The following is a 55,063-nucleotide window of genomic DNA, read 5'->3' as shown; positions in this document are numbered from 1 at the left end:
GCCCCACCCGCGACAGGCCATGCAGCATGTCCGCCTCATAGCGCTCGCCCGTCATCGAACATTCGAGATGCGTGACGAAGGTCGGGCGATCGGTGGTGAGGTTTGAATTCAGACCCATTACCCGCGGCTCCAGCAAGCCCCTCCCCTTCAGGGGAGGGGTTGGGGGTGGGGGATGTCTCACCGAGGCAGGAGCTTGAGTTGACTGCCCCACCCCAACCCCTCCCTGAAGGGGAGAGGCTTTTAAAAGATCACTCCGGCTTCTTCGCCACCCCGACCAGAGCCGGCCGCAACAGCCGGTCCTTGATCATATAGCCAGGCTGCATCTCCTGAACGATCGTGCCGACCGGCTTGTCGCTGGGCAGCTCGAACATCGCCTGGTGGAAATTGGGGTCCAGCGTCTCGCCGATCGTCGACATCTTCTTGATGCCGTGGCGCTGGAACACCGATTCGAGCTCGCGCCCGGTTGCTTCCAGCCCGGCAATCACGCCCTTCAGCTTTTCGTCGTCGCGCAGTTCCGCCGGGATCGCTTCGAGGCCACGGGCCAGATTGTCAGCAACCGACAGCAGGTCGCGGGCAAAGGACGTCGCTGCATAAGCGCGCGCGTCGATCGCTTCCTTCTCGGCGCGGCGGCGGACATTCTGTGCCTCGGCATGGGCATAGAGCAGAGAGGATTTCGCCTCGGCCAGCTCAGCCTCGAGCGTCGCGAAACGGTCGTGCTCGGCAAGCTCGGGCGCGCCTTCAGCGGTTTCCTCGCGCAGGTCGGCCGCGTCGTTGGTGTCCGCGGTCTCGATCTTTTCGTCTTCGATCATGTCTTCGCTTCAATCCTGTTATGGCATCAGCCGCGCCAGTGTCGCGGCGGTGAAATCCACCATGGGCACGACACGGGCATAGTTCAACCGAGTCGGCCCGATTACGCCGACCACACCGACCACGCGCCCATCAAGCCCGCGGAACGGTTTCGCAATGACCGATGATCCCGAAAGCGAGAATAATTTATTCTCCGCGCCGATGAAAATGCGGGTCGCATCGCCCGCGCCGGCACTGTCGAGCAGCTGCGCGATCTCCTGCTTGCCCTCGAGATCGTCGAGCAGATCGCTGATCCGTTCGAGGTCGGCGGCAGCGGCGGCGTCGATGAGCCGGCCCTGGCCGCGCACGATCAGTACCGGGCGACGATCGCCATCCTCGCTCCAGATCGCGAGGCCGCGCTCGATCAAGGTGCGCGCGACGGTGTCGAGCAAAGCGCGCTCCTCGCCGATCTCGCGTTCGATCCGTGAGCGTGCCTGGGCAAGCGTCAGTCCGGAGAGCATCGCGGTCATGTAATTGCCGGCCTCGACCAGCGCCGACGGATTCACCCCCGCCGGCAGGTCGATCACCCGATTCTCGACCGAACCCTCCTCGCTGACCAGCACTGCCAGCGCCTTGTCGGCGGAGAGCGGCACGAAGCTCATCTGGCGCAGCACCAGCTCGCGTTTTGGGACCAACACCAGCCCGGCACAGGCCGAAAGGCCCGACAGCGCTGCGGTGGTCGCCGCCAGCGCCTCCTCGACCGGCCCCGCCTGGTGCGCACGCGATTCGATCGCGGCGCGCTCCTCAGGCGATGGCTCGAGCGCCTGCATCATGCCATCGACGAACAGGCGAAGCCCGGTCTCAGTCGGCATCCGCCCGGCGCTCGTGTGCGGCGCGGCGAGCAAGCCGAGTTCTTCCAGATCCTGCATCACATTGCGGATCGAGGCCGGCGAAAGGTTCAGCCCGGAGAGATGCGCGATCGTCCGTGAGCCGATCGGCGTGCCGGTATTGAGATAGGAGTCCACGACCACGCGAAACACGTCGCGGGCGCGATCATTGAGTTCGGTGATAGGGGGCGCAGGCATGGGTGTCATGTAAGCACCTACGCTGCCCGCCTCAACGCCACTTGTCACGCCCCTCCTTCATTCGCTGCGCCCCGGAAGGGGTGACAGTGAGGAAAGGCAGGGTTAGGGCGAGCCTTACCCTCAGGAGATTCATCTATGCGCCCATCCGGCCGCACCCCCGACCAAATGCGTGCGATCACCATCGAACCGCGCTTCACCCGCCATGCCGAGGGCTCTGTCCTGATCGGTTTCGGCGATACCAAGGTTCTGGTGACCGCCTCGGTCGAGGAGAAGGTGCCGCCGTTCATGCGTGGTCGCGGCGAAGGCTGGGTGACGGCTGAATATGGCATGCTGCCCCGCGCCACCCATACCCGCGGATCGCGCGAGGCGGCCAAGGGCAAGCAATCGGGTCGCACCCAGGAAATCCAGCGGCTAATCGGCCGCTCCTTGCGCGCCGTGACGGACATGAAACTGCTCGGCGAACGCCAGATCGTGCTCGATTGCGACGTGATCCAGGCTGATGGCGGCACCCGCACCGCGTCGATCTCGGGCGCCTGGGTCGCACTCCGGCTGGCGATCGATGGCCTGCTGGCGAGCGGTAAGCTGACCGAAGACCCGCTGACCCAGAAGGTCGCGGCGATCTCGTGCGGCATCTACAAGGGCACGCCAGTCCTCGACCTCGATTATGACGAGGATTCGAACGCCGATGCGGACGCCAATTTCGTGCTGCTCGAAAACGGCAATATCGCCGAGGCACAGGCCACCGCCGAGGGCGCGACCTATGACGAGGAGGCGCTGCTCCGCTTGTTGAGGCTCGCCCGAATCGGCTGCGCGGATATCTTCGCTGCCCAGGCAAAGGCAGTCGCAAAATGACCGAGGACGTGGCTCCGCAGGCGATCCGCAAGCTGAAACCCGGCAAGCTCGTCATTGCGAGCCACAACCAGGGCAAGGTCCGCGAAATCCTCGAAATGCTCGGGCCCTACGGGATCGAGCCGGTCTCCGCGGCCGATCTCGACCTGCCCGAGCCCGAGGAGACCGGCACCACCTTCCTCGCCAATGCCGAACTGAAGGCGCTTCAGGCCGCCGACCTGACCGGCCTGCCCGCGCTAGCCGACGATAGCGGCCTCTGCGTCGATGCGCTGAACGGCGATCCAGGCATCTTCTCAGCCCGCTGGGCCGGGGAGGCGAAGGACTTCAAGGTGGCGATGCAGCGCGTCAACGACGCGATCGAAGCGACCGGCCCCGATGCCAGCCGCAACGCCCATTTCGTCTGCGTCCTCGCGCTCGCCTGGCCCGACGGCCATGTCGAATGGTTCGAAGGCCGGGTCGACGGCACTTTGGTGTGGCCGCCACGCGGCACTGGCGGCTTCGGCTACAACCCGATCTTCGCGCCCGAAGGCAGCGACCTGACCTTCGCCGAAATGCCCGACGCGAAAAAAGCAATCAGCCACCGCGCCATGGCGTTCGAAAAGATGATGGCAGCGGTCTTCTAATTCCCTCTCCCAGCGGGAGAGGGAAGGGGCCCATCGCATAGCGATGGGAAGGGTGAGGGTGACGTCTCTCGTCCTAATTCACCCTCATCCGGCGCTTCGCGCCACCAGTTTTGTCGATCACTGGGTAAACCATGCCCCCGGCATGGTTTAGAAATGCCCGGGGGGGCATTTCGACCCGGCGATCGGCAAAACTMCCGCCGGGAGAAGGGTTTTCACAGCGCCATCCGCCCCATCACATTCCCCGGCGGCGTATACCTGCACACCAGATACTCATCCGTCGCATTGCTCGCGGTCGCACAGCCGAACTCCGTCGTGCCGCGCCAGATGATCTGGGTGTAATGCGCGACATCCTCCCCGCGCCCAGTCGTGCTGAAATCGGGAGTGGGACGCGGACGATAATAGCGGGCCTCGTCAACCCAATGCCCCGCCATCTCCTCATAGCGATAAGCGCCGCGCGTGCCGGTCCACAGATTCTCGCCTTCAGCCACTCTCCCCCGCGGCTCGTGCGAATGCTCGAACCGTCCGGTACGCGCCAGCTCGTTCGCATAACCCTGCGCATCGGCGGCCAGCGTCACGTTCCACCTCAGCGGCGCCACGCCGGCAGCGGCACGAGCTTCATTATGGCCCGCGATCATCGCCTGGCGGAGCAAGGCGGTGCCGCGCGGCGCCTGGCCTGAAAAGGCACGCTTCTCGACCACGCGCTGCGGCTGCGAGTCAGCCGAACAGCCAGCGAGAAGCGCCAGCGCCATCAACCCGACATCCCATCTGCGCCGCATCTTTCCCAATCTCCCTCAGGCGACCATATGGGGCGCCCATGCATGATCCCCAAACGACGCCGCTCGCGCTTTATGTCCATTGGCCGTTCTGCGTCTCGAAATGCCCCTATTGCGACTTCAACAGCCATGTCCGCGAAGGCGTGGACCAGGCAGCGTGGCGCGCCGGCCTGCTCGCGGACCTTGCCCATGAAGCGGCGGAGACGCCGGGACGAAAGCTCGGTTCGATCTTCTTCGGCGGCGGCACGCCCTCGCTGATGCCACCCGAGACAGTCGCTGCGGTGATCGGCGCCGCTGAATCGGCCTGGGGATTCATCGACGATATCGAGATCACGCTCGAGGCCAACCCCTCCTCGGTCGAGGCGGCACGCTTCGCCGACATCGCCGCCGCCGGCGTCAACCGCGTGTCGCTGGGCCTGCAGGCGCTCGACAATGAAGCGCTGCACTTTCTCGGCCGCGCGCATGACGTGTCGGAAGGCCTGGCCGCGCTCGACACAGCACAGCGCGCTTTCGCACGGGTAAGCTTCGACCTGATCTATGCCCGCCCAGGCCAGTCGCTTGCCGCATGGGAAACCGAGCTCGCCCGCGCGATCGGCTTCGGCACCGAGCATCTCTCGCTTTATCAGCTGACGATCGAGCCCGGCACCCGCTTCGCCACCGAGGCGGCGGCGGGGCGGATCGTCATCCCCGACAGCGACCATGGCGCCGATCTGTTCGAGGCCACTCGCGCGATCACTGCGGCAGCCGGTATTCCGGCCTATGAAATCTCGAACCACGCCCGGCCCGGCGCCGAGAGCCGCCATAACCTCACTTATTGGCGTTACCGCGACTATACCGGGATCGGCCCCGGCGCGCATGGCCGACGCGGCGGCCTCGCAATCGTGCGTCGTAAAAAGCCCGAAAACTGGATGACGGCGATCGACCGCAACCAGCACGGCATCGAGCTCGAGGAAGTCCTCGCCCCACATACCCGCGCCACCGAGGCCTTGCTGATGGGGCTAAGGCTGCGCGAAGGCGTCGACCTCGCCCGGATCGCAGCGCTCGGCGAGACCAGCATCGACGCCCTGATCAGCAGGTCCGCCGCCGATCGTCTCGAACAACAGGGCCTGCTCCTCCGCTGCGAAGATCGGCTGACGATCACTGACGCCGGAATGCTTCTGCTCGACGCGATCCTGCCGGAGATCGTCCGCGACGCGGCCTGATCGACCTTCAGCGCGCAGGTCGGCGCTTAGAAGTGGTTCACGCGAAGGCGCAAAGGGAGATTGTGCAGGAAGGCCATGCCAATCCACGCTGGCCTGCACGGCAGAGTCACGAATGCCAACGCAAGCATGCCCGAATATTCCTTCGCGCCTTCGCGCCTTTGCGAGAACCCATTCAACTGAGCCGCGAAGACCGAGGCCCGAATGTGGATCAGTTCTAGCGATCCCCGAATCCGCTCGGCGCCGGCGACACCACCACCGTCGTCCCGCCACGGATCTCCTGCACCTCGAGCGCCCGCTCGGCGACGCTGTCGCGGCCGAACCGGAAAGCGCCGTCGATGCCGGCAAATCCGTCATGATCGCGCAGCCGCTCCTCGGGGAAGGGGCTCCCGATCGGCCAGTCACGGGCGATCCGGACGGTCAGCAGCACCGCATCATAGCCAAGGCTCGACAGCCGATACGGGCCGACACCGAAGCGCGCCCGATATTTGGCCGCGTATTGGCGATAGAGCGTGTTCGAAACGCTCGCGTACCACGCGCCGGCCAGCGCCGGCCGTGTCGCGACCGAGGTTTCCGAGTTCCACAGCTCGGTGCCGAGCACATGGGCAGCACCGCCACCGTTCCTGCGCACCATCGGCACCGCAAGCGACGCGGTCGCGCCGCCATCGGCGATCAGCACCCCCTCATAGGGCCCGTTCGGCGCCATGCGCGTAACCGCCGCACTCAACGATCCGGCGGCGCGATCATAGGTCTGGAGCGAACGCACCTGCCCGCCGGCCCGTTCGACCGCGCGGAGGAAGGCGCTCGACGCGCGCTCGCCATACGTGCCGTTCGGCACCAGCCCGGCAAAATCGGAAACACCCTGCGCCCTGGCATATCCGACCACACGCTCGATCGACTGGCCGGGAACATAGCCCATCAGATAAGCGCCGTTGCCGGCGGCCGTGATGTCGTTGGAGAAGCTGACCACAGGCACGCCGGCGCGGCGCGCGATCGGTGCCACCGCCTTGACATCGTCGGCGAGCAGCGGCCCGAGGATCAGGCGATTGCCATCGGCCAGCGCCTTTTGCGCCGCCGCGGCGGCACCGCCATTGGTATCATAAGTGGTGATTCGCACCCGCTCGTTCTTGGTGTCGAGCAGCGCCATCTGGGTCGCGTTGGCGAGGCTCTGACCAACGCCGGCATTGGTGCCGGTCAACGGCACCAGCAAGGCGACGCGGTGGCGTGCGACGTCGGTCGGGATGCCGGGCTCGACTCGCTGGGGCTCAACCTGAGCTGGCCGAACGGGCGGCGCGACTGGGCCCGGCCTGCGTGGTACCACTGACTGGCACCCGCTCAGGATCACTGCTCCCGCTATGATTGCGGTGCGAAGAATCCCTCTGCCCCGTTGCAGTACCGATACGCCCTCTGCCATGACTGCTCCCAATGAACGCCGAACTCGCGCCTGGTCTCTATATCGTCGCCACCCCGATCGGCAATCTCGGTGACCTGAGCCCGCGTGCCGCACATATACTCTCGAACGCAGCGGTAGTTGCAGTCGAAGACTCGCGTGTGACGGCGGGCTTGCTGCGCCATATCGGCGTGAAGCGGCCAATGACACCCTATCATGATCATAATGCCGAACATGTCCGCCCTGGCCTGATCGCGCGGATGGGCACTGAAGCGGTCGCCCTGGTGTCGGACGCGGGGACGCCGCTGATCTCCGATCCCGGCTACAAGCTGGTCCGCGACGCCCGCGCGGCCGGCCATCTTGTGGTGACGATTCCCGGCCCCTGCGCCGCCATCGCTGCGTTGACGCTTGCGGGGCTGCCGACCGACCGTTTCCTCTATTGCGGCTTCCTTCCACCCAAGGCGCAGGCCCGCGCGGCGGCGATCGCCGAAATTGGCGCGGTGCGCGCAACATTGGTGATCTACGAATCAGGCCCACGCCTCGGCGCGACGCTCGCCGCGCTGGCTGAAGGCCTTGGTGATCGCGAGGCGGCGGTGACGCGAGAGATCACCAAGCGATTCGAGGAAGCGGTAACCGGCACGCTTTCGATGCTGGCCGCCCGCTATGCCGATGCGCCGCCCAAAGGCGAGATCGTCATCGTGGTCGGCCCACCAGGCGAGCCTGAAGCAGCGAGCGTGGATGATGCGGAGGCGGCGCTCGTGGAGGCACTGACACGCCTCTCAACCGGTCAGGCGGCAAGCGAGGTCGCGAAACGCCTGGGGGTAGATCGCAAGGAACTCTACGCGCGCGCTCTGGAATTGAAGAAGTGACGGACGGCCCCCTTAGTTCCTCCCCGGAACGGGGAGGGGGACCGCCCGCCTCTTCGGCGGGTGGTGGAGGGGCTTGGAGCGCGGCCACGCTGCCGCGCTCCAAGCCCCTCCACCACTTCGTGGTCCCCCTCCCCGTTCCGGGGAGGAACTAGGGAGTGAGAGACCGTCGCATCGCCGAAGCCTCAGGCCGCCGCGGCGAGCGCCTCGCCGGCTGGTGGCTCCGCCTCAAGGGCTGGAGCATCCTAGATCGCCGCGTCCGCACCCCCGCAGGCGAAGTGGACATCGTCGCGCGCCGCGGCAATCTCATCGCCTTCGTCGAGGTAAAATCCCGCGCCACAGCCGCCGAACTCGACTACGCCATCGACGAATACCGCCTGTCGCGGGTCGCCCGGGCCGCGGAATATCTGATGCCGAAGTACGCCGGCCCCGGCGACGATATCCGCGTCGACGTCATCCTGCTCGCACCCGGCACCCGCCCGCGCCATATCGAGAATGCCTGGATCGGGTGACATTCGCCAAGACCCACCCTACATCGCCGCCTCCGCCCGGGAGAATGACATGAGCCTTTCCGTCGCCGTCCAGATGGACCCGCTCGACAGCATCAATATCGCGGGCGATTCGACCTTCGCGCTGATGCTCTCGGGGCAATCGCGCGGACACCGGCTCTATCATTATGCCGCCGAGGACCTGAACTATGCCGATGGCCGCGTCTGGGCGAAGGCCCATCCGGTGACGGTGCAGCGCGTGCCCGGCAATCATTTCAGCTTCGGCCAACCGCTCAGCCTCGACCTCGGCAAGGAAGCCGATGTCGTGCTGATGCGCCAGGATCCGCCCTTCGACCTCGGCTATATCACCGCCACCCATCTGCTCGAGCGCATCGCGCATCAGACGCTGGTGGTGAACGACCCGGCCAGCGTCCGCAACGCGCCCGAAAAAGTCTTCGTCCTCGACTACGCCCAGTTCATGCCGCCGACGCTCGTGACCCGCTCGCTCGACGAGGCCCGCGCCTTCCTCGCGCAGCACGGCGAGATCGTGGTCAAGCCGCTCCACGGCAATGGCGGCAAGGCGATCTTCAAAGTCGGCAGCGACGGCGCCAATCTCTCGGCGCTGATCGAGGTGTTCAACACCGCCTATCGCGAACCGCACATGATCCAGGCCTTCCTTCCCGACGTTGCGAAGGGCGACAAAAGGATCGTCCTGGTCGACGGCGTGGTCGCCGGTGCGATCAACCGCGTGCCGGGCGCTGGCGAGATCCGCTCCAACCTCGCGGTCGGCGGCTCGGCTGAAAAGTCGATCCTGACGCCCGAAGAGGAGGAGATCTGCGCAGTCCTCGGCCCCGAACTGAAGAAGCGCGGGCTGCTGTTCGTCGGCATCGACGTGATCGGCGGCAAATGGCTGACCGAGATCAACGTCACCTCCCCCACCGGCATCGTCGCGATCGAACGCTTCGACGGGACCGACGTGGCCGGCCTGATCTGGGATGCGATCGAGGCCAAGGTCGAACGTGCGTAAATCTTTTTCCCTCTCCCAGCGGGAGAGGAGTGTTGGGTGAACATCGCCCCGCGCTGTTCAGGTCATGCCGGGGGCATGACCGACCCAACACTGGGCCCGTCACGAAGTGACGGGAAGGGTGAGGGTGACCAGCATGATCGTCACGCACTCAACCGCACCCCGCGCTGCTGCGCAGCTTGCCCCTCTCCTGAAAGGAGAGGGGAAGAAGTGACCGACCTCATCATCACCCTCATCACCTGGGGAGGCTATCTCGGCATCTTCCTGCTGATGGCGCTCGAGAATATCTTCCCGCCAATCCCCTCCGAAGTGATCATGGGTCTGGGCGGCATCGCGGTCGCGCAAGGGCGGATGGAGATGGTGCCGCTGATCCTGTGGGGCACCGCAGGCAGCGTCGCGGGCAATTATTGCTGGTACGCGCTCGGCCGACACTTCGGCTATCGCGGGCTGCAGCCCAGCGTCGAGCGCTACAGCCGCTGGCTCACCGTCGAATGGCACGACGTCGAACGGCTACACGACTTCTTCCAGCGCCACGGCCAATGGGTCGTGTTCGTGTTTCGCTTCATGCCGACCTTCCGCACGATCGTCTCGCTTCCCGCCGGTATGGCCTGCATGCCGCACTGGCGATTCCTGCTCTGGACGGCAGCGGGCGCGGCGATCTGGGACAGCATCCTCGCCGGCGCCGGCTATTATCTCGGCACGAACTTCCGGGAGCTCGACCGGTTCGTCGGCCCGGCCGCTATCGCTATCATGGCGGTGATAGCCCTCGTCTATCTCTGGCGCGTGATCACCTGGAAACCACGCAGCTGAGCGAGGCGGCTTGTTGCCTAAAGGTCGCCCAACGCCAGACCGGAAGAAAAACCGCTGGGAAGCGGCCACAATTACCGAAGCCGCACCTCATCTTCGGACCACCATCGCACCTCAGCAGAGTCCTCCTCCGCCCTGACGATGGCTTCCAGGGCTGTCGCGAGCCGACCGATGACCACAGTCGTATCGACGCGCTTCAACCACCTGCGCACCTGTGGTCTGCTCGGCTCGATAAAGCAAAGATGGCCGTCTTCAAGGTCAGGGTTCTGGCCGCAACCGATCCATAAGGAGAAGGCAGGGTTTTCGATCATGACAACCCAGCCCCAATCCTCTTGCAGGACCCGTTGGACGTGAAAACCATGCGCAGGAAGGGTGCCCCCGATAAGAGTGGCAAGCTTCTTCCCCGAGGGATTGCTGTCGCTGAAGTCCTCGTCCACCAGGGCAGCGTTTCGAAAGACGAGATGGGTTTTCATTGGCGACCCTCGGTTAGCGACGATTCTGCGGGCAATTCGGCAACTGGACTGAGCCTCCCCCGATATCCGACCAGCAGGCCAAACACCGGCAGCCTGATCTCTACATCGAAACAGAATTCCCCATCGCGCTCGGTTTCAAAGCTCAATCCCGTCGGCAGGAGGAACCGGGGCATGGGAATGCCCAGGACGGACCACCGCCTCGAAATCAGGAGCAGGCGATCGCCCTCAACCACCAAAGCCAGCGCGATGGATGCCAGTCCGAACCGCTCCACCACCAGATGCTCGTTCAGTCCAACGCCCGCCGACTGCACCGAAGAGAAGCACTTGCCGCCGAAATTCCGCGTCCAGCGTTCCGCGCCGCCCTCCCGCGAAAAAGTCACCGTGACCGGCACTCGTGGTGCAGCGCTCGGAAAGCCGATAAGCGCCCCTGCAATCGCGGCCACCGGTCCGTGGCCGCGTCGCACCTCCGCAAAGCCGGTCCATTCCCGCGCCGCGGTATCGCCATGCAGCTCCCGAAGTCGCGGTGGAAGCGAGGCGAAGGCCGACCCCAGGATCCTGCGGTACAGCGGCCCCTCCGCATCCCCCTCCTTGCTGCCGCCGCGAAACCCTGTGAAAATCTGCCGGCTCTCAAACAGCGTGTCATAGTCGGCAAGATCAAGCGCACGGACGCCCGGCCGCGCTCCCGCCTCTGGCCGTGTCCCGGCCAGCAGCTTCCGGACGATCGCTTCGATCGCCATCGAAGGGATGTACGGGCCATCGTCACCCTCGGCGAGCAGGTGCCAGCTTCGCTCGACACCCTGACCGTCCGCGATGCCGCGAGCATGGACGAACATGCCGCCGCGATGCTCGCCGAACCGCATCCGGTTGAGCACTGCATAGCAGAGCCGCGACAACGGCTCGAGCGACGGCAGCCTGAAAGTGTGACGCGCCTTCGCCAGCAGATTAAGGATGCGATGCAGGATTTCCGGTATTGGCCCGGCTCCCATCCAGATATCGGTGATCGTGGGGTGCTCAGGCGGAATGACCTGGAGGTCAGGCACATCGACCAGCGAGAAGAGCGTGTTCCGAAGCGGCAATCGGCCAGGCACCGCGATCGTGAAGCGCATGCTCTCCGCCAGCCCCACGCCATGCGACGGCTTGCCATGCCGCTGCAGCTTCACCGGGGAGCCGGCATAGCCCACCACCGCGCGCATGACGTTGAGGCCGATCCCGGCATAGGGTGACGGCGCGATGCCGCCTTCGACCGAGACAATCTCGATCGTCTTCGCCATCTCGCGCAGGACAGCGGCGGTCAGGACGGGAAAGCTGCTGATGCCCGACAGGACGAACACGCCCGCTGCTTTCGCCTCGGCATCGAACCCCGAAACGCCAAAGACGAAATCAGCGCCGTCGGCGAAATCCAGATAGTCGATGCCGGCCTCGATACAGGCCGCAATTACGCCGTAGCCATCAGCCCCATAGTCCTGAAAAGGTCCGGACGCATCGACGACGAGATCGGGCTGCCGCACGCGCAGGCCCCCGGCAATATCGGCACGATCGAGCGCGAGCGGGAGAACCCGCGCCTGTCCCCTATACCGCGCGCAAAAGGCCTCGGCGCGGGAAAGATCGCGGCCGCAGATGAGAAGCTCGATCTCGGGAAGGTCGGACAGCAGCTCCGCCAGCCGCCCGCCAAAAACACCATATCCGCCAAGGATCAGGATCCTCATGCGCGCCGTGCCCGCTTCGCTCACAAAAGCCTGTCCCTGTATTCCGGCGGCGGCACCCAGCAGGTCTCCCGCTTGCCGAACAGCCGATAGCGATGTCGTGCGACCCACCGGTAAACCGGGTCGCGCAGGAAGGCCGGCACGATCCGCAATGCGCCGAGCAGCCGCCACGGGAAACCCAGCCCCTCATAGATGCTCAGCACGGCATCGCTATCCTGCCGCACCCGATGGCCTTTCACGACGAGTATGCTGCTCGGCTTCAGCGGATCCAGGCCGTGCCTCCGGTAAATCGCCGCGCCGACATCCCCCTGCATGGACGCCAGACGGAAATGGCCGAGCTTGTCGTGCTTCAGCACGAACTGAGCGTTGACGGAGCAGAGCACGCACTCGGCGTCAAAAAGGATGATCGGGCCGCCCGGCGCGTCGGGAGAAGGCGCCTTCTGGCTCATGCCTAGGCGCCCCCGCTCGTGGCCCGCGGATGCGCGTTGCGATACACATCCAGCAGATGCGCCGCATCGACTGCGGTGTAGATCTGCGTCGAGCTCAAGCTCGCATGGCCGAGCAATTCCTGCAGCGCGCGTAGATCGGCGCCGCGCCCAAGCAGATGAGTCGCGAAACTGTGGCGGAGCGCGTGCGGCGTCGTCCGTTCGGGCAGGCCAAGCCGAGTCCGCGCCGCCTGCACCGAGCGGCGGATGATGGCGGGCGCCAGCGGCCCTCCCTTCGCCCCGCGGAACAGCGCAACATCGCGCGAGATCGGCCAGGGGCAAATCTCGACATAGGCCATGATCGCGTCGCGCACCTGCGGCAGCAGCGGCACGATCCGCGTCTTGTCGCGCTTGCCGGTGACGCTCAGCGTCTCGCCAAGCGGCAGGATCGCGCCGGTAAGCCCGGTCGCCTCGCTGATCCGCAAGCCGGCGCCGTAGAGCAGCAGCAGCACCGCCAGATCGCGCGCGCCGATCCAGGCTTCGGCCGCGTCTTCGGCCACATCCTCAGCAAGCGACACTGCCTCGTCGGGTGAGACGGGCCGCGGCACCCCCTTCTTCACCCGCGGCCCCTTGAGGCGCGGCGTAGCCCCGCCGGCAAAGGCCAGGAAGCCGCGAACCGCCGACAATTCCCGCGCAGCAGATGCGTTGCCGAGCCCTTCACCCCGGCGCTGCGCGAGATAGGCGCGCAGGTCGGCGGAGCTCACCACCTTCAGCCCGTCAGGCAGGACCGGACCGCCCCAATGCCCTTCAAGAAACCCCATCAGCCGCTCCGCCGTCGCCTGATAGGCGCGGATCGTATGGAGCGAACGCCGCCGGTCGCGGCGGAGATGGTCGGCAAAGGCGAGCGCTAGATCCTGCACGACGTGACCCTACGCCATCGACTCCAGCGATCAAGCGCGTCTCGCCAGTCCAGCAAACATTGTACAGATCTCTGTACAACGTTTGCTGGAAACTGTCAGAACCCTCATGACATTTCCAACAATTTGGTCCCGTCTGAGGCCCCAGCTAGCGGCGCGGCCTCTGCTTAGCCGAGATCGCCCTGATCACCAGCCGCTCTTCGCCCGCCGGGTCAATCGGCAGTGCCACACTCGCCGCGGCGGCATCGATCAGCGCAGCGACCGCATCGCTCCCGATCAGTTCTGGGGTCAGCTTCACATGGCGCACCACGCTCCCCTCGCCCTGGAGCAGGCCCTCAGGATCGGGCAGGCTCGGCCCGTTCGTCAGGAACAGGCTCACCCAGCGCGGATACAGCGCGATCGAGCAGACGATCGCCCGCGCCTTCTCGTTCGGCCCGAAGCCGATCGCGAGCGCGTTGTAATTGTCATAGACCAGCCGCACCGCCCCCGGCAGCCGCGCCGCCACCATCGCCAGCGCGGCACGGGCATTGGCCGCAACTTCGGGCGAAAACCGGTCGATGAACATGTCGAGCTGTTCTTCGGGCGTCATTGGGCTCCCCTTGTTGGCAATCCTACATTAGGGGCATGTCCATGTCGCGCGCCCGTGTCCTCGTCATGAATTCGGCGCTCGGCCCACTCGATTACCGGGTGCCGCACGGCATGCAGGTCGAGCCCGGCTCGATCGTCATCGCCCCGCTCGGCCCGCGCCAGCTGCTCGGCGTGGTGTGGGAACCCGAGCATATGCCCTCGGACGCCGAGGTCGGCGACAACCGGCTGCGCAACCTGGTCGGGGTGGTGCCGGTCGCCCCGCTCGCAGCGCCGCTCCGCCGATTGGTCGAGTGGACTGCCAACTACTATCTCGCCCCGCCTGCCTCGGTCGCGCGCATGGCGATGCCATCGACCTCGGCGCTCGAAGGCGCGCGCACCGTCACTGAATATCGTGCAACCGGCCGCATTCCCGATCGCATGACACCGCAGCGCGAGCAGGCGCTCGATCGGATCGGCGTTACCCAGGGCCTGATCCGCGAGCTGGCGATCACCGCCGATGTCTCGGACGCAGTGATCCGCGGTCTGGTGAAGACCGGCGCGCTCGAAGGGGTGGAGGTCGATATCGACAGCCCCTTCCCGGTGCCCGATCCCGATTTCGGCATTCCCGCGCTCTCGCCCGATCAGCGCGCCGCCGCCGAAGTGCTGATCGCCAATGTCGCTGACGAAGCGTTCCAGCCGACCTTGCTCGACGGCGTCACCGGCTCGGGCAAGACCGAGGTCTATTTCGAAGCAGTCGCCGCCGCGATCCGCTCGGGCAAGCAGACGCTCGTCCTGCTCCCCGAGATCGCGCTGACCGAGCCCTTCCTCACCCGCTTCGCCGCGCGCTTCGGCGTCGCGCCGGTCGCCTGGCATTCGGGCCTGCGCCAGTCGCAGCGCCGCCGCGCCTGGCGGGCGATCTCAAGCGGCCAGGCACTCGTCACGGTCGGCGCGCGCTCGTCGCTGTTCCTGCCCTATGCCAATCTCGGCCTGATCGTCGTCGACGAGGCGCATGAAACCAGCTTCAAGCAGGAAGAGGGCGTCCACTATCACGCCCGCGATGTCGCGGTGATGCGCGGCCTGTTTGAGAAATGCCCGGTCATCCTCGCCTCGGCAACGCCCGCGATCGAGACCCGCCACCAGGTCGCGCTCGGCCGCTATGCGGAGTTGAAGCTCCCCGGCCGCTGGGGCGCCGCCGAAATGCCGGCGATCGAAGCGATCGACCTGATCGCCAACCCGCCCGATCGCGGCCGCTGGATCGCGCCCAAGTTGGTGAACGCCATCGAGGAGACGCTCGCCCGGCGCGAGCAGGTGCTGCTGTTCCTCAACCGCCGTGGCTTCGCCCCACTGACCCTGTGCCGCACCTGCGGCCACCGCTTCCAATGCCCCAATTGCACGGCATGGATGGTCGAGCACCGCCTCGTCCGCCGCCTCGCCTGCCACCATTGCGGCCATATCGAGCCGGTGCCGCGCGCCTGCCCCGAATGTTCGAACGAGGACACACTCGTCGCGGTCGGCCCCGGCGTCGAACGCATCGCCGATGAGGTGACCGCTCTGTTCCCCGAGGCGAAGACCGCGATCGTCACCTCGGACACGATCTGGTCCCCGGCCAAGGCAGCCGAGTTCGTCCACCGCATGGAAGCCCACGATATCGACATCGTGATCGGCACCCAGCTCGTCACCAAGGGCTATCACTTCCCCAACCTCACCTTGGTCGGCGTGATCGATGCCGATCTCGGCCTCGACGGCGGCGACCTCCGCGCATCGGAACGCACCTTCCAGCAGATCATGCAGGTCTCCGGCCGCGCCGGTCGCGGCGCCAAGCCGGGGCAAGTCTATATCCAGACCCACAGCCCCGACGCGCAGGTGATGCGCGCGCTGATCACCGGCGACGCCGACAGCTTCTACGAAGCCGAGACCGAATCCCGCCGCGAAGCCGGTGCCCCGCCATTCGGCCGCTTCGCCGGCATCGTCATCTCGAGTGAAGACAAGACCGCCGCGCACGAGATCGCGACCCTGATCGGCCGCACCGCCCCCCGGCTCGAGGCAATGGAAGTCTATGGCCCCGCCCCCGCCCCACTGGCGATGCTCCGCGGCCGTCACCGCTACCGGTTGCTCGTTCATGCCCGCCGCGCGCTCGACGTGCAGGACGTGATCCGCGACTGGCTCGGCAAACTCGACTGGCCCGCCAAGGTGCGGGTCGTGGTCGATGTCGATCCGTACAGCTTCCTGTGAGCGGGTCGCATTTTTCTCCCTGTTGCAAAGGGGATAATCCTGTCAGAAATCGGCTGATGCCCGACACGCGCCTTCCGTCCTTCTTGAACCCACATCTGGTCGTGCTGCTCGCCGGCCTGTTCCTGTTGCTTGGTATCGGCAGCCCAGCCCGTGCCGACGACATCTCCGCGACCGGCCGCGGCGTCGTCCGCGTCGTCACCATCGCGATGGTCGGCGATGAAGTCGTTGGTTTCGGCCATGGCAGCGGCTTCGTCGTCGCGCCCAACCGCATCGTCACCAACGCGCATGTCGTCGAGCTCGCCAAGCGCTATCCCGACAATGTCGTGATCGGCGTCGTCCCGTCCGAGGGCAGCAAGAGCTATGAAGGCAAGGTGATCGCCTTCGACGCGGCCCGCGACCTCGCCCTGATCGAGTTCACCGGCACCAAGCTACCGACTGTCGCACTCTATACCGGCCCGGTCGAAGAGGGCGCGCCGGTTATCGCCCTCGGCTATCCGGGCAATGTCGATCTTGCGACGGCAAGGTCGGCTACAGACTATATCCACCCGCTGTCCCCGATCCGCTCGGAGGGGAGCTTCTCCGGCAGGCGGATGATGTCGGGCGTCCAGGTGCTGCTCCACACCGCGAACATCGCGCGAGGCAACTCAGGCGGACCGCTGCTCGACCCGTGCGGCCGCGTGATCGGGGTGAACTCGGCGATCACGCGCGGCGAGGAAGGCGATTCAAGCTTCGGCTTCGCCATTTCCGATACGGAGCTCGCCGCCTTCCTTCAGGCGGCCAAGCAGAGCTTCCCGGCAGTCGGCACGCCTTGCACGAGCATCCTCGATCGCATCAAGCAGGACAGCGAAGCCGATGCCAGGGCGACCGCGCAGGCCGAGGCGGCGAAACGCGATGCTGCCGCGAAGGCGCAGGTCGCGCATGATGAAGCCCTGGCGAAGGCACGCAGCGATGCCGAGCTGCACCGCGAGAACATCATGGCGCTCGCCGCGGTCCTGCTCGTTGCCGGCGCGCTCGCGATTGGCTTTGCCGGGCTGCTCGAAGTCCGCAGGCGGCGTCGCGAGGCGATCTGGGCGGCCTCGGGCGGTGGCGTGCTGCTGATCGCCGCCGCAGTCATATTCTTCACGCGCCCCAGTGGCGAAGTCGTCCTGCCGCCCGATGCGACACCGACCCACGCGCCGATCGTCTCGTCGACGGCCGCGCTCGGCAAGATGGTCTGCACCGTCGTGCCCGAGAAGAGCAGGGTCGTTTCGTCCCCCACCTCGGATGTCATGATCGACTGGGGAAGTGCGGGCTGCATGAACGGGCGTACCCAATATGCCGAGAATGGCAGCAAATGGGATCGCGCGCTGGTGCCCGCCGAGGAGCAGACCGTCTCCGTGCTCGAGTTCGATCCGGCGACGCGGGCCTATGTCAACATGCGCTACTTCCTGACCGCGGACCAGATGACCGCGGTGCGCGAGATCCGCTCGCAGGTGACGCTCAAGGCGTGCTCGACCGACGAATCGGCCCGCACCGCGCTGTCGAACCAGCAAAGCGCGATCCGCGCGGCGCTCCCGCCTTACCCTAACGAGAAGCTCGTTTATGCCTGCCGGGCCGCGAACTAGCGCTGATCGACCTCGGTGATTCAACTGCATCGTCGGATCGGGCAAAGCATCGGCACGGGACATTGTCAGAAGCCCGACAGCTCTTTCTCATGGTCGGCTCTTGAATGTTTTCCGTTGCGGCACGGCAGCGGTCCGCGCGGCGCAATTTCCCTGATAATTCCCTGATAATTCCCTGTTATTCCCTGTTCCGGGCGGGCCGGATCGAGGGGCCAAACCACTAAGCCATTATAAAATAACTATAGTTTCGGAAATCTGGTGCGTGCGTCGTCGAGAAAAAAATATAATTTCCCTGTTATCGGCAATTAACAGGGAAATTCACATAGCGGCAGGGCCCCAGCGATCGGGCCATCCTCCCCAACGGCTCATCGAGAAAGGACTGATCTTGTCGGCGCACTATTCGAAGTACGGGCCCAGAAGGGTTTGACGAACCGGCCGCGTCGCCAGGCGATCGTCGTGACGACGACGCCGAAAACCGTGCAGATAAGAATGGCGGGAAGCGACGCTTCCGCACCGAACGCGCCGCCGGTCAGCAGGTCCGGGCCGGAAATGCGCGGAATCAATACGCCGTCAACAGCGCCGCCCGAAACGGCGATGCCGTAGATGCCACCCTGGGTAAAATTCCACGCGGCGTGAACCCCGATCGCAGCCCAAAGTCGCCGCGTCAGCATATAGAGCGCCGCAAGCATGATGCCCGCCTCGAGCGCGATCGCCACCGCCGGCAGCAGCCCCGCATGCTGGTTGCCGAGATGCGCCGCGCCAAACAGGGCCGCCGAGACAATGAGCGCGATCCATGTCCCCAGCGAGGACTCGACTAGCCGGAAGATGATGCCACGAACGACGATCTCCTCACCCACTCCAGAGACTAACGACAGTGCCAGCACCGGAAGAAGCACATTTGCCGGATGCTCGCCGATCACATGATAGCCGCCGAAAAGCGCAATGACGGCGACGACCAGCGAGAACAGCAGGAAGCCGGTCAGAAGCCCCACCCCGAGCTCCTTCAACCATCCCGGCGCAGCGAATTCCGCCACTACGGGCCTGCGCTCGACGAAGCGGACAAAGAGAATATAGCCGATCACCGCCGCCACCGTCGCGCACAGGCTGGTTGCAAGGCTCCCGAGGGGCCCATGCGCATGCACCACGGAATGGGCAGCGATCGCCACCAGGATCTCCGGCCCGATGACCATCACCATGCCGATAAGGATCAGCACCAGCGGGAAGTGGATGATCCGCCAGAACAAGCCGCCTGGTGGTGTGACGGGTTTGATCGGTTCCATGGCATGCCCCCTGATTGGGGGCCAGCCTAGCGAGCCTCGCAGGCCCGCGCAAAGAACCTCAGCCGCGATCGATCCGGGCTGCAAAACACCCGCGTTTAGCGTTGTGCGCGTGGAGATAGGCAACCGAAGGGTCAGCGAAGAAGCGATCGATCAACGCCGTGAGTTCGCGGCCCTCGACCAGATCGGCATCGGTCATCATCCCCGCGGCATCATAGGCTCGCACTGACAGCGTCCGGATCGCCAGTTGCTCGGGCACTTCGTTCTCGAATTGCGCGGATTCCGCCGCGCCCTCGCGAACGAAGATGGCGTGGCGCTGGCGATAGGGGGAGTCGACGGGCAGATGCTCATGGTTGAGCAGCAGCATGGTCTCACCCACACCGGCATCCTCGAGCGAAACACGGCAGGGAAAACCGGGTGTGGCATCGACCTCCATCCGCAGCACGCCGCGCTCGGCCAGAGCCGCATCCGAGAGGCCGTACAGCCCGACGAAGGGTGCGGGATCAAGCCCGCTGATCATAAAGCCGCTCATGCCACGCCCTCCCGTTTGCGGAGTGCGACCTTGCGATCGAGACCATAGGCATAGCCACCAAGCGTCCCGTCGCTGCGCTGGGCACGGTGGCAGGGGATGACGATCGAGACATGGTTCGCCCCGCATGCCGTGCCAGCCGCACGCACCGCCCTCGGGTTGCCGGCAAGCGCGGCCAGCTCGGTATAGGTCCGCGTCTCGCCGGCCGGGATGGCGCGCAACGCCTGCCACACTGCCTCCTGAAAAGCGGTGCCCTGCACGTCGAGCGGCAGATCCTGGTCGCGCTCCGGCGATTCGACGCTGGCGACGACGCGCGCGGCGAGATCGGCGAGCGCGCTGCCGCCGGGCGCGATCTCGGCATGTGGGAAACGCTGTTTCAGCGCCTCTTCGCCTTCATCGAACGATACACGGCACAGACCCTTGTCGGTCGCAGCGACGAGCATCGGGCCAAGGCTGGTATCGGCGATGGTCCAGCGGATCGTCACGCCCGCGCCGCCCTTGCGCCATGCGCTTGGGGTCATGCCGAGCCGTTTCGCGCCATCCTCATAGAAGCGGCTTGGGGCTGAATAGCCCGCCTCGTAGATTGCCTGGGTCACTGTATTCTCCTCGATCAGGGCCTTGGCCGCGCGCTGGGCGCGCAGGCCGCGCGCATAGGCAGCCGGGGTGACGCCCGTCGCGCGCTTGAACAGGCGGTGGAAATGATGCGGTGCATAGCCAACCTGCGCCGCGAGCTCTTCGAGCCCGAGGCCATCCTCGCTCGCCTCGATCAGCGCGACCGCTTCGGCCACCGCTATCCGGTCGCGGCCGACCTCATCGGGCTTGCAGCGCAGGCAGGCGCGGAAGCCGGCGGCGCGCGCCTCGGCGCCGTCGCGGTAGAAGCGGACATGCTCGCGCTTGGGGTGTCGCGCCGGGCAGCTCGGCTTGCAATAGATGCCGGTCGTGGAGACGGCGCCGACGAAGCGGCCGTCATAAGCGCGGTCGCGGCGGTTGAAGGCCGCCCAGGCGCTGTCGGAGTCGATGGCTGTTTGCTGTGTCATGCCATCGATATAGGCGGCACGAGCAGAGGCAACATCCCGACACTTGCGGTCAAAGCCGCCCCTCGAAACGAGGCGCCGGAACGGAGCCACGCCAGAATCATCGTCTGCGACACATCGCGGAACGCCAGATCATGCCCCACGCCCGGCACCAGTTCGAGCTTCGCCGAAGGGTTCGCTTCGACAAGAGCATGGGCATGGGCGACCGGTACGAGCGTGTCAGCAGTACCCTGCAGCAGCAATATCGGGCAGCTGATGGCGGGAAACTTCCCGACATTATTGTATCGATCGAGAAGCAGCAGATTGGCTGGAGCGAACGGATACTGCTCGCCGGCGACTCGGGCGAGACTCGCAAAACCGGAAACCAGGACAAGCCCGCCGATCCTGTGCCGGGCCGCAATGTCCGTTGCGGCCCCTGAGCCAAGCGAATTGCCGATGACCACGATCCGGTCCGCGGCGATCCCTTTCGCCACGAGCCAGGCAAGGCTCGCCTCGCCATCGCGATAAAGTCCTTGCTCGCTGGGCGCCCCGGGGTTGCCGCCATAGCCGCGATATTCGGGCAGGAGCACACCATAGCCCTGCGCAACCAGGAACCGGGTCGCATAAGCGCTGCCTTCGAGGTCGCTGCCATTGCCGTGGAAGAACAACAATGTCGGCAGGCCGGGCTTTGCCGGGCGATAAAAGGCTCGAAGCTTCAGGCCATCGCTGGTCTCGATCCGGACATCATCGAAACCCGCCGGGCGCTGCGGGATGGTTGCAGGCATCGGATAGAGGAGGCTGCGCTGGAACACGAAAAGCCCGCCAACCAGGGCGATATATAGCAGCAGCGCCGCGCCAACGATGATCAGCAAGATCTTCCGAACCCGCCTCATCCTCCGTTCGCATGGAACAGCGCCAGCGTCCGCTCCTTCGCGAGATCGCTGCTCGGCTCGTGATAATCCTTGCGCCGGTCCGAATTGAAGCCGTGCCCGGCCTCATAGACATAAACAGTCGCATTGGCATGGTTCGCCGCAATGACCTTCTCGACGCCCTCCATCGGAATGCCCTGATCGTGGCGACCGAAATGGAGGATCACCGGCACCTTCGGCACTTCATCGGCAGTCGGAGGAACCTGGCTGCCATAATAGCTGGAGGCAGCCGCCACCCCTTCGAGCCGCGTCGCGGCGAACCAGGCGATCGAGCCACCATAACAATAGCCGACCACGAACACCGGGCCTTTCGCCTTCAGCGCGTTGACGCAGGTCTGCACATCGGCGAGCGACAGGTCGATCGGATGAAGAACGCGCGCGAGCTCGACGCCCCGCGCGAGCCCATCGCCCGAATAATCGGCCTCGAAGCCGGGATGCTCACGGTCGAACAGCGCAGGCGCCAGCACCTCATAGCCGTCGGCGGCATATTCCTCCGCCAGATCGCGGATATGCTCGGTGACACCGAAGATCTCCTGGACGAGCACGAGCCCGCCCCGCCGCTCGCCCTCAGGCTGGACGTGATAGACCCCGATCTCGGCGCCATCGGACATCGTCATCTGTTCCATCACACCCGGCATACCGCGACCACTCCTTACCCTCTGCGCTTTCTGGGCAGCGACATATCAAGGCACAAGCAAGATTCGTTGCCTGACCCGACATAAAGGATCAGGCTACACTCTGCAGGGTTCGGGGGGAAATGTTGCAATGAAAGTCCGGGGAAAGATTTTTGTCGGTACGGCGGCTCTGGCGATGTGTGGCCTTGCCTATTGCGTTGCCGGCGAGGTCGATGCGGTCATGCTGCGACGCCACGCCGAATCGTCCTGCCGGTGCGAACAACATGGCGGTCCGGGCGCAAGACGGGCGTGCTGGGCAGATTTCGACAAGGAGTTCGCCGCCAAACATCCTCAAATTGGGTTTCACACTTTTTGTGAGGTGTTCATTCGCCCGCAGAGGTTCGAGTGGACCGCCAATGGCTGGCCACACAAGATCACCACAAGCTACACCACGGATATGCTCCCAGGCGGTCCAGTGACATTCTGCAGCGAGGCGGAGGCCAGAGCGGCTGAAAAAGCACTCAGCCAGGACTGGGAACCCGATGGTACGATAACACCAGCGACCGAAAAGCTGGTACGCGACATAGCGCGTGGCCGCGCCTACACACCTGCGCCTGCCGACACACCTTCCTGCGCCTAGCCCAAACAAGCCGACCTTGCATCGCAGCGAACCCGATGCTAACCGCGCGGCGACCCATCCGGGGGGCCGATTCCGGCCTCCCTTTTCGTATGGGTTGAGCAACCCGTTCCAAACGAGGATTTCAATCGCGTGGAGACATCCGGCGGTATTCAAGCGAGCTTAAGCGGACGCTATGCGACCGCGCTGTTCGAGCTCGCGCGTGACGCGAAGACGATCGACACGGTCGAGGCGAGTCTTGCCAATGTGCGTGCCGCACTCGAGCAGTCGGACGAGTTCGCCCGGCTCGTGGCAAGTCCGCTGGTGAGCCGCAAGGACGCCGCTGCATCCGTCGCCGCGAGCGCCGCCGCGATGGGCATCGACTCGACCACGAAAAATTTCCTGGGCGTGCTCGCGGAGAATCGCCGCCTCGCCCAGCTGCCCGCGATCATCCGCGCGTTCCGGACACTCGCCGCCGACTATCGCGGTGAGACCACTGCCGAGGTCGTCTCGGCGCATCCGCTTTCCGCGTCCCAGGTCGATGCCCTGAAGCAGCAGCTTCGCACCCGCATCGGCCGTGACGTTTCTGTCGATCTCTCGGTCGACCCCGCTCTGCTTGGCGGGCTGGTCGTGAAGATCGGCTCGCAGATGATCGATTCGTCGATCCGCACCCGTCTCAACACTCTCGCGCACGCAATGAAAGGCTGACAGCTTCACGCTGTTGGGAAAGGCTGACAATGGATATCCGCGCCGCTGAAATTTCGAAGGTCATCAAGGACCAGATCGCCTCGTTCGGCACCGAGGCCCAGGTTTCGGAAACCGGCCAGGTGCTGTCGGTCGGCGACGGCATCGCGCGCATTCACGGGCTCGACAACGTCCAGGCGGGCGAGATGGTCGAATTCTCGAACGGCGTGCAGGGCATGGCGCTCAACCTCGAGGCCGACAATGTCGGCGTCGTGATCTTCGGGTCCGACTCGGAGATCAAGGAAGGTGACGTCGTCAAGCGCACCGGCACGATCGTCGACGTTCCGGTCGGCAAGGGCCTGCTCGGCCGCGTCGTCGATGGCCTCGGCAACCCGATCGACGGCAAGGGCCCGATCGTCACGACCGAGCGCAGCCGAGTCGAAGTGAAGGCGCCGGGCATCATCCCGCGCACCTCGGTCAACGAGCCGGTGCAGACCGGCCTCAAGGCAATCGACGCGCTCGTCCCCGTCGGCCGCGGCCAGCGCGAGCTGATCATCGGTGATCGCCAGACCGGCAAGACCGCGGTCGCGATCGATACCTTCATCAACCAGAAGGCATCGCATCAGGGCACCGACGAGAAGAAGAAGCTCTACTGCATCTATGTCGCGATCGGGCAGAAGCGCTCGACCGTTGCGCAGATCGTCCGCCAGCTCGAGGAATCGGGCGCGATGGAGTACACGATCGTCGTCGCCGCGACCGCATCCGAGCCGGCGCCGCTGCAGTTCCTCGCACCTTATACCGGCTGTGCGATGGGCGAATATTTCCGCGACAACGGCATGCACGCCGTCATCGTCTATGACGATCTGTCGAAGCAGGCAGTCGCCTATCGCCAGATGTCGCTGCTGCTGCGCCGCCCGCCKGGCCGCGAAGCCTATCCCGGCGACGTCTTCTATCTCCACTCGCGCCTGCTCGAGCGCGCCGCGAAGATGAGCGACGCCTTTGGCGGCGGCTCGCTGACCGCGCTGCCGATCATCGAGACCCAGGCGGGCGACGTGTCCGCCTACATCCCGACCAACGTGATCTCGATCACCGACGGTCAGATCTTCCTCGAGACCGATCTGTTCTTCGCCGGCATCCGCCCGGCGATCAACGTCGGCCTGTCGGTGAGCCGCGTCGGTTCCGCCGCGCAGACCAAGGCGATGAAGAAGGTCTCGGGCTCGATCAAGCTCGAGCTCGCCCAGTATCGCGAGATGGCGGCGTTCGCTCAGTTCGGCTCGGACCTCGACGCCTCGACTCAGAAGCTGCTGAACCGCGGCGCGCGCCTGACCGAGCTGCTCAAACAGGCTCAGTACAGCCCGATGCCGTTCGAGGAGCAGACTGTCTCGATCTTCGCGGGCACCCAGGGCTTCCTTGACACTGTCCCGGTCGACGCGGTGGTGCGGTACGAGCAGGCGATGCTTGCCGATCTGCGCGCCAACAACGCAGCGATCCTCACCGACATTCGCGACAAGCGCGACCTGTCGAAGGAAACGACCGAGGCGCTCAAGGACGCGCTCACCGCGTTCTCGAAGACCTTCGCGTAACTTAAGGGCTCCAAATGGCCAGCCTCAAGGCTCTCAAGATCCGCATCGGCTCGGTGAAGTCGACGCAGAAGATCACCAAGGCGATGAAGATGGTCGCCGCCGCGAAGCTGCGCCGGGCGCAGGAAGCGGCGGTTGCGGCGCGGCCTTATGCCGAGCGCCTCGAAAAGGTGATGGCGAGCCTCGCCTCCAAGGTCAGCGTCAGCGAATCCTCGCCGAAGCTGCTCGCGGGCACCGGCAAGGACCAGCGCCATCTGCTGATCATCGCGACGTCCGAGCGTGGCCTGGCCGGCGCGTTCAACTCGAACATCGTCCGCGCCGCGCGCCGCAAGGCGGAGGAGCTGATCGCTCAGGGCAAGTCCGTGAAATTCTATGTCGCCGGCAAGAAGGGCCGGGTGATCAAGCGTTTCTATCCGGGCCTGATCGCCGCCGACCATGAGATGAGCCACATCAAGACGGTCGCCTTTGCCGATGCACGGGCGATCGCCGACGACGTGATCGCGCGTTTCGAGGCGGACGAGTTCGATGTCGCACACCTCTTCTATGCGCGCTTCCAGTCGGCGCTGGTGCAGGAAGCCACCGGTCGTCAGATCATCCCGGTCGCGATCGACACCAATGCCGTGCCGGTAAGCGATGGCGGCGCCGCGGTTGAATATGAGCCCGACGAGGAAACGATCCTCGCTGAGCTGCTGCCGCGCAACGTCGCGATCCAGATCTTCGGCGCGTTGCTCGAAAACGCCGCGTCGGAGCAGGGATCGCGCATGACCGCGATGGACAATGCGACGCGCAACGCAGGTGACATGATCAACCGCCTGACGATCCAGTACAACCGCAGCCGCCAGGCCGCGATCACGACCGAACTGGTCGAAATCATCTCCGGCGCCGAAGCGCTCAAGTAAATTCGAAGCAAGGAAGAGACGATGGCAACCGCCCCGACGACCCCCAAAAAGCCCGCCGCCAAGCCGCGCGCTCCCAAGGCAGCCGCGCCCAGCGCAGCCGCACCCCAGGCGACCGCGCCGATTGCGACGACCAACAATGTCGGGCGCATCAGCCAGGTGATCGGCGCCGTCGTCGACGTGTCGTTCGAGCAGGGCAAGCTGCCGGCGATCCTTTCGGCGCTCGAGACCGACAATAACGGCAACCGCCTCGTCCTCGAGGTCGCGCAGCATCTCGGCGAGAACACGGTCCGTGCGATCGCGATGGACTCGACCGAGGGCCTGACGCGCGGCCAGGAAGTGACCGACACCGGTTCGCAGATCCGCGTGCCCGTCGGCCCGATGACACTCGGTCGCATCCTCAACGTGATCGGCGAGCCGATCGACGAGCGCGGCCCGGTCGGCCACACCCAGACCATGCCGATCCACGCCCCGGCCCCTCTCTTCGTCGACCAGTCGACCGAGAGCAGCATTCTCGTCACCGGCATCAAGGTCATCGATCTGCTCGCGCCTTACGCCAAGGGCGGCAAGATCGGCCTGTTCGGCGGCGCCGGCGTCGGCAAGACGGTGCTGATCCAGGAGCTGATCAACAACATCGCCAAGGGCCATGGCGGCACCTCGGTGTTCGCCGGCGTCGGCGAGCGTACCCGCGAGGGCAATGACCTTTACCATGAGTTCCTCGATGCGAACGTGATTGCCAAGGACGCCGACGGCAACCCGACGCCCGAGGGCTCCAAGGTCGCCCTGGTGTTCGGCCAGATGAACGAGCCGCCGGGCGCCCGCGCTCGCGTCGCACTGTCCGGTCTGACGATCGCCGAGTATTTCCGCGACGTCGAAGGCCAGGACGTGCTGTTCTTCGTCGACAACATCTTCCGTTTCACCCAGGCGGGCTCGGAAGTGTCGGCACTGCTCGGCCGCATTCCGTCGGCCGTGGGCTATCAGCCGACCCTGTCGACCGACATGGGCGCGCTGCAGGAGCGCATCACCTCCACCAACAAGGGATCGATCACCTCGGTGCAGGCGATCTATGTGCCTGCCGACGATCTTACCGATCCGGCACCGGCCACGTCATTCGCCCACTTGGACGCGACGACCAACCTCAACCGCGCGATCTCGGAGCTGGGCATCTACCCGGCGGTCGATCCGCTCGACTCCACGTCGCGCGTGCTGACGCCGGCGATCGTCGGCCAGGAGCATTACGACACCGCCCGCCGCGTCCAGGAGACGCTGCAGCGCTACAAGTCGCTTCAGGACATCATCGCCATCCTCGGCATGGACGAACTGTCCGAAGAGGATAAGCAGATCGTCGGCCGTGCCCGGAAAATCCAGCGCTTCCTCAGCCAGCCTTTCCACGTCGCCGAGGTCTTCACCGGCATTTCCGGCAAGTTCGTTCAGGTCGAGGATACCGTGAAGAGCTTCAAGGCAGTGGTCGACGGTGAATATGATCACCTGCCCGAGGCAGCCTTCTATATGGTCGGCGGCATCGAGGAAGTCGTCGCCAAGGCCGAAAAGATGGCGCAGGACGCGTAAGTCACCAATAAAGCCCCTCCTCTTCAGGGAGGGGTGGGGCAGTACTTCCGGGCGCCAGGCTCGGTGAGACGTTCCCCACCCCCTACCCCTCCCCGGAAGGGGAGGGCTAAGGAAGAAACAAGATGCTGCACTTCGAACTCGTCACGCCTGAAAAGCTCGTCCGCTCGGAGGAGGTCTATATGGTCGTCGTCCCCGGCAGCGAGGGCGATTTCGGTGTGCTCGAAGGGCATGCCCCGGTCATGTCGACGATCCGCGACGGCGCGCTTTCGATCTATCGGAGTGAAAAAGGCGAGCCCGAGACGCTCGCGATCGAGGGCGGTTTCGCTGAAGTAAGCGCGGCCGGGCTCACGATCCTCGCCGAACGTGCCGGCGATACCGCGTCATCGGGTACGCCGGTACGTCCAGCGCTTTAGGTTGCCGCCCCCGACCGTTGATATCTCCGCGTTGAGCGCGTCGCCCTCCATCCAGTAGCGGATGCGCTGCGGATAATCATGCGACGGGTTCGCGAAGGCGATCTCGCGCGGCCCCTGCGATACCACCGGAAACGCGACACGGGCGCCGCCCTGAGGCGATGCCCAATAGGCCAGCTTGCCGTCCGGCCCGGCGAGGATCTCGGTCGCTTCCCATTCGCGCAGCGTCTCGCCCGCACCGCTCCGGCCCGCCCCGAGCATGATCCCGCCACGTGGCGCCATCCAGCATTCCTCGGTCCAGCGATCGCCGCTTGCCCGCTCCCAGCACCCCGCCATCCAGCCCGGCAGACCGGCGGCGTCGGGTTTCGACTGGGCGACTGCTGTGCCGCTCGCGACGATCGCAAGCGCGGCCAGCATCTTCATCGTCAGGCGCATGATCAGTTCCCAAAAACATCAAGGTAAAGGCAGTAGCGCAAAAATGGGGCAATCTCACCGAACTCCGCAATCCGGTTAGTTAATTGTCAAACCTTGGCCGTTACCTCTCATGACACGTATGAGGGATCCAACCATATGAGTGCATTTGGGCGTCGTCCCGGTGTGAGCAACGGAGCCGCGGCACGCCCGGCCTTTGGCGTCGCGCGCCCGATGCAGGGCGGCGGCAACGCCCGGCCTGCCGAGGCTGACGGCGGCGATCAGTTTCCGCCGATCGCCAAGCTGCCTTTGCCAGGCGGTGACGCGCCGACCGGCAACATGCCAGGCGCCCAACAGGACGCGCTGACCAGGCTCGCCGAACGCCAGAACGCCTCGGGCGATGCGGGCAACAGCAAGGTCGAGGGCTTCGAAAGCTCGATCCACAAGATCAAGGAACAGGTGCTTCCCCGCCTGCTCGAGCGTGTCGATCCCGAAGCCGCGGCGACGCTCAACAAGGACGAGCTGGCCGAGGAATTCCGGCCGATCATCGGCGAGGTGCTCGCCGAGCTCAAGCTGACGCTCAACCGGCGCGAACAGTTTGCGCTCGAAAAGGTGCTGGTTGACGAGCTGCTCGGCCTCGGGCCGCTCGAGGAACTGCTCGCCGATCCGAACATCAGCGACATCATGGTCAACGGCCCCGAGCAGACTTTCGTCGAGCGGAAGGGCAAGCTTGAGCTCGCCAACATCCAGTTCCGCGACGAGGAGCATCTGTTCCAGATCGCTCAGCGCATCTGCAACTCGGTCGGCCGCCGCGTCGACCAGACCAGCCCGCTCGCCGACGCCCGCCTCAAGGACGGCTCCCGCGTCAACGTGATCGTTCCGCCGCTCTCGCTCCGCGGCACCGCCATCTCGATTCGTAAATTCTCCGCCAAGCCGATCACGCTCGACATGATGGCCGGCTTCGGCTCGATGAGCCCAAAAATGGCTACGGCGCTGAAGATCGCTGGCGCTTGCCGGTTCAACGTCGTCATCTCGGGCGGTACCGGTTCGGGCAAGACGACGATGCTCAACGCCCTGTCGAAGATGATCGACCCGGGCGAGCGCGTGCTGACGATCGAGGACGCGGCCGAGCTTCGGCTGCAGCAGCCGCACTGGCTGCCGCTCGAAACCCGCCCTGCCAATCTCGAGGGCCAGGGCGAGATCAGCATCCGCGATCTCGTGAAGAACGCCCTGCGTATGCGTCCTGATCGCATCATCCTCGGCGAAATTCGCGGCAGCGAGTGTTTCGACATGCTCGCGGCCATGAACACGGGCCATGACGGCTCAATGTGTACGCTCCACGCCAACTCTCCGCGCGAGGCACTCGCCCGTATGGAGAACATGGTGATGATGTCCGACATCAAGGTGCCGAAGGAAGCGATCAGCCGTCAGATCGCCGATTCGGTCGAGATGATCATCCAGGTGAAGCGTCTGCGCGACGGCTCGCGGCGCGTGACCAACGTGACCGAGGTGATCGGCATGGAAGGCCCGGTGATCGTCACCCAGGAGCTGTTCAAGTTCGAATATCTCGACGAGAGTGCCGACGGCAAGATCATCGGCGAGTACCGCTCGCTCGGGCTGCGGCCTTATACGCTCGAAAAGGCGCGGCAGTTCGGGTTTGATCAGGCGTATCTCGAGGCGTGCCTCTGATTCCTTCTCCCCGTGGGGGGAAGGACTAAGATCAGCTCTTGTAAGCGATGCTCGCCAGGATAGCCGCGGCGAACAATGCGAGGACCTGAACGGTCGGCCAGTCGATGATCCCGACCTTGTCGAGATCGACTCGTCGTTTGCGCCGCCAGTCCCGAAAGCCGGCAAAGATCGCGAGCGCCAGGCTCGCGCCGGCACCAGCCCATAATTCAACCGACATGGATCAGCTCAATCGCCGAGCTTCTCGATCTTCTCGTGGAGGCGGCTGAGCTCAGCCTTGAGCGCCGCGATCTCGGCGTCCTTGCCGACGGCAGGCGCCTCGCCCGGTGCATCGGCTGGTTTTGCGGCGCCGGGCTTGAACGCGGAAGTTGCCGCCTCGAACATCTGAAGGTTGCGCTTGGCGATCTCAGCGAAGGGCGAATTGGCGAAAGCGCCCTCGACCGCCGATTTGAACTGCTCATGGTTGCGGCGGAAGCTGTCCATCGACGCCTCGAGATAGCCGGGGACCATCGTCTGCATCGAATCGCCGTACATCGAGATGAGCTGGCGGAGGAAATTGACCGGGAGCATCGTCTGCCCGCGCGCCTCTTCCTCCATGATGATCTGGGTGAGGATGTTGTGCGTGATGTCGTCTTCGGTCTTGGCGTCGACGACCTTGAAATCCCGACCCTCGCGCGTCATCGCTGCGAGGTGCTCAAGAGTGATGTAGGACGAGGTCTCGGTATTATAGAGACGCCGGTTCGCATATTTCTTGATAATGACCGGGCCATCGCCGGTATTGTGCTTCTTCATGGGAAGGCTCCCAGCCCCAGTGGTTGACCCATCTGTAACACCCTTTATTGCCGCACCGCAACACGGTCCACGGCCTCTTGTCCTGTTCCTGGAAATGTTGCGCCGCGAGACCGCAGCATCACCCGAGCAAAGAGCCGCCGCGCTCGCCGGATTGCGCGCCTATCAGGAGGCCCCGCGTGGCAAGGCGCGCCGACTCGCTCCAGTGCGCTATCGCAAGGGACGGGCGCGATTGCGCGACTACGGCGCGAAGGGCAGCACCGGCCGGCCGGTGATCCTGATACCCTCGCTGATCAATCCTCCTTTCATTCTCGACCTCAGTCCCGACACCTCGCTGTTGCGCTGGCTGGCGAGTCGCGGCTTTCGTCCGATGCTGCTCGACTGGGGCTCACCGGGGCCGGAGGAGCGCGACATGGATGTGACGGCGCATGTCGAACAACTATTGCTGCCGCTGATCGCGAAGCTTCCCCAGCCGCCGGTGCTCGCGGGATATTGCCTCGGCGGCACGATCGCACTGGCGGCCGCCTGCGCCGCGCCCGTGGCGGGTCTGGTGATGATCGCCGCGCCCTGGCATTTCGCAGGCTTCGGCAGCGCAGCACGTGCCGACATCGCTGAACTTTGGCGCACCGCACAACCTGTCTGCGAAACGCTTGGACTGGTGCCGATGGAGGTGCTGCAGAGCGGTTTCTGGCGACTCGACCCGGCGCGTACCATCGCCAAATATGTCGCCTATGCCGGCCTTGAGCCCGGCAGCGCCGCCGCTGCCTCCTTTGTCGCGCTCGAGGATTGGGCCAATGCCGGCGCCCCGCTGACCTATGCGGCCGGAAAACAATTGTTCGAGGGTTTCATAGGCGATGATGCGACCGGCCGCAGCGCCTGGCGCGTCGGCGGCGTGGTCGCCGATCCGGCGCACCTCCCCTGCCCAGCGATCGACTTCGTGTCGCTTACTGACCGCATCGTCCCCGCGGCGAGCGCCGCCGATCTGCCCGACCGGCACGACCTTGGCGCGGGCCATGTCGGCATGATCGTGGGGCGCGGTGCACGGGCGCAGCTCTGGGAGCCGCTGGCGGACTGGCTAAGCGCGCTCCCCGGCACTAGATAGGCGCGAAATCGAACCGGAGCCGCACACAATGACCGACATCGTCATCACCGCCGCCAAGCGTACCCCTGTTGGCAGTTTCCTCGGCGCCTTCGCCGCAACGCCTGCGCATGAGCTGGGACGAATCGCAATCGAGGCGGCGCTGGCGCAGGCAGGCGTCGCGGGCAGTGACGTATCCGAGGTGATCCTCGGCCAGGTGCTGACTGCGGCGCAGGGCCAGAACCCGGCCCGCCAGGCATCGATGGCGGCCGGCGTGCCCAAGGAGATTCCGGCATGGGGCGTCAACCAGGTCTGCGGCTCGGGTCTGCGTGCGGTGGCACTGGCGGCGCAGGCAATCGCGACCGGCGATGCCCGGATCGTCGTCGCGGGCGGCCAGGAGTCGATGTCGCTTTCGACTCATGCGCAGAATCTGCGCGGCGGCACCAAGATGGGCAATCTCTCGCTGGTCGACACGATGATCAGCGACGGCCTGACGGACGCCTTCAACAATTATCATATGGGCATCACCGCGGAGAATCTCGCCGAGCAATATCAGATCACGCGCGGCCAGCAGGACGAGTTCTCGGTGCGCTCGCAGAACCTCGCCGATGCGGCGCGGTCATCGGGCCGGTTCAGGGACGAGATCGCACCAGTGACGGTCAAGGGCCGCAAGGGCGACACGATCATTTCGGACGACGAATATATCCGCGCTGGCGTGACGCTGGAGAGCATCTCGGGCGTCCGTCCCGCCTTCAAGAAAGATGGCACGGTGACTGCCGCCAACGCGTCGGGTCTGAACGATGGCGCCGCCGCGCTGGTGATCATGAGCCGGGCCGAAGCCGAGAAGCGCGGCAGCCCGATCCTGGCGCGGATCGCGAGCTGGGCTTCGGCCGGTGTCGATCCCTCGATCATGGGCATTGGCCCAGTGCCTGCCACGCGCCGCGCGTTGGAAAAGGCGGGCTGGAGCATTGCCGATCTCGACCTGATCGAGGCGAACGAGGCGTTCGCCGCACAGGCCCTTTCAGTCGGCAAGGAGCTTGGCTGGGATGCGAACAAGGTCAACGTCAATGGCGGCGCGATTGCGATCGGCCATCCGATCGGCGCGAGCGGCGCCCGCGTGCTGACCACCCTGCTCTACGAGATGGGCAAGCGCGATGCGAAGAAGGGCCTCGCGACCCTCTGCATCGGCGGCGGCATGGGCATCGCCCTCTGCGTGGAGCGCTGATCTTTTCCCCCTCCCACGTGCGGGAGGGGAACCAGGTGCGCGTGCGATCTCAGTCCTGCCACACCCGGTCGAACCGGGCGCCAAGGCTGGTCAGCAGCTCATATTGCGACATGCCGGACATTAGCGCTGCCTCGGGCAGCGCATAATCGAGCGCTAGCCAGTCGCCCTCACCGAGATGCGGAGCCGCGTCTACATTCACCGCGAGAAGGTCCATCGAGACTCGGCCGAGCACAGGCAAGCTTTTGCCCTCGAGCGAAGCCGAGCCGGTTCCCGAAAACCCGCGGAAATAGCCGTCGGCATAGCCGACATTGAGGATCGCGACCTCCGTGTCGGCAGGCGCGGTGAAGGTCGCGTTGTAGCCGATCGTCTGACCGGCCTGGAGAGTTCGGCGCTGGAGGATCTGCGCTTCTGGTGTGACGACCTGACGGATCGCGCCCAGCTCCGGGCTGGGCACGCCGCCATACAGGGCGAGACCGGGGCGGGTGAGATCGAAAGCATAGTGTCGGCCAAGGCCGATCCCGGCCGAATTGGCGAGGCTCATCCGCTTGGCTGCGGTCCGGCCGAACAGGCCAGTGAAGGTGGCGAGCTGGCGGTCGTTCATCGCCACGTTCTCGTCGGCACAGGCGAGGTGGCTCATCAGAGTCTCGATCGCGAGGCCCTCGAGCAGGCCATTATCGACATTAGCGACTGCCAGACCGAGGCGGTTCATACCGGTATCGATCATCACGTCGCAGGCACCGCCTGCGGCCGCCTTCCAGCGCGCGACCTGCGCAGCCGTGTTGAGTACCGGACGGGCAATCCCGCTTAGCGCCAATACCATATCGTCTTCGCGCACGCCGTGCAGGACCGAGACGGATACACCGAGCGGCGCCAGCATCTCGGCCTCCGCCCAGGTCGCGACGAAGAAATCGCGGCACCCGGCAGCACTCAGCCGTTTCACGACTTCGATCGCGCCGAGGCCATAGCCATCGGCCTTGACCGCAGCCCCGCACGCCGCCTCTCCGCTCATTGCGGCAAGGGTGCGCCAATTATAGGCAAGCGCGGCGCCATCCAGGCGAAGGCGAAGGGGCGAAGTCATCCTGGGGCGGTTAGCGACCCTCCTCCGACTCCGCTAGTCCGCGCTGGCCATTCCCGGCTTGGTTTCGCGCAGGCCGAATGCGGTCACCACCAGCGCCATCGCGACGACGCCCCACGCGTACCAGAGGCCGGCATAGGGGTCGCCTGTCTTCGCGACGATATATTGGCCGATCACCGGCAGGAATCCGCCGAAATAGCCTGCGCCGAGATGATAAGGGATAGACATCGAGCTGTAGCGGATACGCGGCGGAAACATCTCCGAGAGCAGGGCCGCGACCGGGCCGTAGGTGATGCCCGAGAGCGCGGCGAGCGCGAGGATCGCGGTGATGAGCTTGAGGATGCCGAGTGGGCTCGGCACGACCTTGCCCAGATTATAGCCCGCTCTGGCGAGCGCTGCATCAAGCCCCGCAGGGCGGGTATCTGCCACCGGCACGCCGCCGATCTCGACGAGCGTGACGGGCGTGTGCTCCTTCTTGTAGGGCACCCCCTTTTTCGAGAAATAGTCGAGCAGCCGGCCGCACTCATCGATCTGTTTGGGCGCGAACGGGTTATATTCGCAGACCGGGCCTGAGATGATCACTGGCGCACGGTGCGCCGCCCTGGCGAGGGCAGGATTGGCGGAAGTGCCCATCATCCAGAAGATCGGGAAGAGCAGCACCAGCGTCATCGCATAGCCGAGGACGATCGGCGTCTTGCGCCCGACCTTGTCGGAGAGCCGACCGAAATAGATGAACCAGAAGATCCCCGAGGTGGCGCCGACCCCGGTGATCAGCTGAGCAGTCGTCTCCTCGACGCGCATCGTCGTCTGGAGGAAGGAGAGGACGCTGAACATCGCTGTGTACCAGATCACCGTCAGCCCCGCCGCGATGCCGAACAAGGCTACGAACAGGCGCCTGAGGTTGCCGGGATAGGTGAAGCTCTCCGTGAAGGGATTCTTCGCGGTCTCGCCGGCTTCCTTCATCTCCTTGAACACCGGGCTCTCGGAGAGCTTGAGCCGCATCCACAAGGACACGGCGAGCAGCAGCAGCGAGAAGACGAAGGGGATGCGCCAGCCCCAGTCGTTCCACATCGAAACCGGCAGCACGAATTTGGTCAGCAGCACCACGGCGAGGCTGAGGATGAAGCCACCGCCGACGCTCGCCTGGATGAAGCTGGTATAATAGCCGCTCTTCCCCGGCGGCGAATGCTCGGCGACGTAGATCGCTGCACCGCCATATTCGCCGCCAAGCGCAAGGCCCTGCAGAATGCGCAGGAAGATGACGATGAAGGGCGCCGCCAGCCCGATCGTGGCGGCTGAGGGGACGAGGCCGACCCCGGCAGTGGCGATGCCCATCAGCGTTATCGTGACGAGGAACGTATATTTTCGGCCGAGCTTGTCGCCGAAAAAGCCGAACAGCACCGCACCGAGCGGACGAAAGCCGAAGCCCACCGCGAATACCGCCCAGGCTGCGAGCGCCTGCACGATCTCGTTGCCGGCCGGGAAGAAGGCGCGGCCGATGATGCCCGATGCGGCAAGCGTGCCGTAGATGAAGAAATCATACCATTCAAAGATCGTGCCGAGCGCCGACGCAGTGATGACGAGCTGGATATCCTTGCGGCTCGGCTCGGGCCGTGCGCCCGGGCCGGGTGCGATGTCGTTGCCCGCGATCGTCGCCATATTGCTTCTCCCCGTGTGGGGTGACGTTTAGCGGCATTGATGGAGGCGGCAAGATAGCCCGAAAGCTATCGCTCGCGTCCTGCACTTCGGCCCCATATGTACGCACCAGCCGTCAGGGAGGTGACATGCTCAGCGAAACACTGCTCGACGAGATACGTGGGCTGCATTCAGGACCTGACCGCGGATATCATGGCTGGAGCCACCCAGTCGCTCTGCTGGCGCTTCACGCCGAGGTCGCACGCTCAATGCACGACCCCGCGGCAGTGCGATGGGCGATCCTTCTTCATGACGCGATCTACGAACCGCGCCGTGCCGACAATGAAAGCCGCAGCGCTGCGCTGGCTACCCAGATGCTGAAAGGCCTGGTGACCGATGCCACGCTCGATCGCACGATCCGGCTGATCGAAGCGACCGCGCGCCACACGATACCCGTGGGGCTTCCGGACGATGAAGCGGAGGATATGGCATTGTTCCTCGATATGGATCTGTCGATCCTCGGCGCCCCGCCAGCTGATTTCGACGCGTATGAAGCCGGTGTGCGTCACGAATATCGCGAGGTGCCGGATGCCGCCTTTCGTCTTGGGCGCGCTGACATATTGGAAGGATTCCTCGCCCGCGAAAATCTCTATTTTTCGGATTGGGGCCGCGCTCGGTTCGAGGTGCCTGCGCGCGAGAATCTCAAGCGATCGGTTGCAGCCTTGAGAGGCAAGGCGCAGCTATCAGGTCACTGACGGGCCCGCCCGATCGGCACGCAAAGCAGCCGCCCCTGCACGTCTCGCTCGACGCTTACCTCGATCTCGAACGCGGCGCGCAAATTCCCGGGCGTCAGCACTGCCGCAGCCTCACCGGACGCAAGCACTCGGCCTTCCTTCAACAGGAGCACGTCGTCCGCTACGCGCCCCGCGTGCAGCAGATCATGGAGGACGATTGCGACGCCCGCCCCACCCCTCGCGACCTGCTGCAGCCGCTCGAGGATATCGAGCTGATGCGCCGAATCGAGGCTGGCGAGCGGCTCATCCGCGAGGAGCCATTTCGGCTCGCCGGCAAGAACGCGCGCGAGAAGCACACGGGCCCGCTCACCGCCGGACAGTTCGTTGACCGGGCGATCGGACAGATGGATCGTTTCGGTCGCCACCATGGCCTGTATCGCAGCTTCCAGGTCGCGCGCGCTCGGGCCAGCAAAGGGCGTTCGGTGGGGTGCGCGGCCGAGCGCAACGATCTCCGAGGCGGCGACGTTCCAATGGACGCTCGCATCCTGGGGGAGATAGCCGATGGTGCGCGCGCGCTCGCGGGGATCAAGCGCGGTGACGCTACGATCGCCGAGGCGGACGACGCCTTGGGTTGGCTCGATCAGCGCCGCGGCGGTCTTGATCAGCGTGCTTTTACCAGCGCCATTGGGGCCGAGGATTGCGGTCAGGCGACCGGGACGAAGGACTGCGCTGATATCGTTGAGTACGCGGCGACCGGACAGGCTGACGTCCACGCCCTGAATGGTCAGCTCCATGACGCGCGCCCCTTCAGCAACAGCGTCAGGAAGAAGGGCGCGCCGATCAGCGCCATCGCCACGCCGAGCCGGACTTCGCCAGCACCCGGCGCGAGACGGCACAGGCTGTCGGCGGTCAGCACCAGCGCTGCTCCGCCCAGCGCGCTCGGCAACAGGAGCGATGAAGGACGGTGGCCGAAGAAAGGGCGGAGGAGATGCGGGACAACGAGGCCGACAAAGCCGACCACGCCTGTCACCGCGACACTGGCGCCGATCGTGAGGCCGGTGCCGAGCACGACCAGGGCCTGAAGCCTGCCGAGCCGAACACCGAGCGAGCGGGCGGCCTCCTCGCCAAGGGTCAGCGCGTTGAGCGACGGGCCCGTCAGGAACAGCAGAATCGCGCCGAGCGCCATGAACGGTAGCGCGGTGCGAACGTCGTCCAGGCTGCGATCGGTGAGCGCGCCCATCAGCCAGTCGATCACCTCAGCGACCGCATAGGGGTTCGGCGCCACCGAGATCAGGAAAGCGGTGAGCGCCCCGGCAAGGCTGGCGAGCACGGTGCCGGCAAGGATGAACTGGACGGGACTCGGCGAACGCCAGGTGAGCGCAGCGAGAAGCGCCATCGATCCGGCGGCGGCACCCATCGCGCAGGCGAACAGGACAAGCGGGTTGGCGGCGATGCCGAGCACGATCGCCGCGACCGCGCCGAGCGCCGCACTCGAGGAGACGCCGACCACCGCCGGGTCAGCAAGCGGGTTGCGGAGATAGCCCTGCAGGACGGCGCCCGACAGGCCAAGGACGGCGCCGATAGCGAGACCGAGGATCGCGCGCGGCAGGCGAAGCTCGACGATGATGGCAAAGCGCGGATCGGGCGAGAACCAGGCGGAGGGCGGGACCCAGGCCTTGCCGGCGATCAGCGACAGGCCAAAGGCGAGCACCACGAGCAGGATCAGGAAGGCGAGCTTGCGCGTCACGACGCGAGCTGCCGGCGGATCGCGGCGAGACGGGTGATCGCGGGTATGATCGTCGGGCCGCCGCAATTGACGAGCGTGCGGGGGAAGGCCGCCTCGACGGTGCCCGCGCGGGTCGCGGTGAGTACGCGAGCGCGGAGCGTGGAGGTGCGCGACGGGCCGGGCGTGAGGATCACGCGTGGCGGATGGGCTGCGATGGCCTCGATCGGGAGATTGCCGGTGAAGGCGAGGCCGTAATCGGCGGCCGCGTTGCGGAAGCCGGCGCGGTTCAGGAGTTCGTCAAGGAGGTTGCCCGAACCACTGGCAAGGCCACCGACGATGAAGAGAAGGGCGGAGGGTTCCTGGCCCTTCCCCGGCGCTGAGCGTGGAAGGGCTGAGGCAACCGCACGATCTATTCTGGCATTGAGCGCCCTGCCCTGCGCGCTCTCCCCGACCGCCGCCGCGACCTGTGCGATCTGCGTCTTGCTCGCTTCGATCGTCGTTGGCGAATCGAGCAGCAGCGTCTTCAGCCCGGCCCGGTCATAGGCGTTGCGTGTGCTCGCTGGCGTAAAGCTGCTCGTCAGCACCAGATCAGGATCAAGCGCGATCACTTCCTCCGCTGTGCCGGCGGTGGTGGCGAAATGGTTCGCCACCTCCAGCGGCATCGAGGTTGCGGCAGGGTCCTGCGAATAATGGCTGATTGCGGCGATGCGGTCCGGCGGGACGAGCTCGACCAGCATCGCATCGGCGCAGGGGTTGGTCGAGACGATCCTGACGGGGGCCCCGCCACTCGCGTGCGGCTTTACCGGTGCGGAGCACCCGGCGAGCAGCAACGCGAGCGGCAGGACCAGTCTCATCAGTTCAGCTTCACCCGGATGCCGGCATAGGCAGTGCGGCCGTAGGTGCCATAGCCGGCGACGGTCTGATACTTCTCGTCGAACAGATTCTCGACACGCCCGTAAAGCGCGAAGCGATCGCCGATCGGCATTTCAGCCCGCAAGCCGGCCAGGACATAGCCGTCGAGCCGCACGGTGTTGGCGGCGTTGTCAAAGCTGTCACCCACATGGCTGATCGTCGCCCCGACCGACAGGCGGAAGGGGAAGCGGTAATCGATTGAGGCGCTGACCGCCTGTTTCGGACGCCGGGCGAGATCTTTGCCGAAGGTCGCGCCGGGGGTGCGGTCGATCGCGTCGATATAGTTGTAGTTCGCCGTGAAGGTCAGCGCATCGACTGGACGCAGTTCCAGCTCAAATTCGACACCCTGGGCGCGCGTGCGGGTGGTGTTGAAATAGGTGAAGGTGCTGAGATCGAAGCCGATCTGGTTGTGCGTGTCGCGGTGGAACCAGGTGGCACTGACCTTGGCGCGACGGTCGAGGAAGGACTGCTCGATGCCGAGATCATAGCTGCGCGCGGTTTCGGGCTTCAGGTTGATGGTGCCGTAATATTGCGCGAAGCGCTGATACAGGGTCGGCGCCTTGAACCCTTCGGCATAGCTGGCGCGCAGCGTAGTGCCTTCAGGCAAGGCAAGTGCGGCATTGGCACCGAAGCTGACATGGCCGCCGAAATCGCTGTTGTCGTCGTGGCGAACGCCACCGGTGACGGTCAGTATCTCGATCGGCTTGACGATCGCCTCGCCATAGAAGCTGGTGATGCCACTGGCATGGCGGTTGGAGCCGTCGAAGAAGCGGCTGTTCTCGTGCTCGGCGCCGGCGACGATGCGGACCTGCTCGACCAGCTGAAAGTCGCCCTGATATTCGTACCGCTCGCTGCGCCCGCGCGAGAAGAAGCTGACCACTGGGCCGAACGCCGGATCATAATTGTCGCGGTTGACGTCGGCGACAGTGAAGGCGAGGCGGTTCCGGAAGCGGCCATCGATCAGATTGGCGTGGAGGCCGGCATAGCCATAGATCTCCTGCGCGATCGAATATTCGGCGTCGTCGGCGAGGACATAGTTCGGGGCGGGGAAGCCGTCGAGATCGACATGGCTGTGCGCATAATAAGCGCGCAGGTCGATGCCGATTTCGTCGGTGAAGGCGATACCAACACTGCCGGTCGCACCATATTGTTCATAGCCATCGGGCTCGGTGCCTTTGGCGTAGGCCGAGATGCCATCTGTGCGGGCATAGCCGCCGGTCAGCGCTGCGGTTACGGGGCCGGAGCCGCCCGAGACGGCGGCATTGGCGAAGACGCTGTCATGCGAACCATATTCGACACTGCCGCGGCCCTGCAGGCCCTCACTCGGCTTCATGGTGGTGATGTTGATGACGCCGCCGATCGCCTGGCTGCCCCAGGGCACTGAGTTCGGACCGCGCAGCACCTCGATGCGCTCGACCGAGCCAGCGAGGAGGGCGCCGAAATCGAACGCACCGCCGGGCGAGGAGGGATCATTGACGCGGACGCCGTCGATGATCGTCAGTGTCTGCTCGCCCTCGGCGCCGCGGATGCGGACCGCGGTGAGGGTCCCGACACCACCATTGCGCGACACGGTCACGCCGGGCGTGGTGGCGAGCAGGTCGGAGATAGAGACGGTCTGGCGCTGCTCGATCTCGTCGCGGGTGATGACGGTTACGGCCTGGCCGATCTGGTTGGCATGTTGTGGTGCGCCGGCCGAAACGATGATGTCTGGCGGTAGGCGGACGAAGTCGCCGACTATGTCACAGTCGTTCGTCGTCTGGCAGTCGTCGGCGGGAGCAGCCTGCGGCGCGGCGGCGGCCGGCGCGTCCTGGGCGTGCGCGGCGGTCGCGGCGAGCAAGGCTGCGCTGGTCAGCAGGAACTTACGGTAATCGATCATGGCATTGCCCCTTCACATGGGGGCCGAGGGACCAGGGGCGCCTCTACACGACACCCGGTCCTTGCGGCCCGGTTCATGTCGTTCACTCGAGGTAACGCCCTCGTCCGCCCGGTGCATCCCGCCCGCGCGATGGATCGACTGTGGCGGGCAGGTCTCCTGGCTTCCGGGTCTTCGCGTGGCGCCCCGCCTTCCCGGGCGCGAGCCCAGTGGCGTGATGGAGCACCGGCTATCCGGTTACAGTTGCGGGAGCAGCATCGGTTTTGCGGAGAGGTCCGCGCACCGATTTCCCTCTTGATCCCGTCTCCGGGACCCGTCACGTGCGCGGCCTTAGCCACGGCGCCACCGCGACGCAAGCCACGCTATGGAACCTGATGTGCATCAAGGCGTTGCATGCAGGTTGGGAGGGGAAAGAGCATGTCGCTTGCCTCTGTACACAAGCTCACCACTGGTGGCTCCGCGCTCGTCGCCAAGGAACAGCGCGAGAAGCTCGAAGAGATGTCGCTCCTCTATGCGCGCGAGAGCGAGGCGGTGAGCGACGCCCAGCTCGACTCGCTGACCGATGCGGCGATCAAGGCGCGCAAGCTGCAGGACGCGACCTTCTGGCAGAAGGTGAAGTTCCGATCGCGGATGATCCGGGCGGCGGCCGGGGACGTCGGGCATTAAAAAAGCCCGCAAAGTCAGATGACTTCACGGGCTTTTTTAAAATGGTGGGCGTGGCAAGGATTGAACTTGCGACCCCTGCGATGTCAACACAGTGCTCTACCACTGAGCTACACGCCCACGCGAGTTGGGCGCTCTAGCGGGGGTTGTCCGCCTGCGCAAGCACCCTCACGCGCTAATTCAGGGGGCCCCGCGTGACGTTCTCCATTTCGAACATGCGATCGACCTCCATCACGAGGTCGCGCAGGTGGAAGGGCTTGGAGAGCACGCGGGCCTGGGGGACCGTCTTGCCGGCCTTCAGCGTGACCGCCGCAAAGCCGGTAATGAACATGACGCGCAGCTCCGGGCACATCTCGCCGGCCTTTTGCGCAAGCTCGATGCCGTCCATCTCGGGCATGACGATATCGGTAAGGAGCAGATCGAACGGTTCGGTCTGGAGCAGCGGAATCGCAGCGGTGCCGCGATCGACCGCGCTGACGGCATAGCCCGAACGCTCAAGCGCACGCGTCAGATACTCGCGCATCACCCGGTCGTCTTCGGCTAGCAATATCCTGATCATCCGTGGTCCCACCAATTACCCGAGCAGGTTTATGCTCAAATGACTTAAGATTTTCCAGCGAAGCTTACACCGATTGCGATGAAACCGGCCTCGCCCTAGGTTGACGTTCAATGGCCGATGCCCCGCTCTCCTTCGATCTTTACGGCGACGCCGAGCCGGCGAGTCCGGTCATTCTCTCGGTGCCCCATGCCGGCCGCGATTACCCCCTCGCCCTGCGCGCCGCACTGCGCGTGCCGCTGGCGGCTCTGACCGCGCTGGAAGACCGGTATATTGATGCCGTAGCAGTTTTGGCGCGTGGCCGCGAGACCATGCTTGTGCAGCGTCTGCCACGTGCCTGGATCGATTTGAATCGAAGCGAGCAGGAGCGCGACCCCGGGATCGATGACGGCGCGAGCCGGCAGTCGATGCCGATGATGTCCGCCAAGACGCGCGGCGGGCTCGGCCTGGTGCCGCGGCGTGTGTCGGGCGCGGGCGAGATCTGGCGGCGGCGGTTCGATGCCGATGAGGTGGCGGGGCGGATCGCGCGGGACCACCGCCCCTATCACGCGGCGCTGGCTGATGCGTTGACGCGGGCGCGGGCGCGGTTCGGGACGGCGGTGCTGCTCGATCTCCACTCAATGCCCTCGATTGAGCCGGGAGAGGGTGCGGCCCGGATCGTGCTGGGCGACCGGTTCGGGCGATCGGCGGCCTCGCGGTTCGTTCACCGGCTGCAGGGCGAGGCGAGCGCGGCCGGGATCACCTGCGCGCTCAACGCGCCCTATGCGGGCGGCCATATCCTGGATGCGCAGGCGCGGCCAAAGGCGGGGGTGCATGCCATCCAGATCGAGTTCGACCGGGCGCTGTACCTCGACCCGGCGCTGGACAGGCCCGCCGATGGGCTGGCGGCGCTGGCGGTGGTGCTGCGGCGGATGATCGATGCGGTGGCCGATGAGGCGCTTGCTGTGCCTTCGGCGCTGGCCGCCGAGTAACCCCGAATAAAAAAACCACCGCGTGCAATGCAGCACGCGGTGGCCAAGGTTCAGGGAGGAGATGCACCCGAAGGTGCATCACACGGCCCCGCGAAAGGGGGGACACGGGAGCCGCGCACCACAGATATAGGTCGCTGGTTTTCGGGCTTCAAGTGGCAAATGACACCGGTTTGACTATGCCTTTTAACAGCGGGTGAAAAACCCCGATGCCGTAAGGGCAAGGACCGATTCGCGTGGCATGAAGCTATGCCGCGATGCCGTAGCGATGTGAATCAACGCAGCGATGTTGCAGGAAGCGCGACTTATCTCCCCTCCCCTTCAGGGGAGGGGTTGGGGGTGGGGGCCATCCGCGAGCGCCGAGCATGCGGCACTGCCCCACCCCAACCCCTCCCCTGAAGGGGAGGGGCTTAGGTTTCGATCAACGAGATTTGCGCCCACCACCGGGTGAGCGCGGGCTCGCTATCAGGATCAGACGGCCGGCTGGAGCTGCGGCAGTGGCACGAGGCCGAGCTGCATCTGGCGGCTGAAGATCTCGCGCATCAGCGAGATGGAGAAGAGATGCGCGTAGAGCATCGGCAGCATGCCGTTCTTGTGGATCTTGCGCAGCTGATCGCCACGCAGTTCGCTCAGCTTCTCTTCGTTGATGATCTGGAAGCCGCGATACACGAAGGGCTGCTCGACGCCATCGGTCGTGATCGTCGTCTCGCCGGGCATCAGCAGCTCGAGCTCTTTCAGATCGCGCATGAACTGCTGGGTGCGGGCACCGGCCTGTTCGAACGATTCGTTGAACTCGAGGATGCTCTTGGTGACGTCGCTTGGCTGGCCGTCAGTGAAGAGCGGCTGGCCTTCGTCCGACGCGCCAATGCCCTCTGCGGTGGGATCGAAGCAGAGCGACAGCTCCTGCGCGCCGGGCGCGAGGCGGGCGAGCATGAAGGGATAGCGGCGGATATAGGCCGGGATGTACATCTCGGCTTCCGTCAGAGTGCCGTCTGCGGCGACGAAGACGTTGACGCCTTCGTTCAGGCCCATCAGCGCGAGCGGAACGGGATCGTCACCCTCAGTGAAGACGATCGGCAGGCGGCGCTGCACCAGCGCGAACTCGTCGACGGTGATCGGGATGGCATGCTGACCGACCAGGAACTTGGCATGGGTGAGCTGCTGCATCTTGAAGGCGGCATGCGTCTCGCTCGAAAGCGGTTCGAGCGCCTGGTAGAAAAGGGGAAGCTGCTGTTGCGGCGCACTGGCCATCGAAAACTCTCCATTGGAACAAAGTGACGGCTTGAGCGTGCCGGACGGCGCCCGGCTCTATGGTGCCACAGGCTCGGGCGCAAGCGCAACGAGCTTACCGGGGTTCATAAGGGCATAAGGATCGAACGCAGCCTTGATCGCGCGGAGCGCCGCCATGCGCGCGGGCGAGGACAGGCGCTCGAGCTCAGCGAGCTTCATCTGGCCGATGCCGTGCTCGGCCGAGATCGAGCCGCCCGCGGCAACGACGAGATCATTGACGAAGCGGGTGATGACCGGCCCCTCCTCGGCATACCAGCGCGCCGCATCGACACCGCGCGGCGCGCGCACATGGAAATGGACATTGCCGTCGCCCAGATGGCCGAACCCCGAGGCGCGGGTGCCGGGGAAACGCGCGTCGCAGGTCGCGGCGGCCTCAACCATGAAGCGTGGCATGGCGGCTACGGGCACCGAGATGTCGTGCTGCATGGCGGGCCCGTCAGTCCGCTCAGCCTCCGAGATCGAGTGGCGGAGGCGCCAGAAGCTTTCGGCCTGGGCCTCGCTCGCGGCGATGACCGCGTCGGTGACCTGACCGTCAGCAATGGCGGGGAGGAGCAGGCGCTCGAGCAGGGCGGCGGGCGACTCGGCGGCGGCGGGATCGTCCGTTACGGACTCGATCAGCACGTGCCATTTCTGGGCTGAATCGAGTGGCGCTCGGTTGCCGGGGACGTGCTTCAGCACCAGCGCGAGGGTTTCATCGGGGATGATCTCGAAGCTTTCGATGCTGTCAGTCCCCGATTCGAGTCGGCGCAGCAGGGCGAGCGCGGTTTCGGGATCAGCGAGCCCGACCCAGGCTACGGCGCGCGCCGCCACCGCGGGCACGAGGCGCAGCGTGGCGGCGGTGATGATGCCGAGCGTACCCTCGGCGCCGACCAGAAGCTGGTTGAGATCGTAACCGCGATTGTCTTTCTTCAGCGCGGCGAGGCCATCATGCACGCTGCCATCGGGCAGCACTGCCTCGACGCCGGCGACGAGGCTGCGCATGGTGCCAAAGCGCAGCACCTGGGTGCCGCCGGCATTGGTGGAGCAGAGACCGCCGATCGTGGCGCTGCCATAGGCGCCGAGCGTGAGGGGGAAGCGCATGCCCTCAGCCCMCGCCGCTTCGTGGAGGGTGGCGAGGATGACCCCCGCCTCGGCAACGGCTAGGCCATCAGCGGCGCTGACCGAGCGGATGCGGTTCATCCGTCGCAGCGAGAGAATGAGCGCGGAGCCATCGGCCGGAGGCGTGGCACCGCCGACCATGCCGGTGTTGCCGCCCTGCGGCACCAGCGGGACGCGCGCGGCATGAGCGAGCGCGATGATGGTCGCGACGCCGTCCCGGCTGTCCGGCGCGAGGATAGCGGGGGCGGCGCCGTGATAGCGGCCGCGCCAATCCTCGAGCCAGGGGGCGATCTCGGCTGGATCCGTGATGACCGCCTTCGGGCCGAGCGCGGCACGGACGGAATCGAGCAGGCTTGCTATTGCGGGCGTCATGACCGCGCCCCTATCATGCGGGCAGCGCTCAGCCAATTCATCGGGTGTTCAAGCATTTCGGGTAACGGCGGGAAGACATGTCTCGATTGATGGTTCCCGCGCTGATTCTGCTTGCCCTCGTCCCCGGGGCCTCGGCTCAGGAATCGCGCTTCGAGGAGTTCGAGGTCGCGCAGCTGACGCTGCACCAGCGCATCATCATCCGCATCCCCCGCCTGCCCTTCACCCGCCCCCGCGCCGACGATCCGCCCGAGGGAGTCCGCTGGGTCGAGAAGAAGGGCCCGAAATGCGTGCCGATGGTGAAGCTCGAAGGTGCCTTGATTGCGGCGCCCGACAGCGTCGACCTGATCATCGAAGATGGCGACCGGGTGCGCGCGAAGCTGGACAAGAACTGCCCGTCGCTCGATTTCTATTCCGGCTTCTATCTGAAGCCGACGGCTGACGGGATGGTGTGCGCCGACCGGGACTCGTTCCGGACGCGTTCCGGCGGGTCTTGCGGGATCGACGAGTTCAAGCGGCTGGTGGCGAAGCGGTAGCTGGCTGAAGTGCCCTTCAGGGGCGTGGCCCCGCGGGGCTTTCAAGATGTTCACGCAAAGGCGCGAAGGCGCAAAGGTGACTCGCGGGAGGTGAGCTTCGCGGCAAGACTCGCGGGGGGCGATGACCTGCGCCCCCGGGCGGTCTTTTTCTCTTTGCGCCTTCGCGCCTTTGCGAGAACCAGCACTTCTTTCCGGCAGGCGATAGCCTGGCGCAGGGGCGCGCGAAAAAGCTGGCTGTTCCTGGCTGTTTTCGAGAAAATTTTTTTGCTGGCTGTTATGTTGGATTCTCTGCGCGAATTTTCGACGTGAATTCAAATGCTTGAGTGGGTGCTGGCTGTTATTCAATAACAGCCAGAAAACAGCCAGCTTTTTCGCCGGAACAGCCAGCATTTTCCCGGAAACAGCCAGCAGTTGATTCAACATGAGCGCGGAATCGGTTTGAGAGGCGTCAGGACGAATCATAGCCGGGAGTGATGGCATGACCGATCGAGTTTTAGAATCAACTGGCTGGGACGAACATGACGAGCAGGCGGACGATGCCGAGCTGGCTGACGAGGGCGCCGCGCCCCCGGGGACGCAGCGCCGGGGGACGGGCCAGCCCTTTGCCAGGGGTGTATCGGGCAACCCGGCGGGGCGGCCGCGCAAACGGATGGCGACGGGGGCACCGGGCGATCGGCTGCCTGGGTCCGACCAGCCGACCCGGGCGCTGATCCTCGAGGAAGCCTATCGGCTGGTGACGGTGCGCGATGGCGACGTCGAGACCATGATGACGGCGAGCCGCGCGATGCTCCGCTCCTTGACCGAGGCTGCGCTGAAGGGCGACACCAATGCGAAGCGGCGCTGGACGGCGATGGTGCGGGAGGCTGAACTCGAACAGAAAAGGGACCAGATCGCGCTCTATAATCTGATGGAGCGGCCGATGTATCCCCGCGAGGGCGGCGCGTCTTATGAGGACGAGATTTTGGTGGATCGGTCCACGGGCACGTCGATGGTTAGGGGTGGGGTGGCTGAGGGGGAGGAATAGCGGGGACTCGGGCGGCCAGCATGCACACTGGAGCCGGGCGGGCCGGCGGCAAAGATGACTGCGGTTTCGGCGATAGTTGCAACAACCTCCTTTCTCTCACGCGATCGTTGGCACCCTAGTTGAGGGGTTTTTGCACGTGGCACCGAAACTGCCTGCTCGGATCCGACGAGCCGACCCGGGCGCTGATCCTGGAGGAAGCCTATCGGCTGGTGGCGGTGCGCGAAGGTGACGTCGAGACCATGATGACAGCGAACCGCGCGATGCTCCGGGCACCGACGGAACAGGCGCTGAAGGGCAGCCGCGCCGCGAAGCGTCGCTGGACGGCGATGGTGCGGGAGGCGGAACTCGAACAGAAACGATTCCAGGGTCGCGCTCTACACTGATGGAGCGATTACCGTATCCGCACCAGGACGAGCCGACTTATGAGGACGAGGTCGTGGTCGCTCGGACTTGGGACATGTCGATGGTCAGGGGTGGGGTGGCTGAGAGGGAGGACGCCACGTGACGGCAGCGTAAAGTTGAGTGCGGCTTTGTCGACGCGACTCAGTAATGGGCTCGTCGCGGATAGTGCCTTCCATTCGAAGTCATCGCATCGTATGTTCGACTTATGTTCCATTTTCACGGCGAATTCGTACGGCGTCCCGATCCCCTTGAGATTGGTATCGGTGAGCAAGGCGGTGCTTGGACGCCGGGCGCTAGGCGCCTATTGCCTCGCCGCAGTGAGGCATGGCGGTGGATTCGAATGGCAACGATATGGTCGGATCGGCGGGCAGGCGAAACCGCCGATGACAAGGCGAAGCGCGACGAGGTGCGGTCACGGTTCCAGCAGGACTATGACCGTTTGCTGTTCTCGACGCCTGTGCGTCGCCTCTCGGACAAGACACAGGTCTGGCCGATGGATGCCAATGACGGGGTTCGGACCAGGCTCACCCACTCCCATGAGGTCGCTAATCTCGCCCGCTCCATCGGGACGCGCATCCACGCGGCCAATGCTGAGCTTTTCACCGGAGCCGATTTGCATCAAGTGGTCCAGCCCATGTTGTCAGCCATCGGCTTGGCGCATGACCTTGGCAACCCGCCATTCGGACATCAGGGCGAGGCGGCGATCAGCCGATGGTTCGAGCGCCGAAGCGAATGGATCTTCACGAACCACGACGCCAAGGTTCAGGGGCTGCCGGTTGCCATCCCGGAAGAGCTTCACAAAGAGTTCCTCGAGTTCGACGGCAATCCCCAGACGCTCCGACTCGTCTCCAAACTCCAGACAAACATCGCCCATCTCGGCCTGGATCTAACCTCGGCCACACTGGCAGCCGCGATAAAGTATCCGGTCGGGGCTCCCAATCGCGCCAAGGGCAACCCAATTACGAAGAAGTATGGATACTTCGAATCGGAGCGGACGCTTGTCGAGGGACTGCGCGCGGAGACCGGTCTCGACGAGGGACAGCGTCACCCGCTGACCTGGATCATGGAGGCCTGCGACGACATCGCCTACTCCGTGTTGGACGTCGACGACGCGATGAAGAAGGGCGTGATCTCTCCAGATGATGTTTTGGCCAGCCTGTTGGCTGATGCCGGCACCTCCGATCACCATGTTGTAGCCAAAGCGCGCTCGAAGTTCGACGAAGTCGATGCCGCCAGCCGGCGGCCAGAGATCGCGAGAGATATCAAGATCGGCTATCTACGCGCCTATTTCATCGACGCGCTCATCGAACACGCCAGCGACGGTTTCGTGGCGGCGGGTACAGCTGTGAATGATTTTACGCACCGCGCGCCACTAATGGATGACAGCGGCCTGTGTGAAAAGCTAAAGGCGCTCGCTAGGCAACACGCCTTCGGAAATCCGAGCGTGCTGCGAATGGAGGCGCGCGGAGCTGAGGCAATCGATGGCCTAATGACCGCATTCTGGGACGCGATCCATGACCGGCCGCGCGACAAATTTGATGACATCCTCGCCCGGCGTTCGGGCGCTAAGAACAAGTACGTGTTTGCGCTCATCAGCCAAAACTACCTAGAGGACGCGTCACGCTCGGACAACGTGGGCGGCATCGCGGCGTCGGTGCGCTACCGTGAACTCCGCCTGCTCACCGACATGATATCGGGCATGACTGACACCTTCACGATCAAGCTCTGGGAAGAGCTGAAGGGTATTAACTAGGTGCAGCCTGCGGAAACCCTACCGAAGCTTAAACGACGCATCGACGACTACCTCCGCGACGACGCGCTGCCGATCCGGCGCCTGCGCGAGATTCTCGCGAAGCAGTTCCAGCCGTTGGGCCCCGTTGCGATCATCGGCGGGCTGGTTCGCGACATCGCCCGTCGCGGTAAGGTCGGCTTCCGGTCCGATATCGACCTTGTCGTCGATGCGGCGCCAGAGATGGTGGCCGCGCTGGCTTCGACGCTGGGCGCAACTCCCAACCGCTTCGGCGGCTTCTCGTCCACTCACCCCCACTGGAAGGTGGACTTCTGGTCGCTACCGAACACTTGGGCTGCAGCCGTGGGGCTGGTGCAGGTGGAGTCGTTAGCTGATCTTGTCCATACGACCTTCTTCGACTGTGACGCGATCTGCTACGAGATTGGGACGCGGCGGCTCCATGCGCTTCCGGGGTATCTGGAGCGGATCGCCGAACGCTCCATTGATGTGAACCTGCTTCCCAACCCCTCAATCGATGGAAATCTTCTCCGCGCGGCGCGGCGCATTCTGCTGTGGGGCTTCCGACCCGGCCCAGGCCTCCAGAGCTTTATTACCCGGGAGCTTAACGAACACTCGTTTGCCCGCATCGTCGAGACGGAGCAATCGCTCTATCCCAACAGTGTCCTTGGAAACTTTGCGAACGCCAGCAAGCTGCGCAAAACGCTCCTGGACGACGAAGCTCCTTTGATGTTCCTGGCGTTCGGCGAGCAGCTGGACCTTCCTGGATTCGATGACGAATGATCGGGTTTTAATGACACCCGCAAACCTCGTTTCTCTCGGGCGATTATGAAATAAAGCTACACTTGTCGCCGTAATCCCGACAGGCTCAACCTAAATATATCACGGCGGACTAATAACTACAAATATCTAGGTAGTCATCCTACGCGAATAGTCCTGCTCATCCAGCAGTCGTTCCAGCAAGGAATGAAGAATGCTGAGATCAATTTTCCCCTGCTCATAGGTATCTGTCGCATGCTCTAACGCCGCTACGTATTCTGGGCGATCACGCCTTATGAGTTCAGGCAGGTTAGGTTTTCCTTCCAACCATCGATCAAATTTTAAACACAAAATAAAGTAGCACGCTGCTCTAGCTGTTCGTCCATTTCCATTCACAAAAGGATGAATATGGTTCAATCGCCATAACACATACGTGGCTAAAAATATCGGATCCGCCGATTGCCATTTACGGTTCACCTCATCGATGAACATGTTCATCAGAGGAGGTACTTGATAGTACGGAGGAGGGGTATGCTTGCCTACCGAGACGCCGCATGGTCGCAATTGCCCTGCCGTGGCGTGCAGGCAAGAGATGACATGGTGATTCAAGGATAGAATCACCTCTAACGATAACATGTCCCTCTTTAGGGACAAGGAGGTTTTAACGATGGACTTGAGAAAATCGTACTGTCTGCCCAAGCTATCTATAGCGAGAGATTGGTAGATAGGATCTTCTTCATCGCCCCCGACCAGGTCGAATACATACACTTGGTTAAGCTACCGCTCGCGATCTAGTAACTCGGGCGGCTACCTGCTCGCGAGTAATTTTGCTACTGGCCGGCAAATTTCCGTAGATAAATGATATCTTCTGCTCGTCGAGTTGCTCCAGAGTCGCTTGCCCGCCGGAGTCTTGGACCAGCCTCTCTAGGAGGTCGGCCCGGCTCGGAATTGACGGCGGCATAGAAATTGAAGACATTACATTCCCCTTGGTCATCATCCCGACTCGGGGTCTCTATCCAGGTAAACGCTTGAGCGACAAGTTCGCCATCCCCCCCCGAGATCAAACGTCTCTATTGTACGACGAACCGCCATGGAAGGGGGAATCATCCCCGATTCGGACACACTTCATAAAGTTCTCTCTATGTTCTCAAGCGGTTTTTGTCAAGAGGTTTTGGTCTTGGCCATCTGGGACTGCGGTGAGGTGCGTCGTTGAAATCGCCAACCCAAATCAAACCCCGTCTCAAGAATCATATTGAACGGCGCCTCCACCGCGCGCCGCGCGCGCGAGAGGCCGCCTTCCTTCAGCACCTCGGTGATCTTCGCCTCGCCCGTCTGGGATATGCGCGTGGCACCGTAATTCCCAAATTAACGACAATAATAATATATCATATATGTATCCAAGTTTACCGCAACGACGAAGTTGCATTCTTAAGAATTACGCAAATTAACTCGGATTGTGGGCGTTAAATTTAAATATCTACTACATTTCATCTAACTACGGCGTTTTATTTTACTTGAGACAATCAATAAATTAGAAAATAGGCCTTGGTCTTGGTCAAAAATTAACGTTGCTCTGAAATACCAGCTCTGAAATACATCTACCCTTACGATATCACCATCAGTTTCTATATTAACAGAAAGTGCTAGCCGCTCGCTCATGTTAAAGTTAAATAGATCCTTTTGAATTTTCACCGTCCAAATCAGCATCTGTATATCGAAAAAATATTCTATACTAAGGCGGGATTCATCTATTGGCGTTGCAGTTAATATTCGTAAATCTTCAATTCCTTCGAATATCTCAACCGAGAAACTGTGAATGGCCGCTAGGTACTCCGCCGGCATCTCGGACACTTTCAAGAATGTCCTCACTTCCGCAAGGGGAAGATTCTCAAGCGCGTCGATCGCGGCCTTTCGCGATATTATCTCCATATCGCCCCGCCATTTGTTAACAAATTCCTCGCAGTGGGCAGTGCTCAACCCCAGCTTTCCGATAGCTCCTTTTTGCGACGGAGGGACTGTATCCGCGAAGAGTTTCGCCTCCTCATCGGAAAGTACGATGGTGACGTCCCCCCACAGATCGCGGCGGACGTTTCCCTTGACCTTCGCGAGGCCCAAGGCGCTGGCGCCCAAGAGGCTTACTTCCTGGCCAGTATTTAGTTTCGGTATTGTGCCTTTGATTCCGAAACGAATAGCCTCCCAAATCAGGGTGATGTATGAGGGTCCCCCCTCGAATGAGGTTGACACAACCCCGACCAGATACCCATCGGAGTTGACGACAGCGCCACCGCTCATTCCACCAACTGTATCCATGTCAACTTCAAAACAAGGCGAAGCTAGGCGATCGCCCCGGCCATTTGGAAAAGCCGCAGTTACAATACCAGATGAGACGAAAGGTGTGACCCGTGCGCMGCGATTACCAATTCCTTGGTGCCTAAATCCAACAGCCCAGAGCCGCTCGCCAATTAATGGGAGGGCTACCTGCATAGGTGCGAGCATCAGGGGAAAATCAGCATAAGCGGCGGAATTCAATGTACAGCTGACTAACGATAGATCGGAGTAGATTTTCCGATTTTCATCGAATTTGCTCCACCCTGAAATTGTTGACGTTTGTCGCGGGAGCCAAGCGCGCGCTGCGCCCGGGAGAAACGTGATAAAGACAGGGGTGTTTCCATCCCGCACGAACTCCTCAAGTACATGGGTTGCAGTCAAAAGCAGTCCCGGCCCGACCATTACACCGCTGCCCAAGATAGTCGGCCCGTCCTTTTCCATCCGTGCCACTGCCACGAGTGCATCTCCTGCCTCATGCAATGAGTCCAATGGTTCGATGCCATCCTCAGCGTTGAACACAGCTGTCTCCCAAGATAGCTCCAGCTCGGAAAGAGCTTCGTTGGGCGCCGTAACAATGATAGTGAGGTTGTCTGGCTCGATCATAGTTGACTATTCCCTACGTGACGCCCTGTTTCTCGGCCGCTTCCTGACTGGCACTTCAACTGCCGCATTAGCGGGGCGTTTGTAGGATTCGAGCAATTTTCTGGGGTCCAGCGCGCGATACTCTAAAATTACGGTGACGTGGCGCAATGGCTGGATAGCCGTCTGCCGGGTTTGATCAGCGGGCGCACCAAACCGGCAATCGCGGGTGCAGCCGGCAATGACAACCCGCTTCGCCTCTCGCGCCATCCTCCCCCAAGATAGGACGTGCCCGAGGCGGCATTCGGGCGTAACAGGGTGAACCCGCCCCGGAGGTCGGGACGCAGCATGTTCGTTCCTCGTCACGGCCTGGTCCTGTTGCTCGCCGCGCTCACCGCGAGCAGCACCGGCGCGGCCGCGCAAACGCCGCGACCAAGCAAACCGAGGCCTGCACCTCCGTCGGTATCCACCCTGCCTGCGTTGCCCCCCGCCGTCATCGATGACACGCTCGCGATCGGCGGACATGACGTGAAGGCGCGGGAGGTGGAAACGCGCCTCTCCGTCGAAGTGCATGTCAACGGCCACGGTCCATACCAGTTCATCGTCGACAGCGGTGCCGACACCTCGGTCGTTGGGTTGCGCATCGTCCGCGAGCTTCAACTGCCGCTCGGCACGCCCGCCATTCTGAACGGCATGACCGAGCGCAGCCTTGTCGATCGTGTGAAGGTCGACAGCCTGACTCTGGGCCCGACGACCATCGAAGACCTGCAGCTGCCCGCGCTGAACGAAGACGATGTCGGCGGCCAGGGCATGATCGGCATCGATGCGCTTGTCCGGCAGCGCATCATGATGGATTTCGACAAGCGGCAGATCAAGATCGAGGACGCGAGCAAGCCGGCGAAAGCCCTGCCCGATGAAATCGTGATCACCGCGCGTCGGAGCCGGGGCCAGCTCATTCTGACCCATGTCAGGGCACGCGGATTATCGCTCGACGCTGTGATCGACACCGGCGCGGAGATGACGGTCGGGAACCCGATCCTCCGCGACAAGCTTGTCCGGCGTCATCAGAAGTTCGAGGTGGTGAAGGCGCTCGGCGTGACCGGCAAGGAGATCGACCTGCAGGTCGCGGTGATACCGGAGCTTCAGATCGGTGGGATTCTCATCCGGAACCTGCCGGTCGCCTTTGCCGACCTGCCCCCGTTCCACCTGTTCGGGATCGCCGACGAGCCGGCGTTGTTTCTCGGAACCGACGTTCTGCAATCATTCCGCAAGGTCTCGCTCGACTTCCAGGCCCGCAAAGTCCGATTCCAGCTAAGGCGCTGCTCGACGACAGGTATCGTGATCCAGACCTCGGTCGGTTTCGGCGGCACGCGATTGTCATCGACCGATGCGAATGTGTGTGCTCAGTGATGGGCGACAGGGTAATTAGGGTCCGGACCCATTAATGGGATTCCCGATTGGGTGTGATTGTGATTCAATGCGTTCTGTGAGGAGGCGTTGGCGATGGCGGATTTCTTCTGGTTTTCGGATGCGCAGTGGGCGCGGATTGCGCCCTTGTTGCCAACCGGCACGCGCGGGATGCCGCGGGTAGATGACCGCCGGGTGCTTTCTGGCATCGTTCATGCGCTGCAAAGTGGTGGGCGCTGGGGCGACTGCCCCGAGCATGTCTATGGTC

General features: G+C 64.2%; 58 protein-coding genes, 1 tRNA gene and 1 riboswitch (1 of these 60 cut by a window edge). Of the genes, 29 read left to right on the top strand and 30 right to left on the bottom strand.

Annotation, left to right across the window (positions count from 1 at the left end; translation table 11 throughout):
- The 3 genes from AC1DVS_RS24960 to hrcA form a co-directional block, all read right to left on the bottom strand.
- Positions 1–118, bottom strand: partial view of a threonine synthase gene (locus AC1DVS_RS24960; protein WP_478027202.1) — the 5' end (the start) only. Its footprint begins 1,115 nt before the window's first position; the window shows 118 of its 1,233 coding nt (coding positions 1–118); it begins with the start codon at positions 116–118; the stop codon falls past the left edge of the window.
- A 130-nt stretch (positions 119–248) separates the two neighbouring features.
- Positions 249–809, bottom strand: a complete 561-nt coding sequence (gene grpE, locus AC1DVS_RS24955; RefSeq protein ID WP_478027201.1) for a nucleotide exchange factor GrpE — start codon at positions 807–809, stop codon at positions 249–251.
- Positions 810–827: 18 nt separating this feature from the next.
- Positions 828–1,871 carry a heat-inducible transcriptional repressor HrcA gene (gene hrcA, locus AC1DVS_RS24950; RefSeq protein WP_478027200.1) on the bottom strand — a complete coding sequence of 348 codons (1,044 nt, stop codon included), beginning with the start codon at positions 1,869–1,871 and terminating at the stop codon, positions 828–830.
- A 135-nt stretch (positions 1,872–2,006) separates the two neighbouring features.
- Here hrcA and rph point away from each other — a divergent pair, with 135 nt between their 5' ends.
- Together rph and rdgB are read left to right on the top strand one after the other, a co-directional pair.
- Positions 2,007–2,723, top strand: coding sequence for a ribonuclease PH (rph, locus tag AC1DVS_RS24945; RefSeq protein ID WP_478027199.1), 717 nt, complete (start codon positions 2,007–2,009; stop codon positions 2,721–2,723).
- A complete protein-coding gene (rdgB, locus tag AC1DVS_RS24940) occupies positions 2,720–3,343 on the top strand; it encodes an RdgB/HAM1 family non-canonical purine NTP pyrophosphatase (protein WP_478027198.1) in 624 nt (207 codons plus the stop codon). Before rph ends, rdgB begins: the two co-directional genes overlap by 4 nt.
- Before the next feature lie 212 nt (positions 3,344–3,555).
- Here the strand turns inward: rdgB and AC1DVS_RS24935 are convergent, their stop codons facing one another.
- Entirely contained in the window at positions 3,556–4,119 is a 564-nt protein-coding gene (locus AC1DVS_RS24935) for a CAP domain-containing protein (RefSeq protein ID WP_478027197.1), read from the bottom strand.
- Between the two features lie 38 nt (positions 4,120–4,157).
- On the opposite strand from AC1DVS_RS24935, the gene hemW reads away from it, so the two are divergent.
- Complete coding sequence (hemW, locus tag AC1DVS_RS24930; protein WP_478027196.1) at positions 4,158–5,318, top strand: radical SAM family heme chaperone HemW; 1,161 nt, start codon at positions 4,158–4,160, stop codon at positions 5,316–5,318.
- A gap of 214 nt (positions 5,319–5,532) precedes the next feature.
- Here hemW and AC1DVS_RS24925 read toward each other — a convergent pair whose 3' ends face one another.
- The gene (locus AC1DVS_RS24925) at positions 5,533–6,729 is read right to left on the bottom strand and encodes a penicillin-binding protein activator (RefSeq protein ID WP_478027195.1); all 1,197 of its coding nucleotides are present in this window, start codon (positions 6,727–6,729) and stop codon (positions 5,533–5,535) included.
- Between the two features lie 11 nt (positions 6,730–6,740).
- Here AC1DVS_RS24925 and rsmI point away from each other — a divergent pair, with 11 nt between their 5' ends.
- The 4 genes from rsmI (at position 6,741) to AC1DVS_RS24905 (ending at position 9,893) form a co-directional block, all read left to right on the top strand.
- Positions 6,741–7,574, top strand: a complete 834-nt coding sequence (rsmI, locus tag AC1DVS_RS24920; protein ID WP_478027194.1) for a 16S rRNA (cytidine(1402)-2'-O)-methyltransferase — start codon at positions 6,741–6,743, stop codon at positions 7,572–7,574.
- A gap of 155 nt (positions 7,575–7,729) precedes the next feature.
- Positions 7,730–8,083: a YraN family protein gene (locus tag AC1DVS_RS24915; RefSeq protein WP_478027193.1), complete on the top strand. Its 354-nt coding sequence runs from the start codon at positions 7,730–7,732 to the stop codon at positions 8,081–8,083.
- A 49-nt stretch (positions 8,084–8,132) separates the two neighbouring features.
- Positions 8,133–9,086 (top strand): glutathione synthase, encoded by a 954-nt coding sequence (gshB, locus tag AC1DVS_RS24910; protein ID WP_478027192.1) that lies wholly within the window; start codon positions 8,133–8,135, stop codon positions 9,084–9,086.
- A 207-nt stretch (positions 9,087–9,293) separates the two neighbouring features.
- Positions 9,294–9,893 (top strand): DedA family protein, encoded by a 600-nt coding sequence (locus tag AC1DVS_RS24905; protein ID WP_478027191.1) that lies wholly within the window; start codon positions 9,294–9,296, stop codon positions 9,891–9,893.
- 71 nt (positions 9,894–9,964) lie between these two features.
- Here AC1DVS_RS24905 and AC1DVS_RS24900 read toward each other — a convergent pair whose 3' ends face one another.
- The 5 genes from AC1DVS_RS24900 to AC1DVS_RS24880 form a co-directional block, all read right to left on the bottom strand.
- Complete coding sequence (locus AC1DVS_RS24900) at positions 9,965–10,363, bottom strand: hypothetical protein (protein ID WP_478027190.1); 399 nt, start codon at positions 10,361–10,363, stop codon at positions 9,965–9,967.
- A complete protein-coding gene (locus AC1DVS_RS24895; RefSeq protein ID WP_478027189.1) occupies positions 10,360–12,069 on the bottom strand; it encodes a DUF4166 domain-containing protein in 1,710 nt (569 codons plus the stop codon). Before AC1DVS_RS24895 ends, AC1DVS_RS24900 begins: the two co-directional genes overlap by 4 nt.
- Before the next feature lie 20 nt (positions 12,070–12,089).
- Complete coding sequence (locus AC1DVS_RS24890) at positions 12,090–12,515, bottom strand: thiol-disulfide oxidoreductase DCC family protein (protein ID WP_478027188.1); 426 nt, start codon at positions 12,513–12,515, stop codon at positions 12,090–12,092.
- Between the two features lie 2 nt (positions 12,516–12,517).
- Complete coding sequence (locus AC1DVS_RS24885; protein WP_478027187.1) at positions 12,518–13,411, bottom strand: tyrosine recombinase XerC; 894 nt, start codon at positions 13,409–13,411, stop codon at positions 12,518–12,520.
- A 145-nt stretch (positions 13,412–13,556) separates the two neighbouring features.
- Positions 13,557–13,997: a hypothetical protein gene (locus tag AC1DVS_RS24880; RefSeq protein ID WP_478027186.1), complete on the bottom strand. Its 441-nt coding sequence runs from the start codon at positions 13,995–13,997 to the stop codon at positions 13,557–13,559.
- 41 nt (positions 13,998–14,038) lie between these two features.
- Here AC1DVS_RS24880 and AC1DVS_RS24875 point away from each other — a divergent pair, with 41 nt between their 5' ends.
- On the top strand, positions 14,039–16,207 hold the full coding sequence (locus AC1DVS_RS24875) for a primosomal protein N' (RefSeq protein ID WP_478027185.1): 2,169 nt from the start codon (positions 14,039–14,041) through the stop codon (positions 16,205–16,207).
- A gap of 56 nt (positions 16,208–16,263) precedes the next feature.
- Positions 16,264–17,811, top strand: a complete 1,548-nt coding sequence (locus AC1DVS_RS24870; RefSeq protein WP_478027184.1) for a S1C family serine protease — start codon at positions 16,264–16,266, stop codon at positions 17,809–17,811.
- A 362-nt stretch (positions 17,812–18,173) separates the two neighbouring features.
- Here AC1DVS_RS24870 and AC1DVS_RS24865 read toward each other — a convergent pair whose 3' ends face one another.
- Genes AC1DVS_RS24865 through AC1DVS_RS24845 form a run of 5 tightly spaced genes read right to left on the bottom strand, consistent with a single transcriptional unit; the run spans position 18,174 to position 22,194 of the window.
- Positions 18,174–19,088, bottom strand: coding sequence for a lysostaphin resistance A-like protein (locus tag AC1DVS_RS24865; protein WP_478027183.1), 915 nt, complete (start codon positions 19,086–19,088; stop codon positions 18,174–18,176).
- A 58-nt stretch (positions 19,089–19,146) separates the two neighbouring features.
- Positions 19,147–19,617: a DUF1203 domain-containing protein gene (locus AC1DVS_RS24860; RefSeq protein WP_478027182.1), complete on the bottom strand. Its 471-nt coding sequence runs from the start codon at positions 19,615–19,617 to the stop codon at positions 19,147–19,149.
- Positions 19,614–20,651 (bottom strand): bifunctional DNA-binding transcriptional regulator/O6-methylguanine-DNA methyltransferase Ada, encoded by a 1,038-nt coding sequence (ada, locus tag AC1DVS_RS24855; protein WP_478027181.1) that lies wholly within the window; start codon positions 20,649–20,651, stop codon positions 19,614–19,616. Before ada ends, AC1DVS_RS24860 begins: the two co-directional genes overlap by 4 nt.
- Complete coding sequence (locus AC1DVS_RS24850) at positions 20,648–21,499, bottom strand: alpha/beta hydrolase (RefSeq protein ID WP_478027180.1); 852 nt, start codon at positions 21,497–21,499, stop codon at positions 20,648–20,650. Before AC1DVS_RS24850 ends, ada begins: the two co-directional genes overlap by 4 nt.
- A 17-nt stretch (positions 21,500–21,516) precedes the next feature.
- Positions 21,517–22,194 (bottom strand): dienelactone hydrolase family protein, encoded by a 678-nt coding sequence (locus AC1DVS_RS24845; RefSeq protein ID WP_478027179.1) that lies wholly within the window; start codon positions 22,192–22,194, stop codon positions 21,517–21,519.
- A 127-nt stretch (positions 22,195–22,321) separates the two neighbouring features.
- Between AC1DVS_RS24845 and AC1DVS_RS24840 the strand changes: the two genes are divergently transcribed.
- The 6 genes from AC1DVS_RS24840 to AC1DVS_RS24815 all read left to right on the top strand — a co-directional run bounded on the left by AC1DVS_RS24840 (position 22,322) and on the right by AC1DVS_RS24815 (position 27,928).
- The gene (locus tag AC1DVS_RS24840) at positions 22,322–22,810 is read left to right on the top strand and encodes a hypothetical protein (protein WP_478027178.1); all 489 of its coding nucleotides are present in this window, start codon (positions 22,322–22,324) and stop codon (positions 22,808–22,810) included.
- A 129-nt stretch (positions 22,811–22,939) separates the two neighbouring features.
- Positions 22,940–23,494, top strand: a complete 555-nt coding sequence (locus AC1DVS_RS24835; protein ID WP_478027177.1) for a F0F1 ATP synthase subunit delta — start codon at positions 22,940–22,942, stop codon at positions 23,492–23,494.
- Between the two features lie 29 nt (positions 23,495–23,523).
- Positions 23,524–25,053, top strand: coding sequence for a F0F1 ATP synthase subunit alpha (atpA, locus tag AC1DVS_RS24830; protein ID WP_478027176.1), 1,530 nt, complete (start codon positions 23,524–23,526; stop codon positions 25,051–25,053).
- A 14-nt stretch (positions 25,054–25,067) separates the two neighbouring features.
- Complete coding sequence (locus AC1DVS_RS24825; RefSeq protein WP_478027175.1) at positions 25,068–25,949, top strand: F0F1 ATP synthase subunit gamma; 882 nt, start codon at positions 25,068–25,070, stop codon at positions 25,947–25,949.
- 21 nt (positions 25,950–25,970) lie between these two features.
- Positions 25,971–27,515, top strand: coding sequence for a F0F1 ATP synthase subunit beta (gene atpD, locus AC1DVS_RS24820; protein ID WP_478027174.1), 1,545 nt, complete (start codon positions 25,971–25,973; stop codon positions 27,513–27,515).
- A gap of 122 nt (positions 27,516–27,637) precedes the next feature.
- On the top strand, positions 27,638–27,928 hold the full coding sequence (locus AC1DVS_RS24815) for an ATP synthase F1 subunit epsilon (RefSeq protein ID WP_478027173.1): 291 nt from the start codon (positions 27,638–27,640) through the stop codon (positions 27,926–27,928).
- Here the strand turns inward: AC1DVS_RS24815 and AC1DVS_RS24810 are convergent.
- Positions 27,896–28,360 carry a DUF6265 family protein gene (locus AC1DVS_RS24810; RefSeq protein ID WP_478027172.1) on the bottom strand — a complete coding sequence of 155 codons (465 nt, stop codon included), beginning with the start codon at positions 28,358–28,360 and terminating at the stop codon, positions 27,896–27,898. The genes AC1DVS_RS24815 and AC1DVS_RS24810 overlap by 33 nt on opposite strands.
- Positions 28,361–28,495: 135 nt before the next feature.
- Between AC1DVS_RS24810 and AC1DVS_RS24805 the strand changes: the two genes are divergently transcribed.
- Positions 28,496–30,025, top strand: a complete 1,530-nt coding sequence (locus tag AC1DVS_RS24805) for a CpaF family protein (RefSeq protein WP_478027171.1) — start codon at positions 28,496–28,498, stop codon at positions 30,023–30,025.
- A gap of 31 nt (positions 30,026–30,056) precedes the next feature.
- Here the strand turns inward: AC1DVS_RS24805 and AC1DVS_RS24800 are convergent, their stop codons facing one another.
- Both AC1DVS_RS24800 and phaR read right to left on the bottom strand, forming a co-directional pair.
- The gene (locus AC1DVS_RS24800) at positions 30,057–30,242 is read right to left on the bottom strand and encodes a hypothetical protein (RefSeq protein ID WP_478027170.1); all 186 of its coding nucleotides are present in this window, start codon (positions 30,240–30,242) and stop codon (positions 30,057–30,059) included.
- Between the two features lie 8 nt (positions 30,243–30,250).
- Entirely contained in the window at positions 30,251–30,814 is a 564-nt protein-coding gene (gene phaR, locus AC1DVS_RS24795; RefSeq protein ID WP_478027169.1) for a polyhydroxyalkanoate synthesis repressor PhaR, read from the bottom strand.
- A gap of 94 nt (positions 30,815–30,908) precedes the next feature.
- Between phaR and AC1DVS_RS24790 the strand changes: the two genes are divergently transcribed.
- Positions 30,909–31,913, top strand: a complete 1,005-nt coding sequence (locus tag AC1DVS_RS24790; protein ID WP_478027168.1) for an alpha/beta fold hydrolase — start codon at positions 30,909–30,911, stop codon at positions 31,911–31,913.
- A gap of 28 nt (positions 31,914–31,941) precedes the next feature.
- Positions 31,942–33,114 carry an acetyl-CoA C-acetyltransferase gene (locus AC1DVS_RS24785; protein ID WP_478027167.1) on the top strand — a complete coding sequence of 391 codons (1,173 nt, stop codon included), beginning with the start codon at positions 31,942–31,944 and terminating at the stop codon, positions 33,112–33,114.
- Positions 33,115–33,163: 49 nt separating this feature from the next.
- On the opposite strand, the gene alr is transcribed toward AC1DVS_RS24785, so the two are convergent.
- Complete coding sequence (gene alr / locus AC1DVS_RS24780; RefSeq protein WP_478027166.1) at positions 33,164–34,192, bottom strand: alanine racemase; 1,029 nt, start codon at positions 34,190–34,192, stop codon at positions 33,164–33,166.
- 33 nt (positions 34,193–34,225) lie between these two features.
- On the bottom strand, positions 34,226–35,848 hold the full coding sequence (locus AC1DVS_RS24775; protein ID WP_478027165.1) for an MFS transporter: 1,623 nt from the start codon (positions 35,846–35,848) through the stop codon (positions 34,226–34,228).
- A gap of 125 nt (positions 35,849–35,973) precedes the next feature.
- Here AC1DVS_RS24775 and AC1DVS_RS24770 point away from each other — a divergent pair, with 125 nt between their 5' ends.
- Complete coding sequence (locus AC1DVS_RS24770; protein ID WP_478027164.1) at positions 35,974–36,579, top strand: HD domain-containing protein; 606 nt, start codon at positions 35,974–35,976, stop codon at positions 36,577–36,579.
- Here the strand turns inward: AC1DVS_RS24770 and AC1DVS_RS24765 are convergent.
- The 4 genes from AC1DVS_RS24765 to AC1DVS_RS24750 are packed head-to-tail and all read right to left on the bottom strand — an operon-like array spanning position 36,573 to position 41,072.
- Entirely contained in the window at positions 36,573–37,352 is a 780-nt protein-coding gene (locus AC1DVS_RS24765; RefSeq protein ID WP_478027163.1) for an ABC transporter ATP-binding protein, read from the bottom strand. The two genes, AC1DVS_RS24770 and AC1DVS_RS24765, sit on opposite strands and share 7 nt — an antisense overlap.
- Positions 37,343–38,305 carry a FecCD family ABC transporter permease gene (locus tag AC1DVS_RS24760; protein ID WP_478027162.1) on the bottom strand — a complete coding sequence of 321 codons (963 nt, stop codon included), beginning with the start codon at positions 38,303–38,305 and terminating at the stop codon, positions 37,343–37,345. The genes AC1DVS_RS24765 and AC1DVS_RS24760 overlap by 10 nt, the downstream gene beginning before the upstream one ends.
- Positions 38,302–39,138 (bottom strand): ABC transporter substrate-binding protein, encoded by an 837-nt coding sequence (locus AC1DVS_RS24755; protein ID WP_478027161.1) that lies wholly within the window; start codon positions 39,136–39,138, stop codon positions 38,302–38,304. Before AC1DVS_RS24755 ends, AC1DVS_RS24760 begins: the two co-directional genes overlap by 4 nt.
- On the bottom strand, positions 39,138–41,072 hold the full coding sequence (locus tag AC1DVS_RS24750) for a TonB-dependent receptor plug domain-containing protein (RefSeq protein ID WP_478027160.1): 1,935 nt from the start codon (positions 41,070–41,072) through the stop codon (positions 39,138–39,140). Before AC1DVS_RS24750 ends, AC1DVS_RS24755 begins: the two co-directional genes overlap by 1 nt.
- 129 nt (positions 41,073–41,201) lie before the next feature.
- Positions 41,202–41,401: riboswitch (cobalamin riboswitch) on the bottom strand.
- 85 nt (positions 41,402–41,486) lie between these two features.
- Between AC1DVS_RS24750 and AC1DVS_RS24745 the strand changes: the two genes are divergently transcribed.
- Positions 41,487–41,735: a hypothetical protein gene (locus AC1DVS_RS24745; RefSeq protein ID WP_478027159.1), complete on the top strand. Its 249-nt coding sequence runs from the start codon at positions 41,487–41,489 to the stop codon at positions 41,733–41,735.
- Between the two features lie 42 nt (positions 41,736–41,777).
- Here the strand turns inward: AC1DVS_RS24745 and AC1DVS_RS24740 are convergent.
- Positions 41,778–41,852: transfer RNA gene (locus tag AC1DVS_RS24740), tRNA-Val, on the bottom strand.
- Positions 41,853–41,907: 55 nt separating this feature from the next.
- Positions 41,908–42,291: a cell cycle two-component system response regulator CpdR gene (gene cpdR, locus AC1DVS_RS24735; protein WP_478027158.1), complete on the bottom strand. Its 384-nt coding sequence runs from the start codon at positions 42,289–42,291 to the stop codon at positions 41,908–41,910.
- 110 nt (positions 42,292–42,401) lie between these two features.
- Here cpdR and AC1DVS_RS24730 point away from each other — a divergent pair, with 110 nt between their 5' ends.
- The gene (locus AC1DVS_RS24730; protein ID WP_478027157.1) at positions 42,402–43,259 is read left to right on the top strand and encodes an N-formylglutamate amidohydrolase; all 858 of its coding nucleotides are present in this window, start codon (positions 42,402–42,404) and stop codon (positions 43,257–43,259) included.
- Positions 43,260–43,727: 468 nt separating this feature from the next.
- On the opposite strand, the gene AC1DVS_RS24725 is transcribed toward AC1DVS_RS24730, so the two are convergent.
- Positions 43,728–44,507 (bottom strand): SapC family protein, encoded by a 780-nt coding sequence (locus tag AC1DVS_RS24725; RefSeq protein ID WP_478027156.1) that lies wholly within the window; start codon positions 44,505–44,507, stop codon positions 43,728–43,730.
- Between the two features lie 57 nt (positions 44,508–44,564).
- Entirely contained in the window at positions 44,565–46,016 is a 1,452-nt protein-coding gene (locus AC1DVS_RS24720; RefSeq protein ID WP_478027155.1) for an FAD-binding oxidoreductase, read from the bottom strand.
- A gap of 77 nt (positions 46,017–46,093) precedes the next feature.
- On the opposite strand from AC1DVS_RS24720, the gene AC1DVS_RS24715 reads away from it, so the two are divergent.
- The 6 genes from AC1DVS_RS24715 to AC1DVS_RS24690 all read left to right on the top strand — a co-directional run bounded on the left by AC1DVS_RS24715 (position 46,094) and on the right by AC1DVS_RS24690 (position 50,505).
- On the top strand, positions 46,094–46,549 hold the full coding sequence (locus tag AC1DVS_RS24715) for a hypothetical protein (protein ID WP_478027154.1): 456 nt from the start codon (positions 46,094–46,096) through the stop codon (positions 46,547–46,549).
- Positions 46,550–46,639: 90 nt separating this feature from the next.
- Positions 46,640–46,858: a hypothetical protein gene (locus AC1DVS_RS24710; RefSeq protein WP_478027153.1), complete on the top strand. Its 219-nt coding sequence runs from the start codon at positions 46,640–46,642 to the stop codon at positions 46,856–46,858.
- Between the two features lie 169 nt (positions 46,859–47,027).
- The gene (locus tag AC1DVS_RS24705; protein WP_478027152.1) at positions 47,028–47,573 is read left to right on the top strand and encodes a DUF5681 domain-containing protein; all 546 of its coding nucleotides are present in this window, start codon (positions 47,028–47,030) and stop codon (positions 47,571–47,573) included.
- Between the two features lie 119 nt (positions 47,574–47,692).
- Complete coding sequence (locus AC1DVS_RS24700; protein WP_478027151.1) at positions 47,693–47,956, top strand: hypothetical protein; 264 nt, start codon at positions 47,693–47,695, stop codon at positions 47,954–47,956.
- Between the two features lie 359 nt (positions 47,957–48,315).
- Entirely contained in the window at positions 48,316–49,728 is a 1,413-nt protein-coding gene (locus tag AC1DVS_RS24695) for a deoxyguanosinetriphosphate triphosphohydrolase family protein (RefSeq protein WP_478027150.1), read from the top strand.
- Positions 49,729–50,505, top strand: a complete 777-nt coding sequence (locus tag AC1DVS_RS24690; RefSeq protein WP_478027149.1) for a hypothetical protein — start codon at positions 49,729–49,731, stop codon at positions 50,503–50,505.
- A gap of 126 nt (positions 50,506–50,631) precedes the next feature.
- On the opposite strand, the gene AC1DVS_RS24685 is transcribed toward AC1DVS_RS24690, so the two are convergent.
- Both AC1DVS_RS24685 and AC1DVS_RS24680 read right to left on the bottom strand, forming a co-directional pair.
- Positions 50,632–51,117 carry a Fic family protein gene (locus AC1DVS_RS24685; protein WP_478027264.1) on the bottom strand — a complete coding sequence of 162 codons (486 nt, stop codon included), beginning with the start codon at positions 51,115–51,117 and terminating at the stop codon, positions 50,632–50,634.
- 855 nt (positions 51,118–51,972) lie between these two features.
- Entirely contained in the window at positions 51,973–53,412 is a 1,440-nt protein-coding gene (locus AC1DVS_RS24680; RefSeq protein WP_478027148.1) for a trypsin-like serine peptidase, read from the bottom strand.
- A 324-nt stretch (positions 53,413–53,736) separates the two neighbouring features.
- Between AC1DVS_RS24680 and AC1DVS_RS24675 the strand changes: the two genes are divergently transcribed.
- Positions 53,737–54,798, top strand: a complete 1,062-nt coding sequence (locus AC1DVS_RS24675; protein WP_478027147.1) for an aspartyl protease family protein — start codon at positions 53,737–53,739, stop codon at positions 54,796–54,798.
- 93 nt (positions 54,799–54,891) lie between these two features.
- A partial coding sequence (locus tag AC1DVS_RS24670) for a transposase (RefSeq protein ID WP_478027263.1) occupies positions 54,892–55,063 on the top strand: 172 nt, incomplete at its 3' end.

The organism is Sphingomonas sp. P3_C5 (genome assembly GCF_056402635.1).
Note: the sequence above shows the minus strand (reverse complement) of the source record. Positions and strands in the feature narration are given on the sequence as shown.

Excerpts from the sequence above, each read along its gene's own strand:
- grpE (WP_478027201.1), bottom strand. The coding sequence starts at position 809 with ATGATCGAAGACGAAAAGATCGAGACCGCGGACACCAACGACGCGGCC.
- hrcA (WP_478027200.1), bottom strand. The coding sequence starts at position 1,871 with ATGCCTGCGCCCCCTATCACCGAACTCAATGATCGCGCCCGCGACGTG.
- rph (WP_478027199.1), top strand. The coding sequence starts at position 2,007 with ATGCGCCCATCCGGCCGCACCCCCGACCAAATGCGTGCGATCACCATC.
- rdgB (WP_478027198.1), top strand. The coding sequence starts at position 2,720 with ATGACCGAGGACGTGGCTCCGCAGGCGATCCGCAAGCTGAAACCCGGC.
- AC1DVS_RS24935 (WP_478027197.1), bottom strand. The coding sequence starts at position 4,119 with ATGCGGCGCAGATGGGATGTCGGGTTGATGGCGCTGGCGCTTCTCGCT.
- hemW (WP_478027196.1), top strand. The coding sequence starts at position 4,158 with ATGCATGATCCCCAAACGACGCCGCTCGCGCTTTATGTCCATTGGCCG.
- AC1DVS_RS24925 (WP_478027195.1), bottom strand. The coding sequence starts at position 6,729 with ATGGCAGAGGGCGTATCGGTACTGCAACGGGGCAGAGGGATTCTTCGC.
- rsmI (WP_478027194.1), top strand. The coding sequence starts at position 6,741 with ATGAACGCCGAACTCGCGCCTGGTCTCTATATCGTCGCCACCCCGATC.
- gshB (WP_478027192.1), top strand. The coding sequence starts at position 8,133 with ATGAGCCTTTCCGTCGCCGTCCAGATGGACCCGCTCGACAGCATCAAT.
- AC1DVS_RS24900 (WP_478027190.1), bottom strand. The coding sequence starts at position 10,363 with ATGAAAACCCATCTCGTCTTTCGAAACGCTGCCCTGGTGGACGAGGAC.
- AC1DVS_RS24895 (WP_478027189.1), bottom strand. The coding sequence starts at position 12,069 with ATGAGGATCCTGATCCTTGGCGGATATGGTGTTTTTGGCGGGCGGCTG.
- AC1DVS_RS24890 (WP_478027188.1), bottom strand. The coding sequence starts at position 12,515 with ATGAGCCAGAAGGCGCCTTCTCCCGACGCGCCGGGCGGCCCGATCATC.
- AC1DVS_RS24880 (WP_478027186.1), bottom strand. The coding sequence starts at position 13,997 with ATGACGCCCGAAGAACAGCTCGACATGTTCATCGACCGGTTTTCGCCC.
- AC1DVS_RS24875 (WP_478027185.1), top strand. The coding sequence starts at position 14,039 with ATGTCGCGCGCCCGTGTCCTCGTCATGAATTCGGCGCTCGGCCCACTC.
- AC1DVS_RS24870 (WP_478027184.1), top strand. The coding sequence starts at position 16,264 with ATGCCCGACACGCGCCTTCCGTCCTTCTTGAACCCACATCTGGTCGTG.
- AC1DVS_RS24865 (WP_478027183.1), bottom strand. The coding sequence starts at position 19,088 with ATGGAACCGATCAAACCCGTCACACCACCAGGCGGCTTGTTCTGGCGG.
- AC1DVS_RS24860 (WP_478027182.1), bottom strand. The coding sequence starts at position 19,617 with ATGAGCGGCTTTATGATCAGCGGGCTTGATCCCGCACCCTTCGTCGGG.
- ada (WP_478027181.1), bottom strand. The coding sequence starts at position 20,651 with ATGACACAGCAAACAGCCATCGACTCCGACAGCGCCTGGGCGGCCTTC.
- AC1DVS_RS24845 (WP_478027179.1), bottom strand. The coding sequence starts at position 22,194 with ATGCCGGGTGTGATGGAACAGATGACGATGTCCGATGGCGCCGAGATC.
- AC1DVS_RS24840 (WP_478027178.1), top strand. The coding sequence starts at position 22,322 with ATGAAAGTCCGGGGAAAGATTTTTGTCGGTACGGCGGCTCTGGCGATG.
- AC1DVS_RS24825 (WP_478027175.1), top strand. The coding sequence starts at position 25,068 with ATGGCCAGCCTCAAGGCTCTCAAGATCCGCATCGGCTCGGTGAAGTCG.
- atpD (WP_478027174.1), top strand. The coding sequence starts at position 25,971 with ATGGCAACCGCCCCGACGACCCCCAAAAAGCCCGCCGCCAAGCCGCGC.
- AC1DVS_RS24815 (WP_478027173.1), top strand. The coding sequence starts at position 27,638 with ATGCTGCACTTCGAACTCGTCACGCCTGAAAAGCTCGTCCGCTCGGAG.
- AC1DVS_RS24810 (WP_478027172.1), bottom strand. The coding sequence starts at position 28,360 with ATGCGCCTGACGATGAAGATGCTGGCCGCGCTTGCGATCGTCGCGAGC.
- AC1DVS_RS24805 (WP_478027171.1), top strand. The coding sequence starts at position 28,496 with ATGAGTGCATTTGGGCGTCGTCCCGGTGTGAGCAACGGAGCCGCGGCA.
- AC1DVS_RS24800 (WP_478027170.1), bottom strand. The coding sequence starts at position 30,242 with ATGTCGGTTGAATTATGGGCTGGTGCCGGCGCGAGCCTGGCGCTCGCG.
- phaR (WP_478027169.1), bottom strand. The coding sequence starts at position 30,814 with ATGAAGAAGCACAATACCGGCGATGGCCCGGTCATTATCAAGAAATAT.
- AC1DVS_RS24790 (WP_478027168.1), top strand. The coding sequence starts at position 30,909 with ATGTTGCGCCGCGAGACCGCAGCATCACCCGAGCAAAGAGCCGCCGCG.
- AC1DVS_RS24785 (WP_478027167.1), top strand. The coding sequence starts at position 31,942 with ATGACCGACATCGTCATCACCGCCGCCAAGCGTACCCCTGTTGGCAGT.
- alr (WP_478027166.1), bottom strand. The coding sequence starts at position 34,192 with ATGACTTCGCCCCTTCGCCTTCGCCTGGATGGCGCCGCGCTTGCCTAT.
- AC1DVS_RS24775 (WP_478027165.1), bottom strand. The coding sequence starts at position 35,848 with ATGGCGACGATCGCGGGCAACGACATCGCACCCGGCCCGGGCGCACGG.
- AC1DVS_RS24770 (WP_478027164.1), top strand. The coding sequence starts at position 35,974 with ATGCTCAGCGAAACACTGCTCGACGAGATACGTGGGCTGCATTCAGGA.
- AC1DVS_RS24765 (WP_478027163.1), bottom strand. The coding sequence starts at position 37,352 with ATGGAGCTGACCATTCAGGGCGTGGACGTCAGCCTGTCCGGTCGCCGC.
- AC1DVS_RS24755 (WP_478027161.1), bottom strand. The coding sequence starts at position 39,138 with ATGAGACTGGTCCTGCCGCTCGCGTTGCTGCTCGCCGGGTGCTCCGCA.
- AC1DVS_RS24750 (WP_478027160.1), bottom strand. The coding sequence starts at position 41,072 with ATGATCGATTACCGTAAGTTCCTGCTGACCAGCGCAGCCTTGCTCGCC.
- AC1DVS_RS24745 (WP_478027159.1), top strand. The coding sequence starts at position 41,487 with ATGTCGCTTGCCTCTGTACACAAGCTCACCACTGGTGGCTCCGCGCTC.
- cpdR (WP_478027158.1), bottom strand. The coding sequence starts at position 42,291 with ATGATCAGGATATTGCTAGCCGAAGACGACCGGGTGATGCGCGAGTAT.
- AC1DVS_RS24730 (WP_478027157.1), top strand. The coding sequence starts at position 42,402 with ATGGCCGATGCCCCGCTCTCCTTCGATCTTTACGGCGACGCCGAGCCG.
- AC1DVS_RS24725 (WP_478027156.1), bottom strand. The coding sequence starts at position 44,507 with ATGGCCAGTGCGCCGCAACAGCAGCTTCCCCTTTTCTACCAGGCGCTC.
- AC1DVS_RS24715 (WP_478027154.1), top strand. The coding sequence starts at position 46,094 with ATGTCTCGATTGATGGTTCCCGCGCTGATTCTGCTTGCCCTCGTCCCC.
- AC1DVS_RS24705 (WP_478027152.1), top strand. The coding sequence starts at position 47,028 with ATGACCGATCGAGTTTTAGAATCAACTGGCTGGGACGAACATGACGAG.
- AC1DVS_RS24695 (WP_478027150.1), top strand. The coding sequence starts at position 48,316 with ATGGCAACGATATGGTCGGATCGGCGGGCAGGCGAAACCGCCGATGAC.
- AC1DVS_RS24685 (WP_478027264.1), bottom strand. The coding sequence starts at position 51,117 with ATGTTATCGTTAGAGGTGATTCTATCCTTGAATCACCATGTCATCTCT.
- AC1DVS_RS24675 (WP_478027147.1), top strand. The coding sequence starts at position 53,737 with ATGTTCGTTCCTCGTCACGGCCTGGTCCTGTTGCTCGCCGCGCTCACC.